Here is a 57,671-nt window from a genome sequence, read left to right on the forward strand (position 1 = left end):
TGAAATTCCCAGAATAATTAACAGATAGCGAAAAATGTTATGAAGAAGGATTATTAGGGTATTTGTCGAACTTCAATGTCATGATACTCAAAATAATTATCTCCACCAAGGGCCCCTTTTCTATACACCTATATATAAATTTATAGAGGCAGTGAACAGATGCATGGATACAAAATGACCAGATTTGATCAATGCTTTGGTTAGAGGCTAACTAGGTTTCATTGTATGCAAAATGAATCAGATGAAATTGAAAAATGTTGAATTGATGGAGAGTCAGTCCTTGACCTGGCCGATATCAAACTGAACTACCCAAATATTCAGATCGACCTGCGCAAGTGGTAGATTTGATACGACCAATACCAGAGACTATTACATAGACTACTACAGATTTAATATAATCCCTCTTTTCGGAGTCAAATCAAATAGGGGATGCTTATCACTTTTTAAATAAATTTAATCAACGGAGTCAATAAAAATAAAAATGGGGGTGCTCATTTATGGAAGATATTTTATATAATGCTAAGGAAGTAGCAAGTAAAATAATTATTGATGCAGGTCAACTTGCTAAAGAACGATTTGATAATTTTATTAAGTTAGAAGAAAAAGGTGATTATGGAGATGTAATAACAGAGGTTGATCATATGGCGGAGAAGATTATCTTGGAAGAAATCAGTAGTGCTTTTCCTGGACATAAAATTCATAGTGAAGAAGCTGGAGATAATGAATTAGAGAGTGATTGGTTTTGGCAAGTAGATCCATTAGATGGAACGAATAATTTTGTAATTGGTCTTCCTGTATTCTCATCATCTATTACACTTTTATACAAGAACAAGCCTGTTCTAGGAGTCATATATGAGCCTATGGTAGAACGATTGTTTATATCTAGTTTAAACGGGGGTTCATATTGTAATAACAAAAAATTAAGGATTAAGTTGAGAGAGAATCCGAGAAAATTTAATATTGGCTGGATTCAAGGTCATAATGTCCAGAATGAGGACAAAGCTGTAAGGCTAAGACATTACTTGGATACAAATTGTAAACGGATGATAAGGTTATGGGCTCCAACGATTCAATGGTGTATGTTGGCAAAGGGAGATATTGACGGAATAGTTCTTTATAATTCTGAAGGCGATGATTTATATTCTGGGATAATAATGGTGAAAGAAGCGGGGGGAATTGTATTTGATTTTCAAGGAAATGAGTTTACTGAAATTAATAACGAACCTTATTTAATAGCCTGTCATCCCAATAATAAAAATTATTTTTTACAGATAGTAAATGAGGGACTAAATCTTTCTAAAGTGCCTGTAGAAATCACCTAATTCATAAAATACTGAAATGAGTATATAGGTCTCGAATTTTTAAAATATTTTGTAAAAGGAAAGTTTGATAAAGAGAAAAATTAGTTAGTGCTTCTTCATAAATTCTTTTTAAATTCATTAGATGGGAGTGATTAACTTGGCAATTCTAGTCAACAAGAAGGGACATGTGTTTCTTGATTTTCTAAAAGTCAGTGAAGAAGAAATCATGAAGTATGTAAATGATGCACCACTTACACATTCATTGGTCGTTGCCTCATATCAAGGGAAATTTCTTCTCTTGTTTAATAAATGGAGAAAATATTGGGAGCTTCCTGGTGGCATGATTGATAAAGGTGAATCACCGAGGCAATGTGCTTTAAGGGAATTATACGAAGAAACGAATCAACGTATTGACAACATAAAGTTTAAAGGATTAATGAAGCTTCAATTAAAGCCTGATGATCGAATGGAATATGGTGCGTTATATAGCGGTGTAATTAGTGATTTGAAACCATTCAATGAAAATGATGAGGCAGAACAAATAATATTATGGAATCAAGTAACAGATATTGGGTACATAGACGAAATTGATGAAAAGTTATTAGATTATTATTCGGATGACTTTAGCAGCTGTACTTCTAGGCCTTTGTTTTAATATAAATAAAAAGGGCTCAAAAATTTCTTTATTATTTTGTTCTTAGAGTCGGAGTGTTAGATTCTAAAGGTAAATTTTTTGTTAGAATAATTGAAAAAGAAAAAACTGTCGACATTCCAATTGGATTATATCTTAGTATCAATAGAAACAGTTGAACATACCTCCTAAAGGGGAGTAGCTTTAATAACAAAGTCGTCATTACGGAATTATACACTCTCGGCTTTGTTGGCAACAAATCGTTGTTAGCGAGACCTTTACCATTCGGTAATGGTCTCTTCTTGTATAAAAAACCTTTACCGAAAAACATGGTAAAGGTTTTTTTGTAGGTAAAGAATGGAAAAACCGACAATTCTCGTTAAATCATTATCAAAAATAGCAATTTATCATCTAATGAAAGGAAAGGTGACGTCATGAGAAAAGTAAAAGTATCTTTAGCTGAGTTAATTAGCAAAAATAAGGAAGAACTTCTTAAAGATAAAGCATTAATTGAAAAAATTGAAAAACGTGTGGATGAAAAATAAATGATTAGGAGGGTATTTATTGATATTAAGGAAATACATGTCTCTTTTAGGAATTGGTTCAGCGCGAATAGACCTTATCCTCGCTAAGGAAACTTATGAGGTAGGAGAACATATTAACGGATATTTCTTAATTAAGGGTGGGATGATTGATCAACAATTAAGGCGCATTGACTGTGAATTGATGATGAGTGATCAACTGAAAGGTATTGAAAAAATAATCGATACACGAATGATTTTCACATCAAAACGCATCCAATCGGAAGAATTATATAAAATATCATTTACTTTAAAGTTACCAACAACGATCCCGGTTTCGACAGAAGAAATATCATACTGTTTTAAAACTAAGTTAACTTTTGACGAAGGGGTAGAGAGTATAGACCAAGATATCATCCGCATCATCTAGTTAGATATAATCGAAATCAACTTTAATACAACGAGGAAGGATTAATAACCTAATGATTGAAACTAAAGAACAACTACTTGTTGAATTGAATAAGAGTGAGGATTGGGAAAAAAATCAGAATGGATTATGGTTTTGGGAGAAGCTTGGCCGTCTAGAATTAGATAACCGAGGCTATGATCAAGTTGATCATAGCCTCCCTTCCATTAGTCAAACGAAATTCGATTGCCTTTCATATATCAAAATATTGAAATTTGGTCTTGGCAGCAGGACCTAATTACCTTGTTATTATGCCTACTTTGGGATCCGTCAACGAAATATCGATGGTACTGCAGACGCCCATGGGTACTCCATCACCGCTATAAAAAAGAGCTATAATTATCCCTGTTCATATCAATTTTTGCCTTTATCGTGAGGAACAATCACGGTACCTCTTGCCGTTGCAACATCCCCGTTTGTAAAGGTGATTGCATACTCAATCGTATACACTCTTCCTTTTCCATTTCCAGATCGTTTGGCCCGTAGCTCGAAGTCGTAATCGGCTTCACCAAAATTGGCACCGCTTATATCGTTCTTTGCTGGTTCATTACTTGTAATCGAAGTTAATGATACGCTGGCAATATCCTCCGGATCTCCATCGTATTGCAGCGTCGCATGAATCGGAATCATCTTATTGTTTGCAGGCCACAGTTCCGTCTTATCCAATGTGATTGTTACGTTTCCATGGTCATGGGAAACTTCAGTTTGTCCGCTGATGTCGATCGTCACGCTGCCGGTGACACCGGAACCGTCCTTGGCTGTTGCCACAACTTTTACCTGTCCATCCTTCACCGCAGTTAAAAGTCCTTCATCATCAATCGTCGCTTTGTCTGTTGCCGTACCGTCCACATTTAAGACGGACCAAATGACTGTTTTATTATCTGCATTCTCGGGCAACACTGCAGCAGACATTTGCAATGTACCGTCTTTCGCTGTAATTGCCTCAGCGCCGCCTTCTCCCGTTACGTTTATGGAAGCAACGGGATTCCAGAACGGTATAATTCGATCGTTCAAAGTGAAATTGGTAAATTCCGCAGTCTTAACAGGAATAGAAGTATTTAATTTCCGTACAAATATTCCGACTTTAGGATTCGTTAGTGAAATGGAAAAGGTATCGGTCAATTGAGTCCAAGTGATACCATCGCTGCTAAAATGACCCGTATAAGTATTACCTGTTTTTTCGATTTTTAAATAGATATCTCCAGGAGCCACTGGGTCTGCGTAATTTTTGTCCGTTTGCACAAGTCCCGGACTGCTCCTTCCTTGGGAGAACCTTATTTGTTTAGCAGCACCCGGGTTTGCGCCGTTTGCTTGTCGTCCCAAGGAGATAAAGTTGCCGTCATCCTGATAAACGATCAATCCCGCCCATTCGAAGCCCATGGACGCATCAAACTTCAGTTTGGTGGAGATGGAGAAATCGTCAGTTGTGCCGGAATCCCTCAAAAGGAGACTCGGTTTGGTTCCTCCCCAGCTTCCTTCTTGTGTCGTTAATTTCATTACATTTGCATTTTTGGGGTCAATGGCCCAATTATCTTTGTTTTCTCTAACCCATGTCCATCCATTGCCCAAAATCATCGTTTGGCCGCTAATGGTGATTGTCTGATTCCCTGTGACACCGGAACCGTCCTGGGCTGTCGCGATTACTTTTACCGTTCCGTCACTTTGTGCTTTTAACAATCCCGAAGAATCAATCGTGGCTTTACCGGTTCCGTTCACAACGGACCAAAAGACCGCTGTGATATCCGCATTAGCAGGCGTCACCGCAGCAGACATTTGCAGCGTACCGCCTTTCGTTGTGATATTCGTTGCTCCACCATCTCCAGTTACGGTGATGTCAGACACTTTGACGATTCGACCGCTGTACTCTGTAATTGTTTTCCTGTGTCCCGAATATGTTACGGCTTCACCAAAATCATTAACAATATGCGTAATTTCACTTCCTGGCATTCCAGCTAAAAAAACACTGGTCGCATGTTTAATTTTTACACCTGGAGTATAAGGAACTTCTATTGCACTATTCAGCTTGACAGCGGCATCCCTAAAAAAGGAATAAACACCAAGGCCGTAAGCATCATGTGTGGTCACGGAATCCGCTACTTTATATGAAGCGTAGCCATTCACTGTGCCGTTGTTACTCATCCAACTATCTTGGTCAGGAACATCATATGGGATTTCAGATTGATAGAAGTACATCCGGCCATGATCGCCATTCCATAACGTTTGGTACTCATGAAAGTGTTCAACGAACAAACCGTATATCGTTACATCGTTTCCATTTACCACCAAGCCATTTGTAGTCGTGTTTAAATCCCACCCAACATCTTTGCCATGATCGGCACGCCATACCCAGAAATGGTCGCCAATGACATTGTTGCTGTTAATTTTAAGGCTTACGTCAGCTTTTCCTACAGCATCCCCTCCTCCGACTCTAAAGAATAGATCATGAAGGGAAGTAGGATTGATAGAGTGATCTGCTGAACTACCTTCCGGTCCAACTTCCATTAAGGTAGGTGAACTTTCTGATCCAGCATCGAATAGGAGCCCTGCAACTTTTACTCCATCTACATCTGAAACCGACAAGGCAGCAACGCCTCCGTGCGGCATAAGAGTAGCAAATCCAAGACCAAGCACAACAGTGTTAGGTCTTGTTACTCGGATTGTATCATTGAGGTGGTAGATACCTGGAGTAAACAGAAGATTTTTCCCCTGCTCCAGCGCAGTATTTATACTTGCGGCATCTGATGTTTCCGGTTTTGCGATATAGAACTCTTCTATAGGTATTGATTTTCCTGAAGTAGGCCCGTTTGCCCATGTGGTTCCCTTAGTGTCAGACTGAAGAGCCGGAACAAAAACTTGATATCGATCCTTTTCGTCAATGGTAAGGTAAGGTTTTTCCCGCATAATAGGCGCTTCGTTAATGACTGTATTTGAATTCGTAGGCCAGTTAGCCTCTGGTGGATTGTCGACCCCAAGAAAAACAGTGTTCCAAAGTCCACCCGACCAGCTTTTCAATTCACTATTCCTAGTAAACCATTGCTGTTGTCCTCCCGAAGTTATTTGATTATCAACCTTAGAATCGGCTAGGAAGCCGCCGCTTGCCCATCCTCCGTCATGCAACTGCAGATTGCCCTTAACGTGCATACGTCTAAAAGGTACTGCTTGCGATACAGCCCATTTATTGGTGCCTGAAGTTGGCTGTATTGCAAAATTTTCTGCTGCACGCCAAAAGTTTTTGGTAGCGTTCCCTGGTGGCGTATTCCACCAATCTGCGTCAACCGTTACTCCACCATTTATGGTGACATCGTCGGGCATTTGTCCCAGGCCAGCTACATGTGTGTAAAAGCCCACTCTGATGTTGGCATTGTATGTACCAGGCTTGAAGAGAAGGGCATATCGATCATTACCAAATTCATTTGATTCTTGTTTTTTAAACACTTCATTACTAATTCTTTGAATTTCTGAGTCTGGTGTGGAATCATCAAATACATAGACATTGGGACCAAAAAGTCCTGTGGATTCTTCAAGTGGATCTTCCGCATTAGAAACCCTTGGAGTACTCATGAAAAGGCTTGCAAAAATAGAGAATATGAGAATTATAGATATACATCTTTTTAGCATTTTTATCCTCCCAATAGTATAATTGTGCCAATGATATCTAATTAGAAATAAATGGACTCTTCATTAATCACTACTCTTAAATCCACCACCTTCTATTCGTTCGCTTTTTTGTAAACGCTTTCCGAGGAAAGGTCCATTATAGGCTTTTTGAGTCTTTACAAATTAACTCTATTATTATTATACAGCTTTACAACAGGGGAAAATTGACTATTTTGAAAATTGTTTTCACTCCTACTTCTGGACTAACTGGAAATTATATCAAGATAGCGCAAGGAAGGACACAGAAGTCCAATTCAATGGAAAACCATGTTCATACACCAAAAAAATCCTTTCCAATAGAAGAAGATGGAAACATCGTAAAAAGATTTTGGATACATATGTAACTTATTTATCTGGAGAGAGATAATCCCAAATAGACATTGAAGCAGGGAGGTGAATTATTATGATCAATGCTGTCCTATTTGATTTAGATGGAACTTTGTTAAATAGAGATGAATCCGTAAAGGAGTTTATTGGTCTGCAATATGAACGACTGAATACATGGGTAGGACATATTCCAAAAGACAAATATACTAAAAGATTTATAGAATTAGATAGCCGAGGCTATGTTTGGAAAGATAAAGTATACCAACAATTAGTTGGTGAAATGGATATTACCGGTTTAAGTTGGGAGGATCTAATTCAAGACTACATAAATGAATTCAAGAATCATTGTGTGCCATTTCCTAATCTTATCGATATGTTAGAAGAATTGAGAAGGAACAACTTGATGTTGGGAATAATCACAAATGGGTATGGGCAATTTCAGATGGATAATATAAAGGCTTTAGAGATTGAAAGGTATTTTAAAACTATTTTAGTATCTGAATGGGAAGGATTAAAAAAACCTGATTTACAAATATTTATGAGAGCATTCCAACATTTGAATGTCGCACCCAACCAATGTGTTTTTATCGGCGATCATCCAGTAAATGATGTCCGTGCGGCCAAAAATGTAGGAATGACAAGTATTTGGAAAAAAGATTTTCAATGGGATCATGTGGATGCAGATTTCATTATCGATGATTTGGCCGAAATACCTACGATCATTAAAAAAGTAAATAAAGAAAGTATTCTGTCCAAACAGAAATGAGCATGATGTTTCGGTAGAAACGCTTTACCAATAGTACTTAAATCATTTGAATGGATTAACATTAATTAGTTAGGTCTAAATGTTGAATGCTATGGGAAGTGGGATGTTAATAATTTTATTAGAAAGAAGGATGAGAATGGGAAGAGTAATTGGATTCGAACTAAGTAGTCAAGAGCCTGAAAAAGCGGCAGATTTTTATGCTGAAGTTTTCGGTTGGAAAGTGGCTGAACCTCATTGGGATTACTGGTCGGTTATGACTGGGAAGGATACTTCTCCGGGAATTAATGGAGGGATTGGTAAAGGACCAAATGATTTTCCTCATGGTACTCGTGTTCAAATAGAAGTAGATTCGATTGATGTAGCTATACCTAAATCTACTAAGAACGGGGCAATAATTGTACGGGATAAAATGGAATTTGATGATTTTTATTTAGCTTATTTAGTAGATCCTGTTGGACTTGGTTTTGGTTTAATTCAAAAAAAATAAACGATTTTTAGGAAGAAATAAGGTATGTCCTTCGTTAAAAGGTTCTTTGTCTAGAAAACAACAAACATATTCATCTTAAAATACAACATTTACTGTTTCGAGTTGGTTAGATAATCTGCAACCTAAACATTCTGTGTTTATAGTTATATGTACCCCCTTTAGGTAAATAACGATTTGTTTAATTGTGTGCTAGCACATGTTATAATGGGAGGCTTAGGATAATTACGACTATTGCTCATAATTGAACGAATGCCGAGAAAAGCCACGGCCTAGCGAAAAGTATGGAGGTGTAAGAGAATGAATAAACGATGGACGATCGGTAAAATTAAAGAATTTGTTGAGAAGAATTCGGAAAGTAAGTTGCTAACGACGGAATATCACGGTTTTTCTCAAAAGTTACTATTTAAATGTGCATGTGGTAGCAACTTTGAAAAAACATTTACGAAATTTAAAAATAATAACCAACGTAAATGTGACGTGTGCAGCCCGCCAAGAGCATCCCGCTAAACGTCTATCATATAAAAAAATAAATAGAAGTTGGCGTATTGGAGTTTCTGTACAAATGGATTCGACTCCCCGCCGTCTCCTACACACGATATTAATAAAACCATAAATTTAATATAATGTGATGTAAAACATAAAATTTCCGATTGGAAACTTTATGTTTTATTTTTTATTTTCTTTAAATAAGATGTACTTTTTGTCTATATTAATTTTGGATCTCCTTATTTTCTAATAAGCCTAAAATGGGGTTCAACTAGAAAAGTTTCACTAGCAAATGTAAGCAATATTTCACTCTTTGATTCCTACGGCGCCAAGTAATGGTGGGATTTCATAATGAGAAACTTGCCGACCCTTTCTTGTAGAATTGTTAACTCTTTTATAAGTTTTAGTCTGAAGCCGATGGACATAAATGAATTGAAGTAATTTTCTAATGTTCGATGATACGCGCCCAAAGTTCCCCTAATAGTTCCATTGCCACTTGATTTCCACCACTGGTCTGTATAATTAGTAATCTTTCTCGATCCATCTTCTAACGTTTCACTATGTGGTGACTGTAAGCAAGAAGAAATAAAAGTAGGTGTTGCACTTTTTGTATTAATTAGTCGTATGAATTATATCGTCCCAATACTTTTTAACCACTATAATAATCTTATATGAACTTATTAGGAGGAAATTATGAATCTATTAAAAAAAGCAGCAATGGTTATGTTCATCGTTTTTTTACTTATTCCAACGGCGGCATTTGCTCAGAAAAACTCAGATGTCAATTTTAGCAACATTCGTTCAAGCAAAGAACTGTCAGAAGAATTAACGTTCGGCCCATCTCCTGAAATGCAAGGAAGTAAAAAAAAACACTATGCTGGGAAGTTTGCAAGTATTTCATCTACCGATCCGAATGATTACCCTTTAATCAAAAGCGGAGGTGAAATCGGTTTCTTAAGCGATTCGTATGATACCCTTCACTATGTAGTCTTTGATAGGATAGAAGATATATCGAGCAAAGATATGAGCCTTCGATTGCTTTATGCATCGAGTGACGATTACTATAAGGACAACATTGTAGATTTGGAATTTTTCAAAGAAAGCAAAGGGGTATTAACCATCAGCGGGTTTACGCAGTTTGATACACTTTTTTATGATGTTGTTACCCTGAGCTCTACACTGCCTAAAAGCGAATTCAAAGATCAAAAGTATATTTATGTTAGGTTGGGTCTGTCTGAAGGTGATTACGATGACTATTATTCGGATGTGACAACCTTTAAAGTAAGCAATCCATTTTACATTGCGCCAGACAAAACACCGCTACCTGCCGTTCCAACCGTCAACGCTGTCAGTGACAAGGATAAGAAAATAACAGGAAAGTCGGAAGCGGGTTCAAAAATAACGGTAAAAGCCGGAACCAAAGTGATCGGTAGCGCAACAGCAGACAAGAACGGAAAATTTACCGTTACACTAAAATCAATACAAAAAGCCGGGACCGCGCTCTATGTTACAGCTACCAACAAGGCCGGTAAAGTAAGTAAGGCAAAAAAGATGATCGTGATTGACAAGACACCTCCTGCCGCTCCAAAAGTAAATAAAGTAACGATTACGTCAAAGACTGTAACTGGTAAGGCAGAGGCAAATTCAACCGTATCTGTGAAAATTAACAAGAAGGTGGTCGGCTCGGCCAAAGCCGATAAAAAGGGCAATTACTCAGTAAAGATAAAAAAACAAAAAGCGAATACGATCCTTTATGTTTATGCCAAAGACAAGGCTGGCAATGTAAGCAAAGGAACAAAAGCGATTGTTAAAAAGAAATAATAAGAATGCGAATGACTGTTTATTGGTGTTATATACAGGCTTTGCCCCGGCGAAGAATGTGGTCTTTATCTCAAATTATTAGCTGCTTCCACTAATACGACAAAGAGAATATCTATTGATTTTCATAAGATCAGTCTTCAGCAGACTGGCTAGATTTGTTAAATAATCGTTTCATCTTAAATTGTTTACAACTATAAAGAAGGAGTGAGATTATGGCTGATAAGCGCTTTGAAGAGATTACACGCAAGGAAAACTAAAAGTTACTAAAGCTATTCGTGATAATGAAACCGGGGTACTGTATATGCTGCATCAGGAAGGGTATGGTGCGGGGCTGTCTGTTATGCTCGATCAAGAAGGAAAACCCTTAGTAGATAAGGATTTTAAAAAGTAGTAAATGTATTAACATTAACCCATTTAATGTGACTGTTATTAAGGTCTGTTCTTGAATCGTGTATGATTGTTGAAGATTACTAGTCTAATTCCTGAGTGAAATTGCAAAGGGATTAGATCTTTTTTTTTCCTCAAATCATCATTCTCAGTAAAAGTATTGGCAACAGGTGGTACATCCTATGACAGTTAGTGGTGAAGTTAGTGATTGTAATCAACTACCACACGAATTGAAACACAATATCCAAAGTTGGCATAAATTACGTTTATTTATTATGGGCAAATACTGGATATTGGTATGTACGTATAATGTAAGTTTGTGCTTTGTCAATGATCCTTCCCTCCTGCCCCAATATTTCTCTTTCTCAAAACTTCCGCGATTATCTTAGTAGTGCTGTCCACTATGCCTAAGAAGTTGATACATATGATGTTATATATCTATTGAAAAAGGAGGGATATATTATATGACAGTTGAACATTATCATGCTATGTGCCATAGATGTAGAGGCCGGGCTGTTGAAATCAGAACTCGGGATGGGAGATTGCACAGAGGAATCATTCGGAATGTTTCACCTAGAAGCGTGTATTTGGAACCCCTTGGTCCGAGAAGGGGCGGGTATGGCTACGGTTATGGAGGGTATGGATATGGCTTCTGGGGTGGAGGCTTCGGCTGGGGTATTGCCCTTGGCTTAATCGCCGGAATTTCACTTCTCTGGTGGTGGTAATCGAAGAAGGGACAGCCTAATAGTAGGTAACGTATTTGGTCTGCCCAATGACACATATGAAGGATTTAAATCAATTTCCAAATCAAAAATGGACGGTGCAACTGGACAACCCAAGTTGCACCGTTTATTTAATTCACTACTTCTCTAATTGATACCAGCAATTTTCCTTGACGGCATTCTCTGAGGAATGAGACTGCAACAAATTTATACGTCAAAACCTTCCCACAATCGCTTCATTTGAATACGGTATAAAAGATTGTATTAGCGGAGGTTATTTTTCATGCTACATGGTTAACCGAACCATCTTTTTATTGGTTATGTTTAAAGAAGGAGGAACAAAATGTGGAAAGCGCCTATCTTAATAGCTTGGCCTTATTCGGAGTAGGAGGTGCGCATCCCGGGGGTCTTCAACTAACAAAAAAGATTTTATCAAGGGAAAAGATCTCTAAAAGTACGAGAATTCTTGATGCAGGATGCGGAACTGGGCAAACTTCTTCGTTTATGGCTAAAAAATACGGCTGTCATGTAACCGCTCTGGATTGCAACGGAATCATGCTGGAAAAAGCGAGAAAAAGATTTCAGTCCTTGCATCTTCCGATCGATCTTCGGAATGGGAGCACTGAAAATCTGCCTTTTGAAGACGGATCATTTGATATCATTTTGTCTGAATCTGTGATGTCATTTACAGATCTATTATTAACCATTCCCGAATTTAAACGGGTATTAAAATCAGATGGTGTAGTGCTGGCCATTGAAATGGTCCGTGAAAAACCAGTTTCCGGCGAAAAATTAAAACAAATTCTTGATTTTTACGGAGTGTCTCAGTTATTGGCCGAACAAGAATGGATTTCGCTTTTTAAAAGAGCAGGCTTTAATCAAATACACGCGGAGAAATTTAACTTGCAGCCGGATGAACACGATTCTGGCAATGTCGCCGACTTTTTACCTTCCAATGAGATCGAAGATTCCCATTATAAAGCTTTAGAGGAGCATCATTATTTATCAACTATTTATAAGGACATTTTAGGCTGTCGCATATTCCGGTGTAAGGCGTAGGGTGAAAGGGGAGGAAAACATGACGGTTAGAAAAGCTACTCAACGTGAAACACAAAAAATATTGCAGCACTCCGAGAAAGTAATGGAAGAAGCAACCATGGGATATGTAAAATCGCAAAAAGATAAAGCGTATCAAATGGTACTCTCATATTTTGATGAAGGCGGTTTTTATCTTGTATATGCTAAAAATGACAACATACAAGGATGGATTGGAATAGGAAGGGCAATGGATTCTTTTGCCGATGAAATGGTCGGGCTCATATTTGAAATTTTTGTTCTTCCCAAGTACCGGAAACAGGGAATTGCGGAAAAATTATTCTTTGAGGCCTTTGAATACTTAAAAGGGGAGGGCTGTAAAATAGTCCAGTTAAACGTATTTGAAGGAAACCCCGCAAGGCATCTGTATCAAAAGCTTGGCTTCCGTGAAATTTCCACGATAATGGAGAGACAATTATAGGATTCTTTTGGCTTAAACACGTTCTAGTATACTTCTTTTGTAAAAATAAGAGGATTTCGGTATCTGTAATTGCCTATTAATCAATCATTTCACAAATTAATGTCCTCATATTTGTGTCTCATCCATAGAACCAAATGTGAGGACATTTAATCAATAATAAGCCTTTGAATGAGATATTTCATCACATTTTTTATTAAAATGCCTTGTTACTATGAGTTTATTTCCAAATGACTAAAATGCTGTTGTCTCTATTAGTTTTGTCGCATCCTGATAGAGTGTAGTCCGTTCTTTCCTCATTTTCCTTAACATCAATTGATTTGCAAATTGCGGTAGTAACACTTCCACTACCGAATTCATCTCTAGTAGTATCAGTGGTCGAATTGATGATTTCCCCATCATATTCAAGGTCGTGCAACATGGGATCTCCTTCGATTGTATATCTTACAATTCTAATTTTATCTTTTGTGCCCTCATTTACATTCCCAACAAATTTCATAAACTTCTCAAGGTTCGTTATTTCACCGTGCGAATCAACAATATCTTCATCAGAAGGATTATAACTACAACCGGACATAAGTAGCAGAATGAACATAAACCAAATTGCTTTCTTCATTAAATGTCCCTCCCTATAATCCATTATCTTACATAAATTATATCATTTTCAAAGAGCGTGAGTTACAGTTCCAATAGTGTAAGGAAGATTAAAGAAGACGTTCATATTGATTGATCCTTAACCTTGAAACCCTTTTTGGAAGTTCTTAAATATTTAATTCTGGCTCTTGTATCGATGGTTTAATGTATTTAGCTAATAGCCTCCGTGATATTGGTCCAACAATGAGCAGCTGCGAAGGTAGGGCCACGATAAAGTTTAGACCAACTATTTTAAGATAAGCTGTGAAAATTGAATCCTCAATTCCAGTCATTAACGAAGTTAAAATAAGCCCATATACTGACATAATGAGAACCATTATAGGGACCATACAAAAAGCCATCGCCACAATAAAGTTGATTTCTTTCGATTTATCATAAGGCAGTGATAATGCAAATTTACGCGCTTTCGGTTCAACGAATGACTCCGCAATGAAAGCGACGATAAATGTGATGAAAAATTGAATGACTGCATTCCCTACTGTATATGATGAAAATCCGTGTAAAGCTGTGTTGTAAACTGACATAATAAGCACCATTCCAAAACACATGAATAATCCGAAAATAATGCCTTCTTTTTTATTACTAGGCAAATAAAAACATCCTTTCGTATATAGAATAGATGTAATTATATATGCCTGAATTTTTTTACATAAGTGACGTTTCTGTGAACTTTTTAGATATGGTAAATCCAAAAATAAAGTCAATTTCCAAATGATTTAGGAAAATAGTTAGAAGAGGAGTCTTTTATACGATCCCGATGGGAATGCTATTAATCTAATAGAATGGCCTGCTAATAATGAATAGAATCCAGAGAAAATTGGCTTACGAATTAATTTTGGAAAAAAAGCAAAGGAGATAGAATGATCGGAACCTAAAGTATCTGTCGGAAATTGGATAATAATAATTCTTTAGGATGGTAGCGCTTACCTTTATAATGTAATCAAGTGGATGGCATTCGTAGCTATTTAACATTGAGCACAACGATACCGGAGGGAAAATAAAAGGAGGGTTGAAAAATATGGAAGAAAGTAAAGTCCCATTAGTCAATTTTGTCCAGGATGACCGTTTTGAGCTAAACTCCTACCTTACTTATTTATTTATCAAAAGTAAGCATTCTACTCTATTAAAAGTGGAAGATATCCTGGTAAATCAATATCCGCAAAACGACTATTGGATGAAGGCATCGGGGAAGATGATAAATAAGGGAAAAATCTAAGCGACTAATTTATTCTTAGCGAATAAAATAGTCGCTTAGATTTTCTTTTTACTTTTAACCTATTATTCATTTTTCGCCAACTGCCAACCTCCAGTCATTACATCGTATGATACTCCTAGGGAGGGTTCCAATTGCCAAAGATTAAGGATATAAGCAAATGATGGTGGAGAGAATTTCTCCACTTTTTAGTTGAAGAAACATGGAAAAATAAATCAGTAACAATTCTTCAAAATGTTGAATATAAATAGGACTGTGCTCTTTTTAATTGGACGAAACATTTAATCATTCACTAACCGTAATCATAGGCTATTTTAGACAGTTCACTTTACTCCCTAACTATTTTTAGACAGACCAGCATCCTTTTCTCCATAATAATTGAGCGTTGGATCTTATCGACATAATGAAATCAATAGGAAAATATATATGAAAATTAATAGAAAGGGAGTTACTGAAAAGTGAGTGATCAAATAATCCCGGCAATGATTTCTTTTTTAGCGGTCGCAGCATTATCCCCTTTATTAATTACTATTTTAAGGAAATTAGGACTTATTCAACCCATAAGAAAAGAGCTTCCCTCTGATCATCAGTTGAAAAAAGGTACCCCATTAATGTTCGGAATTATTCTCTTTGTCGGCATCGTAGTCGCAACTCTTTATTCGCCTACCCGGTTAATGTTCTTCTTATCAATTACGTATATCCTATTTAGCTTTGTCGGATTTTTAGACGACTTTTGGAAAGCCTCGCGTCAGGATCCAGGTGGAGTATCAGGTAAGACAAAACTTGTTTTTCAATTTTCTTTTACAGGTATTTTACTATTTTATGTGATCAACGTACTTGGGATAGATACCAACATTCAAATTTATAAAAACATGTCCATTGACTTCCCAATCGTACTGTATGTTATTGTTATTACTTTATTTGTCGTTGGTTCGGCAAATGCCATTAACTTTACTGATGGATTGGATGGCCTTTTAGGAGTTGTAGCGATTCCAACTTACTTTTTCTTTTTTATGGTTTCAGAAAGATTAGAGGTACAACTTTATAGTTTAATTATGATCGGGTGTTTACTCGGTTTTCTTATTTATAATATTTATCCGGCAAAAGCTTTCATGGGAGATACGGGTTCATTGGCAATTGGGGGATCTCTTTCATTTCTTGCTGTCCTTGAGAAAGTTGAAATATTAATTCCAATATTATTTTTTATCTATTTTGCAGAACAGCTGTCGGTTATATTGCAGGTTACCTCGTTTAAACTTACTCGTAAACGGATTTTCAGAATGACACCGATCCATTATCATTTTTCCTTAAAATATGGGTGGTCAGAAACTACGATTGTTGCGGTTTTTGGAGTATTATCTTGGTGTTGTACTTTTATGTGTTTAGCTTATTGGAAATACCTTCTACATCCATAAATGGGGTTATTACCATCCCAACGCATATTAGAGGTAACCAAGCAATGAACAGTACGAGAAAAAGAATCAAAGGCCGGAAATCTGCGACCGCATAAATCGATGTACTGATCAATATCCCGATCATTAAATAAAGGACGAAGATCATTTCTCATCAGCTCCTTTTTAACATTATAAAAAAAACATTTTTTTTTGATTGGGCTATTTATTCTAGGGGGGGAACTATTAACCGTCACGCTCAATTTTTTTTAATAACAAAACAAAATAAATGGAAAACTAACCAAAATAAGCTTTTGGAGGAAACGATGAAACAGTTTATTTTGGTTTTAATTTTATTGGGAGCAATCATTGTAAACCCTAATATGCCTAAAGCAGATACAGCTAAATCCTTGCCATGCACTTTGGTGTTGGAACCAGTAAAGAAAGGTTATCCCAATGCCAAGGGAGCTGCACTGGTATACAAAGTTAAATTAACGCCGTCCTTTCCGAGAACAAGTATTAGTATTCATGCCATACACCTTCCTGAACCAGCTACTTTTGGGAAATATGATATTTTCGAAGGATTTGCGTTTATTCCAAACGAAATAAGTTGGCGCTTCAAACTATATCCATCTTCCGAAAAAGAAGATCCAACCTGGTCAGGAAGAATCGATGAGATTACAGCGGCGATGAAAAACGTTAAAATCCAAGTGCGGCCTTCAAACTCAAAAACAGACAAATTAGGACCTCCAGTTTTAAGCAACAGCATTAAATATTGTAAATAGACTAGATACTGAAAGAACCTAAAATCCCGTATTCATAATCGGGATTTTAGTCTTATTTTCTTCCTATATAATCTTATTGTCTTGTCACTAGATAGCCTCAATTACTATAATAATGAAAAGTGTTTCACCACTGTTCACGTAAAATACTAATTAATGAGGTGGCTTATGAAAAGGCAATGGAACTTAATATTAGCACTAATTGTCGTGTTAATTATTGCAATTTTTTCAGTTATCAATGTTGAACCTGTAACGGTTAATTATTTATTTGGAAAAGCTGAGTGGCCCTTGATACTTGTGATTATTGGGTCGGTTGTATTGGGAGCTTTATTAGTTGGATCGCTAGGTATGATGAAAATTTATCAACTTCAGAAGGCATTGAAGAAGGTGGAAATGAATAAAGACAAAGTACCAAAAAATAATGTGGAGAAAAATTAGTAGGATTTTTCATCTGCTTTTGTATTTTGGACTTTCTTCCGATAATAGTGCCTATGGCTGTTGTACATAGTGTTTCAACGCCCTATCAGAACAGGTTTATCTTTTTTTCTTCTATGAATGTCTTCATAGAATGTCTATGAAAACAGCGCCCTATCAAAAGAGGAAAAGCAGTCATCATCAAGCCTTTATGAGTACAGAGATCTGTGAAAATAAGATAAAACGGGAATCATGAACCGTTCATGAGTACAGAAATCCGAGTAAATAAGATAAAAGGGGAATCATGAACCATTCATGAGTACAGAGATCTGAGCAAATATGGGAAAACAGGAATCATGAAGCGTTCATGAGTACAGAGATCTGAGTAAATATAGGAAAACTGGAATCATGAACCGTTCATGAGTACAGAGATTTGAATAAATAAGGTAAAACGGGAATCATGAAGCGTTCATAAGTACAGCGACCTGAGTAAATAAGATAAAAGGGGACTCATGAACGATCTATGATAAGTAGGTTTATCTTTTTTTACTTTCCCGCCTGGAGCGGTCAACTTTGTACTGAACTTTCTGGACAGCCCTATGGGAAAATCATCGTTAAAAATTTTCCTATCATTGTTACATTGATTCATAACTTTGTGCATTTTTATTGCTGCGGGACCAGACAACGACTGGGATAAGCAGTAGTGAAAGGATGCCCCCCGCGAGTGAGAGTGTTGTATAACTGGATTGTGCTACGACCATTCCAGATAATGCTCCACCCGATGCTCCGGCCAAAGCAACTAACACATCAACAGATCCTTGAGTCTTTGCACGAGTGGACAGATTAGTTGCATCCACAATGAGTGCTGTTCCGCTAATTAACCCAAAGTTCCAACCAAGCCCAAGCAAAGAGAGTGCAAGGATGAGTACTAGCATGGATTCAGCAGGTGCAACAGCTGCCAGGACACCAGCAGCAAGTAGAGTGGCGCCAGCTGCGATTGCCATAGCAGTCCGTCCAATCTTATCTACAAGCATACCGGTTACAAGAGAAGGTAGGTACATTGCGCCAATATGAAAGCCAATCACTAGTCCTATCGCTCTCAAGCCATGTCCATGATGCCCCATATGTACAGGTGTCATTGTCATAATAGAAACCATCACTATTTGCGTTAAAACCATGATGGTGGCTCCAACAACGATTCCTCGTTTTTTACTAGGTCTCTCATATGAAAAATTACTCCCATCCGTGCTTTGCACATCTGCAATTGCTTTCGCAACAACAAGAGGGTCTGGTCGAAGGAAAGTTAGGAGGATTAAACCGGCAAGGATGTAAGCTGCAGCTGCTAGAATGAACGGACCAGCTAGAGCCGGGACTCCAATTGCTATTGCGAATCCGCCCATTATATCTACCAAGTTTGGACCTGCCACAGCACCTAAAGTGGTTGCTACCATCGCAATACTGATTGCTGTTGCTCGCTGTTTAGAATTCGCTAAGTCTGTCCCTGCATAGCGTGCTTGTAAATTTGTTGCGGTACCAGCACCATAAATTAATAGTGAAGCAAAAAGAAGGATAATATTATTAGTTATTGCTGAAAGCATTACTCCAATTGCGCCTATACCGCCAGTCAAGAATCCTGTTGCAAGTCCTGATCGTCGTCCAAAATGTTGGGAGAGTCGCCCTACAAGTAGCGCAGCGCCAGCAGAACCTAAAGTGAACAACGCAGCTGGAACCCCAGTAAAACTATCCGAACCTAACATGTCTTGTGCAAGGAGTGCTCCAACGGTTACGCCTGCCGCTAGTCCTGCACCTCCGAAAATTTGTGACATAACAACGATAATCAACGTCCGTCGATATAATTGCCGTTGCTTTTCTGGAGAATCAATATAATTTCGTAACCAATCCGGATGATTTTCTAATTCATTTGACACATCCGCTTTATTCGACATCACTCATACCACCTTTCCATTAAAATAAATCATCATCAAAAAAGCGCTCGGAAAGAATCCAAGCGCTTATATTTGTTTAGCTTCCTGATTGCATTTTGTAGTTCCTTGAAATCATACCATTTGATTTTGACATGCCGAATTTTTCATAATAATGAACCAAGTTGTCATCGCAACATAAATCAATCATATAGATGTCATCAAGTTCTTTTAGCATCCGATTTACTAATTCCTTACCAATCCCTTTATTTTTATATTCCGGTAAAACTTCAAGAAAAGGAATATAGGCGGATAGGACTCCATCACTGATCGCTGTAATAAATCCAACTACTTGATTAGTTTTATCATCAATCGCAATAACCACTTTACTGCTTTTCTTTAACAGATTTAAGTGAGTTTGTGGATTTGGTGGATTTGGCCAATCTACAAAAAAACCTTTTAACATATCAGAAGAAATACCATCGATCGAAATTTCATATTTCATAATATATCAACTCCTAATTTGTTTTAAACTAATTATTAGAGAGGTGATATATCAAAAGTAAAGTAACAAATAAATGACCTCCAAGCAGTGTTCCGATATTCATACATATTCTACTTAAAATCCAAAATCCCTTTTTATTTTAAAAGCCGATTAATTCCTTAGTATAAGGAATTAATCGGCTTTTACTTAAAGTATTCTTTCTGCGTATCTCAAGCCTGCAAGAAAGCTACCCACACTTTATTATGCTCTCAATTGAAATGGATTCTTAGCCAACACTTCCATGCTCATACAAGACCATCGTTTGAAATTTTTGATCAAATATTTTGGCCAAATGCTCGGGAACTGTTAAATACACAAGTCCGTTACCTTCAAGCTTTGGAGAGTTCCCTAGTGGGACCGTCCTTTTGATTAATTGGGCGTAAAGCTCGGGCTCCGAAAGCTTTCGTTCAAAAATTTTGTTCGACAGATTCTTTATGAGGGCAAGCGCCCCAGAAACATGGGGTGCAGCCATGGAAGTCCCGCTTAATGTGGCATATTTACCGTTTAAATACGTAGAGAGAATCGCTTCACCCGGAGCAACTAAATCTATTTCGTTATTGGAATTGGTAAAATAGGAAGAGCGCCGTTCAAAGTTAATCGCACCCACACTAATGACTTCGTTATAACAGGCTGGAAACGAGAATTCATCAGTCGAATCGTCGTCATCCCCTTCATTTCCTGCTGCGCAAACCACAAGGACATTGTTTTTAACTGCTTTTTTGACCGCTTCATAAAGTTGAGGATGATCAATAGGTCCCCCTAGCGACATTGAAATAATATCCGCTTTTTGTTCAATAGCATAATTAATTCCATTGATGATCCAATCATATTGTCCAGAACCCTTTTTATTTAATACTTTTATAATTAGTAGACTTGCTTCGGGAGCCACTCCTATTACACCAATATCATTTTGCTTGGCAGCAATCGTTCCAGCGACATGGGTTCCATGACCATTGTAATCATTGAATATATCTGGATTGCTCCCATCATCATCCGTAAAATTCCGCCCGCCTATAATCTGAGCTTGTAAATCGGGGTGAGTAATGTCGCAGCCTGTATCCAGGACAGCCACCGTAACACCTTTTCCTTTTGTCTCGTCCCAAATCTTAGGCGCCTGTATCAATTCCACACCTTTAGGAACTTCATTCACCTTTTCCTCTAGTTCAATCACTTCGTATGGAATCAGTCGAACATCATGCTTCATTTTTTTCCCTCCTTAAGAGATTAAATTGAAGCTTATTCTAGTTGTTATCCACATTCTAACAATTCTGAACCTTTTTCGATAGTTTCATTTGTAGGATTATTTAATCGTTTTTAAGCAAAAAAAGTGATTCTAAAGTATGGTTTTTATTTAAAAAATTGAGGAGTAGCATGAGGCTGATACGGAGGGTTAGGGAAAAAATTTAATCATGTTCATCATAATGTACCTTTACATTAGTTAAATACACTTTATTTCGTTAAAATAAAACTATCTCATCTAAAGGAGCGAAAAACATGCAAACGATCGCGGGAAAAGTGGCGTTAATTACAGGAGCAGGGCGTGGAATTGGACGTGCAACAGCAGTAGCTTTTGCGCAAGAAGGTATTCATGTAGGTCTTGTTGGACGTACGCTTGAAAATTTACAACAAGTGGCAGAGGAACTTAAACAGTTTGATGTGAAGGTAGCAATTGCTGCGGCAAATGTAGCGGATATAGACTCTATCACCACAGCAGTTGAATCAATTCGTAGCGAGCTTGGTGCAATCGATATTTTAGTAAACAATGCTGGCATTTCAAAATTCGGTGGCTTCATGGACTTAACGCCTGAAGAATGGACAAATATTATCGATGTCAACGTAAAAGGTGTGTACTACACAACACGTGCGGTTTTACCGGAAATGATCGAGCGTAACACTGGCGACATCATTAATATCTCATCAACAGCTGGTCAAAAAGGTGCACCAATTACAAGTGCATACTCGGCTTCAAAAGCTGCAGTTATCGGACTAAGTGAGTCATTAATGCTAGAAGTACGTAAGAAAAATATTCGTGTGACAACGTTAACGCCAAGCACGGTCGCAACAGATATGGCTGTTGAGCTAAACTTAACAGACGGCAATCCAGAAAAAGTGATGCAAGCAGAAGATTTAGCAGACTTAATGGTTGCACAGCTAAAACTTCATCCACGTGTTGTATTAAAACATGCTGGACTTTGGTCGACGAACCCTTAATAGAGCTATTCGAGAGATTAAGACGCTATCCTATGTAATTTGGATGGCGTCTTCCTTTTTTAAAATAAAAAGCTCTAAAAAATAGGATACAGCCAACATTATTTGTTGATCTATTTTAATCAGCCCTACTTAATCACAACTATTTTCATATCCTTTACCACAGGCATTATATCAATGTACTCAGGCGATAAAGTTTTATATAAGACCATCAGCCCATTTGGAAGAAAACTCCAGACGCGTTATCTGAATAGTGGTATAATTAAAAAATCAATAGAATAGGTTTCTCAAGGGTGGTCAGCATACCTCTATAGAAAGGGGGAGTGCTTGTGTCGGTCTTTGAAGCGTTGATTTTAGCGTGTACCTTTGCAGGCTTACTCGTTGCAATGCTACAAACTGGCCAAAAAAAATAACCCACCCTTGAGCCTCCAAGCATAAGGGGTGAGTTGATGTCCTTCTCATAGCCGATTGCCCAAGGAGGGAACCTTCTATTGTATGGACCGCGTAGTATTGCGTAAGCGTAGGGTTCTAGCATCAGCGGTCTTTTTGAATATATGTCCTACTTAACTATATAATACCCGAAATTATGTAAGGTGATCAATGAAAATGGTTTTTTCATAAAAATGTAACACTCTCCGTGAACCTTCTTAATATGGTTCTGGCGGCAAGTTGATAGTCTATGTACTTTCGCCAGTCTCCCACTTCGCTAATCCTGTAATTTAATTCGGGATTTTTTTGTTTATCTCTTTTTTTATAGAATGGTAACTAATTAGTGAATTGAGAGGTGGAAAAATTGAAGGCAGACGCTGTTTTTGAAGGCGGTGGGGTTAGGGGAATTGCTTTTATTGGAGCGATACAAGCAATGGAAGAGGAAAATGTAGAATGGGAAAGACTTGCCGGAACATCAGCAGGGGCAGTTATAGCTGCGCTTTTGGCTAGCGGCTATAAAAGCTATGAAATGAGGGGCCCGCTAAGTGAAATTGATTTCTCAAAGCTTCGAGGCAGGACGCTTCTAAATAGAATTCCCTTTTTCGGGGCGTTAATAGAACTTATGTTTAATCTTGGAATTTATAAAAACGATTATTTGGAAACATGGTTGGACTCACTTCTTTCAGAAAAAGGTATTAAGACTTTTGCGGATCTACCAGAAGGAAAATTGAAGATTATTGCTTCTGATATTTCGAATGGTCAAATGCTTATTTTGCCAGATGATTTGTATCGTTATGGGTTGACTCCTGCTGATTTAAAGATATCCACTGCCGTTATGATGAGTGCCTCTTTACCATTTTTCTTTCGTCCAGTTATTTGGAAATTAAAAGACCGAAAAAAATCTTATATTTTAGATGGGGGATTACTTAGTAATTTCCCAATATGGATATTTGACACTGAGAACCCTCGCTTTCCAACCTTTGGCTTTCATTTTGTAAAAGATAAAGTCGCCATAGATCCGGTCATACCAACGCCGCTTCACCTTTTCAAAAATATATTTAAAACGATGCTTCAAGCACATGATTTACGACATATGAATGAAGAAACGCTAGAACGTACAATTCAAATTCCAACTGGCAACATCAACGCAACTGATTTTGAACTAAATGAGGATCAAATTGATTTTCTCTACCGGTCTGGTTATACTTCAACAAAAGAATTTTTGTCAAAGTGGGATTTTGAAAAATATAAGGTTAAAAGAATGCAAAAAGAAGAGTATTAAATAGTAGAAACATTGCTTCCTAATTAATCATAAATTAGAAAGCAATCAGATTGCATTGTATAAGCAAATCATTATATACTTATACGCGGATGAGCTTGGAGGTATACAAATGTCCAATATAGAAATCGAGCAAGCTGCTTACATATTTAAATTATTTGGCGATAAAACGAGATTAACGATGGTAAAAATGTTAGAGTCCCATGATTATTGTGTTTGCGAATTTGTGGCAGTGTTTAAGGCGAGCCAGCCCGCAATTAGCCAACACATTCGAAAACTAAAAGATGTCGGTTTAATTAGTGAAACAAGAAGGGGACAATGGATTATTTATTCGTTAAATAAACAAAGTGAATATTATCCATTTGTACAACATTTGCTTCAGCAAATCCCTAATCAAGACTATCTATTAAAAGAATTAGAAGAACAAGGATTAAGAATCTCGTGTGATTAATTTGGAGGAATGAAAATTGCCATCAGTCATATTAGCGTCATTGATTTTTTTACTAACATTGACCCTTGTGATTTGGCAGCCGAAAGGGTTGTCAATCGGATGGTCAGCATGTGGGGGGGCAATTTTAGCACTACTTGTTGGCGTTGTTGACTATAGCAATGTTATAGAAGTTACATCAATCGTCTGGAATGCAACGTTAGCGTTTATTGCAATTATCATTATATCGCTTATTTTAGATGAAATTGGCTTCTTTGAGTGGGCAGCTTTACATATGGCTAGAGCGGCTAACGGTAATGGGATAAAAATGTTTGTGTATGTAAGTATTCTCGGAGCGATTGTTGCGGCTTTTTTTGCAAACGATGGAGCAGCTCTTATCCTGACACCAATTGTGCTAGCGATGGTTCGAAACCTAAACTTCAATGAAAAAATGGTCTTTCCATTTATCATTGCTAGTGGTTTTATTGCCGATACAACATCACTACCGTTAGTTGTAAGTAATCTTGTCAATATTGTATCCGCAGACTTTTTCGGCATTGGGTTTGTTGAGTTCGCATCCAGAATGATCATTCCAAACTTCTTTTCACTTGCTGCCAGTATTTTGGTTTTATATCTGTTTTTTCGAAAAAGCATTCCGAAGAATTATGATGCATCTACGATAAAAAAACCAGCTGAAGCCATTCGGGATGAAAAAATGTTTCGATTATCTTGGGTAGTATTAGGAATTCTACTGCTTGGATATTTTTCTAGTGAAATATTAGGCATCCCAGTTTCAATTATTGCGGGCATTGTCGCGATCTTTTTTCTTTGTATGGCCAGTAGGAGCAATAAGGTTAACACTAAAATGATTATAAAAGGGGCACCTTGGGCCATTGTTTTTTTCTCAATCGGCATGTATGTCGTTGTGTATGGTCTACGAAATGTTGGTTTAACGAATGTATTGGCTGACCTTATTCAACTAACTGCTGATCAAGGGCTGTTTGCAGCAACGATTGGAATGGGATTCATTGCAGCAATTCTTTCGTCTATTATGAATAACATGCCAACCGTTATGATTGACGCTCTAGCGATTGCGGATACTGATACAACTGGCGTTATGAGAGAATCCCTTATTTATGCGAATATCATCGGTTCTGATTTAGGTCCGAAAATTACGCCGATAGGTTCTTTAGCGACTTTACTATGGCTACATGTTTTATCATTAAAAGGCGTGAAAATTTCTTGGGGTACTTATTTTAAAACAGGGATTATCTTAACGTTCCCAACATTGTTTATTACATTAGTTGGGCTTTATTTATGGCTATTAATTACATGAAAGTAAAAGGAGATATTCGCGATGTCAAAAAAAACGATCTATTTTTTATGTACAGGAAACTCTTGCAGGAGTCAAATGGCAGAAGGTTGGGCTAAAAAACACTTAGGTGAAGAGTGGGAAGTGTATAGTGCAGGGATTGAGGCCCATGGATTGAACCCTAATGCTGTGAAAGTAATGGAAGAAGCGGGGATTGATATAACAAATCAAACGTCCGATATTATTGATTCTAAAATCCTAAATCAAGCGGATTTAGTGGTTACCTTATGTGGCGATGCGGCTGACAAATGTCCTGTTACACCTCCAGGCGTGAAGCGGGAACATTGGGGATTTGACGACCCTGCTAAAGCCGAGGGGACGGACGAAGAAAAATGGGCTTTCTTCCAACGTGTCCGCGACGAGATTGAGGAAAGAATTGAACGTTTCGCTAAGACTGGGGAATAATGTAGTTATATAACCAAGAGAGGATTCTCTTGGTTTTCTTTTAATCAGATATAAGTAAACTCCTATTTGATAATACATGTTCAGGTTATAAGATGAAAAAGGTTAGGTGCTATCCAACAACGGGGAAGGGAATTTACAGAATGGTTTAATGTGAAAACACAATTACAGTGTTAAATAAAGTACTCAAGGAAGTGATTTAAATAATTTATGCAACTGTCCTATTTATACTTGCAGGACTTGCTGAAATAGGTGGGGGTTATCTTATCTGGTTATGGTTAAGAGAAGGTAAACCGTTTTATTGGGGTATCTTTGGAGGTATAGCTTTGGCTTTGTACGGTGTTATGGCTACATTTCAATCATTCCCATCGTTTGGTAGAGTTTATGCTGCCTATGGAGGGGTATTTATCGTTCTTTCTGTATTATGGGGATGGAGCATTGATAAAAAAACACCTGATTTATATGATTGGTTAGGTGCAGGTATTTGCCTAGTTGGTGTTTCAGTGATGTTATTGGCACCACGTCAATAAAATTGAAAGATAACAAGGTGAAAAGCCGTGAAAGTTTTCCACGACTTTTCACCTTGTTATCTACTGGTAGCAGCAATTTTTAAGGTCTTCATATGCAGTTAAAAACCGTTGATACGTTTCCTTTCCGAACTGATCTTTATTATTATGAAAGAACATTTTAAATGTTAGCTCTTTCGCCATTTCCAAGGTACAATTTCTTGATTTCAAAATTAATTTTATATAAGAAAGAAAATACTCTTTTCCTAATACACTTCCACGATTGACGGTCATCTTCTAGACACTCCTTAGGAATTATCATTAACAACAGCAACAAAGATCTAAGGCATTAATCTCCTTCGTACTGACCTTTTGTAAAGAATTCTTCTGATTGAACAATGGGGCAATTTTCCAATAATGTTTAGATACTCTTTCCAAATCCTTTTGTTTTTGTTCCACCAACTTTGAAATCACATAATCATTAAACATTGTAATCCTCCTTAAAACAATTTTTTTTGATATACTAATCAAATAAATTTGATGTATAGTGCAAAAAGAGAATACGAATCAATTAGGTCTAAATAAACAACAAAGTTCCTCTGACAGCAAGTGGTTGATCTCTTTATTATTAAGTTGGTAATAACTCCAAGTTCCACGTGTTTCCCGTGTAAGGATATTAGCATCCAATAAAATCTTTAAGTGGTACGATAATTTTGATTGTGTCATATCCATCATTGGCGCTAAGTCACAAACACACATTTCTCCTTTTTGGGTAAGAATGTTCATGATTTGTAGTCTCTTTTTATCCGCGAGGGCTTTGAATTTTACTTCATATGTGTCGATGACTTTTTCTAATGATACATCCTGAAATTTTAATTCCATCTTCATTGTTAATCCCTCTTCCCTTAAATCAATTTTATTTGATGTATTTATATTACGCCCCAAAACTTACCAAGTCAATCGTTAAATCAAAAAAAATTGATTTAAATTTCATTCGTTTTTATCGTAATGAACTCTCGATAAATCATTAGAAATTTGTATTATGATATCGCTCTGCAACAAACTGCCAATCACTCAAAAATAAAGACCATAAATTAGGACGGCGCCTAACAGCAAGCGGATGGTAAGCCACACCTGTTTGATAGCCTTGAACATTATGCCAAGTGCCGCGAAATGTCTTTACTTCTGCTTCAGGGTTTTGAAAAAAGGATTGGACTGCAACGTTTCCTAAACAAAAAATAAGTGCGGGTTTTTTAGTTTTAATTTGCTCATCTAAATGCATCATACATGTTTGGCGAACCAGTTCCTTATCATAGGCACGCACAGGCTTTCTTTTAAGGATATAAGTTACATATATGTCATCCATTTTTAAGTTAGCTTTGTGTGCAGCTTGTTGTAATGTTTGTCGAGTTCCGCAAACAATTGTATTACCTTCGCGATCTTCACGGGCTCCCGGGTTATCAAGAATGATCATTATCGGCGCATCAGGATTTCCTTCGCCCCAGATCATGCGTGAACCATGCTTATAAAGCCCACATTCACGACAATTAATTAAATGATCGGGGGTTGGTTCTTCCGACCAAATTACAGGACAAAAATCAGACAAGACTCTTCATCTCCTAGTTTTAGTGCTATGCATATTCTGTCCGTCTAAAGTGATAATCACTCAACATCACTTAATAAATTGAGTGGCTCGCAAATCGGCGCGAGTGGCTTGAATCCGTTCATGAGTGGCTCGCAAATTTGCTCGAGTGGCTTGAATCTGTTCGTTAGTGGCTCGCAAAATGACGCGAGTGGCTCGAATCCGCCCATGAGTGGCTCGCAAATCAGTGTGAGTGGCTTGAATCATCGAGTTTGGTTCGCACATCGCGAGAATTTGCCTAAATAGGTTGATTATTATCAGAAAAGGTAATAAAATTTGGAATAATAGAATTTTAATTATATTTTTTTCTTTTTACAATTAGAGGAGATGAGTGTAGATGAGTCAGTCAGTTGAGCTTGAAAAAGGGTATTTCGGAGAATTCGGAGGTAGTTTTGTTCCACCAGAACTACTGGAGGTCTTAAAAATCTTGGATGAAAACTTTAATAAGTATAAAGATGATGAAGAATTTATTAATGAGTTCAAATATTATTTAGAAGAATATGTCGGAAGAGAGACCCCTCTCTATTTTGCTGAACGCCTAACAAAAGAATTAGGTGGAGCCAAAATATATTTAAAGCGGGAAGACCTTAATCATACGGGCTCCCATAAAATTAACAATGTACTTGGACAAATACTTCTTGCCAAACGGATGGGCGCAAAACGAGTGATTGCCGAGACGGGTGCAGGTCAACATGGCGTTGCGACCGCAACGGTTTGTGCGATGTTTGGGATGGATTGTACGATTTATATGGGCGCGGAAGACACAAAACGGCAGGCGCTAAATGTTTTCCGTATGGAATTACTCGGTGCAAAAGTAGTGGCTGTTTCTAAAGGGCAAGGCCGCTTGAAGGAAGCGGTTGACGAGGCTTTGGGCGATCTCGTACAAAATTATGAAAATACGTTTTACCTTTTAGGTTCTGCAGTAGGACCACATCCGTTTCCAACAATGGTCAAGCACTTTCAATCAGTGATCAGCAGGGAAAGTAGAGCGCAAATTCTTAAAAAAGAAGGCAAACTCCCCTATGCTGTTCTTGCTTGTGTTGGTGGCGGAAGTAATGCGATCGGTTCATTTGCTGAATATCTTTCAGATAAGGAAGTTCGCTTAATCGGTGTTGAGCCAAGTCAAGCAGCAACATTGACGACTGGGACAACTGGGGTCATTCATGGATTTAAATGCATTGTCTTGCAAGACGAGGAAGGAAATCCAAAGCCAACATATTCGATTGCAGCAGGATTAGATTATCCTGGTGTTGGACCGGAACATAGTCATTTAAAAACGTCTGGTCGTGCGGATTATGTCGCCGTTACAAATGAAGAAGTATTGGAAGCTTTTCAAGTGTTGTCTAAGTTAGAGGGGATTATTCCAGCCCTTGAAAGTGCACACGCTGTTGCTTATGCCATGAAACTAGCTCCAACGCTAGAAAAAGAGCAAAGTATTGTTATTAATATTTCCGGGCGCGGGGATAAAGATGTAGAGCAAGTATTTCATATGTTAGAAAAGAATTAAATTTTATTCTTTCTAAAAAACAGGGACAGGAATTTTTCTGTCCCTTTAACTTTAGAGACCTTCAATTGTTTTTTTAGCTTCGGCAATGATATGTTTCATTAACGCTTCAACAGTTTGATTTTTAGCTAACCTCGGGCTTTGCCCAGACCAAAGTGACATAAAGTCTTGATTATTTTGTGCTGTTGAAGCATTTCTAATAGGTTGGGTCAGTACATTTTGAATTGGGAAATCCGGAAAAGACTGTTCGTGTTCCTGCATTTCTGAAATGAATTTATTTTTAATTCCTCTCGCCCATTTACCGGAAAATGAACGGGTTAAAACCGTTTGATCGTCATTAGAATGAAGAATGGCTTCCTTATGTATCTTATGTGCTCCACTTTCCACACAAGTTAAGAAAGCAGTACCCATTTGCACACCCTTTGCTCCTAAGCAGATGGCAGCCATTAATCCGCGCCCATCCATTATTCCTCCAGCAGCAATAACAGGAATGCTCACTGAGTCTACAACTTGAGGAATAAGTGACATTAGACCAACTAAACTTTCCTTATAGTCATTGATGAAATTCCCTCTATGTCCACCGGCTTCACTGCCTTGAACAACAACCGCATTCATTCCGATTTTTTCATTCTCAACTGCTTCCCTGACAGTTGTAGCCGTTCCTATCAAAATGATGTCATGTTCCTTTAACTCAGTAACTACTTCCTTAGGAGGAACACCAAATGTAAAGGAACAAATCGGAACCTTTTCTTCGATCACAATCTTTACTTGTTCGTAAAAATTTTCTAATACACTTTTCGGGTGAGGAAGGTCATCCTTATCTATTTGTACATTCAATTGGTCACGGAGAGGTTGTAATAAATGGTTAGCAAATTTTATCTCATCATCTGCAGCACGAAATTCGCTGGGAACAAATAAGTTTATGCCAAAATAGCTGGCTGTTAACTGCCTTATTTCTCTGATTTGTTCACGCATTTGATTGGGGTCCATATATCCAGCTCCAATCATTCCGAGACCACCGGAATTAGAAACAGCTGCAACTAATTTTGAAGTTGTTACTCCTCCCGCCATCGGTGCTTGTATAATCGGATACTCAATGTTCAATAGTTCCGTTATTTTATTAGCTAACATTAATTTCACCTCGTTTTTTGTATTCCCCCGTATCCTATCTTTTCTTTTCCAAACCAATTAAATCCTTTTAAATGTGATGAGATCCCTTTGTAAAAAAACTTGTCCGTTTTTATATTTCCAAACATATACTTGTACAAAAAGAGGAGTTGATCAGGATGACAATTGGGTTAGTCTTATTAGCTACGTTATTATTGATTTGTTCATGTGGGGCTGGGGTTTCAGCCTATATATTTAGAAAAAAGCTAACTGCGATGCACGGAATGCTGTTTGCGATGTCTCTGGCAATGGGAATCGGTTTATTTGTTGGATTGCTGATAGGGATTATATATCAAGGTAATTTGTTGTTATCCACCGTGATTGGAATGGGGGCAGGATTCATGACAGGCATCATCATTGGTTCGTTTTACTCTTTTCTTGCCCTTTTGGAAGGAATGTTATCGGGGATGATGGCTGGGATGATGGGGGCTATGCTTGGAGAAATGATCATGCCCACGGATTGGGATAAAACAATCATGATCATGTTTACAATCGCTTCATCTATTTGCTTATTAATTATATTTGAAATTTTCGCCCATGTAAAAAAACAAAGCAAATTGATTCGGATTTATCAAAATCCGTTCATTATCGGTCCAATCTTTGTGCTTTTATGCCTCCTGCTATATTCCCAAGCTCCTTTTTTTACTGAATGGATCCCTCACAAATCTCCACATCATTAATCTTATTCTCGTCATTCGCCACCAATCGATGAAGCCTAAGTTTTATAGGGAAAGTGCCCAGTCCTAAGACAATAGAGGTACATAGGATAACTTGAGGTCTTTAAAAGCTGAACATTATAAAGGGAAGGGAGTTGTTTTTTTGAAGAATAAGGGGAGATGTACTTCTTGTGAAAACTATTTCTGGAAAGGTCAACTTTCGCCGTTACCAAAGGATTTACTTCGCCTTAACCGGAAATACTGTCCAAGTTGCTATCCTGATGTCTTGGAAGAACATACCAAACTTTATTTTGGCTTTACTTGAACTTTAATCAAGCCTGCAAACAAAACTGTTTGCAGGCTTTCACTATTGTATTTAAGTTTTTGTGAATACATCCAGCTCATTTTTGGAAAGCTTTTTGTAAGTTTTCCAAAACTAAAGAAATGAGTGAAAAACATGCGATCCGTTTACACAGCCATTCTACTATCAGTTATCTTGTTCATTAATAGTTCGAGTGTTTTAGCTAGAGAAGAAGGGGTGGGTATTCGAATTGACATGATCCCCTGGGAAAAAGTAAATGAGATATTGCCGAAATACAGCAAGTTTACAGTTATGGATTTGGAAACAGGTAAAAGGTTTGAAGTGCAAAGGAGAGCTGGAAGCAGACATGCGGACGTCCAACCTATCACCTCAAAAGATACGAAAATAATGAAAGAAATTTATGGTGGAAAATGGAGTTGGAAACGCAGAGCGATTATTGTCATTCATCAAGATCAATGGATTGCTGCTTCCATGCATGGAATGCCACATGGCGCTGGGGCATTGGACAATAATTTTCGTGGTCATTTTTGTATCCATTTTCACGGAAGTAAGACTCACCGTAAAAACGCCATGGATTTATCACATAAACTGATGATTTTAAAATCAGCGGGTAAGCTACAAGAGTATGTGAATAGCGCCGGTCCGAATGAACTGATTAGTGCCTATATAGCTGGAATAAAGCAGCAGGATTCCAAAATCATCTCAGCGACATCCCTTCAGCAAATTGACTCGACAAAACGATTGCAAACGGTAGCGAATATAGGTTTGAAACGTATGCCCGTACTTTCTGTTGAAGATGTAGCAAATGAAATAAATCTTGAGGTGCCAATTGAAATTGAATGGATTAATAAACATTCGAAAAGAAAAATATTTAACGGAAATATTTACTTAGCCCGTTTTTCCCCTACTGATTCATGGAAAATAGATAGTCAACGTTTCTTAAAAGATAGTGGTATTTTTAAAGAAGAAGCTGGAAACTAACTTTTATTATGCGGTTTAGTCCAATTCTCCTCGGTTGACACTCCCACCCGTAAACGGGCTAGCAGGCTAACGCCTGTGGGATTCTTGAATGACTGAACGTCCGCAGGCCATTTCTGTTTTAGACAGCCTTCAAGCTCAGGGGTGTGTCATCACCCCGCCCCATTTCGTTCTACGGATCTTGGATACGCATGTACCGAAACAGGCGGTGTCGCTGTGACCACGACACTAATTTTTACGCAGACTTTTTATTTGATAAACCACTTATTGCTTTCGCAATATTAATAGAGGCATTCACATCGGCATGGCTTTTATAGCCACATTTCCTACAACAGAAAGCATCCTGTTTGCGGTTTCGTTTATCGGCATGTCCACATTTACATATTTGAGATGTACGCTTGGGATTAATATATTCAACCTTGATTCCAGCTAGTCCTGCTTTATATTGAATGAACTCCTGCAATTGATAATGGGACCAGCTATGTAGATTGCGCCCTGCTTCTTTCCTGGACTTCGCAGAATGCCGGATGCCTGTCAAATCTTCCATTCGGATGAGATGAACACCGTTCTCCATCGCGAAATTGATAATCTGACGGCTAAGCTTATGGTTCGTATCCTTCATCCATTGAGATTCCTTCTGTTTCGACTTACGAATCGTTTGAAGCTTTTTCGCTTGGCCCAGTTTGCGTCTGAGGGAAGCGAAACGTCGCCTCGTGTATGCGGTTTCACTCCCGTGAAAGAACATAGAGGTAGTGCCAATCGATGCAACCGCAAGCTGGCGCAAACCTACGTCCACTCCCATGATAAGGTTTTGATTCCCTGATTGTGGTTTCACTTCAAATGACATTGTGATCGCCACAAACCAACGCCGCCTTTTTTCGTAAAGTTCCGCCTTGCCTTGTTTCGCTTCACCAGACAAGAGTTCGTCGAGCCATTTTTGTTGATAGCTTTTGACAATGATCGGAACACCAATCCGTTTTTCACATGTCGGAAAAGAAACTTTATACAAGTCATTTTCTTTTTCCACTTTGAAATTCTGATTGTTAAAGCCACACCAAAAACGAAGAAACTTTTTCGTGTTTTGATGCCTCTTTTTGGATTGCACTTCCCGGATTGTCTGATTGACAATAGCCGAAGGGAATAATTTGTCTGAATACAACTTGAATACTTTCGAAGTCGCCGCTTTCAAACCTTCGAAATTCAACAACCAATTCGCAAAAGCTGTATTAATTTCAGTCATCTTTCGGTACATCTTTACTTTTTCTTTTGTCGGTTTTTGAAGTTCCAATTTCAGCGTAATGATTGGCATGTACTTTTCACCTCCTCCTTTGATTATACCACACGAACAGAATGTATGTTCTGTTTGGGGTGTAAATAGAGAGGAGACCTTCAAGTATTTGACCTCACTTTCATCCCACCCCTAAAGGAGATGGGCTTTCTCGTTCGGAAATTCTGTAACAAAAATATAAGTCCAATTAAGGAGGGATTCGGAATGAATATGACATATGAAGAGTGCATAAAAGCCTGTTTGGAATGTATGGAGGCTTGCAATCAATGTTTTGATGCGTGTTTACAAGAATCCGATATAAAAATGATGGCAGACTGTATTCGTTTGGATAGAGAATGCGCTGATATGTGTGCATTTGCTGCAAAAGCAATGCAAACAAACAGTCCGTTTGCACAGCAAATATGCCAACTTTGCGCTGATATTTGTGAGGCCTGTGGTAACGAATGTAAAAAACACGAGCATGACCATTGCCAAAAATGTGCAGAGGTATGCTTTAAATGTGCGGAACTGTGCCGTAGCATGGCGGCATAAATACTCACTTAATGACATGAGAAGCAGCCTGTTTTCACCGATTGGTGAAGCAGGCTGCTTTTTAATATTCGGGGACCAAGTTATTAGCTCTGTTATCCTTTTGTAAAATAATATAAGGTTAACTTGTTAATCGCAAAATGGGCAAACGGATTTAAAATAGCAATATATGAAAAATAGCCCGGAAAGGAATATAAAAGGATATGGAGAATGTTTCTTTACAATGGTTGCCTCAAAATCCAGTTCTAGCAGTTTTAATCAGTTTGAGTGTCAATATTCTCATTGCAATCTCCGGCATACTTCCTAGCGCCGCGGTAACTGCAGGAAATATAGTCTTTTTTGGTTTTAAAACCGGGCTACTCATTTCAATTATTGGAGAAGCCGCCGGTGCAATAATTACTTTTATCATATACCGTAAAGGCCTAAGTATATTAATCTCTCAAAATCAAGTAAAGAACAGACTTCTAAAAAGGCTAAAAAACACGCAAAGGTTGGAAGCCGTTTTTCTTGTTCTTTTTCTCCGAGTTTTGCCTTTTGTGCCTTCAGGTGCTGTTACGCTGGCTGCAGCTTTTAGTAAAATGGGACTACTCTCTTTCAGTATTGCGAGCACTCTGGGGAAAATTCCATCACTATTTATTGAAGCTTATTCAGTAGACCGTGTTCTTAAATTAACAATAGAATGGCAGATTGGTATTGTCATTGTTCTTATTGCTCTTGTCATTGGCTATAAACTATGGAAAAAAGAATCGGGTAATTGAGATTCTAACTGGTTTCGGAAAAATTTATTTTATGAATAATCCCATCATAATAAACCTATTTTAAATATGAAAAACTTATACTTGCATACGGTGCGGGGGTATGGTAAATTGAAGTCAAGGAGGGAAACATAATGGCAATGAATATTGATAAAGATCTGTTTCCTGAAGATAACGGTTGTGACCTTTCATCCGACCGGAAGAGCCATCATTCCGAGCAAGTAAAGAAAAATTTAGTCACCAGGCTTAACCGAATTGAAGGTCAGATTCGTGGGATTAAAGGCTTAATTGAGCGAGATACGTACTGTGATGATGTCATTACACAAATTTCAGCCACGCAATCTGCGCTCAATAGCGTTGCAAAAATTTTGCTTGAAGGTCATTTGAAAAACTGTGTAGTCGAACGTATTCAAGATGGCGAAATGGAAGTTGTAGATGAGGTCCTAGTCACTATCCAAAAACTAATGAAAAAATAAATGGAGCTGAGTCAAAGTGAAAAATGTAACATTGAATGTAGAAGGCATGTCTTGCGGTCATTGTGTAAATGCAGTTGAAGGAAGCGTAAGTAAACTTCAAGGTGTCTCTGAAGTAAAGGTGAACCTTGAAAACGGAACAGTAGATGTTGAATACGACGCGGCTGCAGTAGGTGTGGATGCAATTAAGGAGACAATTGACGATCAGGGCTTCGACGTAAAGTAATGTAAAAGGAACGTGCCATCATTGGCACGATTTCTTTTACATAAAAATATACCCTATATAGGTATAAGGAGTTTTTAACATGAGTGATCAAAAACTATTGGAAAGCCAATTTCAAATTACAGGCATGACATGCGCAGCTTGTTCAAATCGAATTGAAAAAGGTTTAAACAAAATGGAGGGCGTGAAGAATGCCAATGTCAATCTAGCCCTTGAAAAAGCGACGGTTCAATTTGATGGGACGGTTATGAAACCGGAAGACATTCAGAAAAAAATCAAGGATCTTGGTTACGATGTTGTAACTGAGAAAACGGAATTAATTTTGACTGGTATGACTTGTGCTGCATGTTCGACAAGAATAGAAAAGGGTCTTAATAAAATGGATGGTGTCATTCAGGCATCCGTCAACCTTGCATTGGAAAAAGCAACTGTCGAGTACAATCCATCGACTGTTTCCCAAAAAGATTTAACAAATAAAGTCGAAGCACTTGGGTATGGGGCGATTGTAAAATCTGAAGGCGATGAAAAAGAAACCATTGACTACCGGCTACAAGAGATTCAAAATCAGAAAAGAAAATTCATTTTATCGTTGATTTTATCAATTCCGCTTCTTTGGACAATGGTGGCACATTTTAGTTTTACGTCTTTCCTATATGTTCCTCAAGGGTTGATGAATCCATGGGTGCAAATGGCGCTCGCCACTCCAGTGCAGTTTTATATCGGCAGACAATTTTATGTTGGCGCCTATAAAGCAATTCGAAATAAAAGCGCCAATATGGATGTACTCGTTGCGCTTGGAACGTCAGCTGCTTATTTTTATAGCGTATTTCTTGTTTTAAACAAAGGCTCAGATCTGTATTTTGAAACAAGCGCAGTATTAATCACGTTAATCATTCTTGGGAAATTATTCGAAGCCAAGGCAAAAGGCAGATCATCGGAAGCAATTAAAAAATTGATGGGATTGCAGGCGAAAACGGCAACGATTTTACGTAATGAAGCAATCATTAACATTCCGTTGGAAGAGGTAATCGCTGGTGATATTCTTCTTGTGAAACCAGGTGAGAAGGTGCCCGTGGATGGTGTCATCATGGAAGGCCGTTCCGCATTTGACGAATCGATGATTACGGGTGAAAGTGTTCCGGTTGACAAGTCAGAAGGCGACACGGTCATCGGAGCAACCATTAATAAAAATGGTTTTATTAAAATGGAAGCAACAAAAGTTGGCAAAGACACTGCACTAGCACAAATCATTAAAGTCGTGGAAGAGGCGCAAGGATCGAAAGCGCCGATTCAGCGAATGGCCGACATGATATCCGGCATCTTTGTTCCAATTGTTGTGGGCATAGCGATTATTACGTTTTTCATTTGGTTTGTATGGGTAGCTCCCGGGGATTTTGCGGAAGCGTTAGAAAAATTAATCGCTGTACTTGTGATCGCTTGTCCATGTGCTTTAGGTCTAGCAACGCCAACTTCTATTATGGCGGGATCGGGCAGAGCTGCTGAACACGGTATTTTGTTTAAAGGTGGAGAGCATCTTGAAACGACTCATCAAATCGATACGGTGATTTTGGATAAAACAGGGACAGTTACAAACGGAGAACCTGTTTTAACTAACGTGAACACAATCATCAATGAAAGAGAATTCCTATCATTGATTGGATCCGCTGAAAAGCAATCAGAACATCCACTTGCAGAGGCGATTGTCCAAGGAATCACGGAAAAAAATATTATATTGCGAGATGCGTCCGAATTTGAGGCTATTCCTGGATTTGGAATCAAAGCGATGATTAGCGGAAAAAAGGTTTTGGTCGGTACGAGACGTTTAATGAAACACCATAATATTGAGGTTGAAAGTGTTTTAGAAGAGATGGTTGCTCTAGAAAGTGAAGGGAAAACCGTGATGCTCGCAGCAGTAGACGGTAAATATGCAGGCATGATTGCTGTTGCAGACACGATCAAGGAAACTTCCGGACAAGCAGTAAAACGACTGAAAGAAATTGGTCTTGATGTCATTATGATGACAGGCGACAATCAGCAAACCGCCATTGCCATTGCCAAGGAAGCGGGCATTGACCATGTCATTGCAGAGGTTTTACCAGAAGGAAAAGCAGAAGAAGTGAAAAAGCTTCAGCAACAAGGTAAAAAAATAGCGATGGTCGGGGACGGAATCAATGATGCCCCAGCTTTAGCAATCGCCGATATTGGAATGGCGATTGGAACAGGAACTGATGTTGCAATGGAAGCTGCTGATATTACCTTGATTCGCGGTGACCTAAATAGCATTGCCGATGCAATCCTTATGAGCAAGAAAACCATTCGTAACATTAAGCAAAACCTTTTCTGGGCTTTCGCTTATAATACTCTCGGAATCCCAGTAGCCGCACTCGGATTTTTAGCACCTTGGCTTGCCGGCGCAGCAATGGCATTCAGCTCCGTGTCAGTTGTCTTAAATGCACTTAGATTGCAGAGGGTGAAGTTGTAAAGGAAACATGTTGTAAAAGTAAGCTTGCCACCACCTCGGTCATCTTTGCTAGGTGGGTGGCGGGCCTTTTCGTATTTCCCCACGTCCACGCCTGTGATGCAAGAAAGTATATGTGCTAAACTAAAGAAAAGACAATTTTGAACGGGTGAGGAGATGGAGTTTGCAATTAAAATACCGGTTCGACCATTGGTTGAATACGTTTTTAGAAGCGGGAGTATTCAATCCGGGTTTCGGACAGCTACTGCTTTGTCAGAAGGTACGAAGGCTCATCGGAAACTCCAGAAAAATTACGGAGAGAACGACGAAAGTGAAGTGTTTCTTCAAACCGAGTTGCTTTATGATAACCTCCGTTTTGTAATCGAGGGTCGATGTGATGGGTTGCTTCGAACTGGGGATGAAATCACGATCGATGAAATTAAATCGACATCGGGAAGCCTCAGCGACATCATGGAAGATACTTATCCTGTTCACTGGGCGCAGGCCAAGTGCTATGCCTTTATGTACGCTAAACAACACGAGCGCAGTCAAATGAATGTTCAACTGACCTATTTTCAGAAAGAGACAGAAGAAACAAAGAAATTTCTGAAGCCGTTCTCTTTTGGAGAGTTGGAAAAGTTTATGTATGACGTGCTCGAAAGTTACGCGCCGTTCGCTACATGGGCTAGAGAGCATGAAGTGGAAAGGAATAACTCTATTAAAGCACTCGATTTCCCCTATGAGAATTACCGAAAGGGTCAACGTCAGCTTGCGGCTTCCGTCTATAAAACCATTTTGGAAGAAAAGACAATTTTTGCCTCTGCTCCGACTGGAATCGGAAAAACAATCTCAACTGTATTTCCATCCGTTAAGGCAATCGGAGAAGGGGTCATTGAAAAGCTTTTTTATTTAACCGCCAGGACGACGACACGGCAAACAGCTGAAGAAGCCTTTCAGTTAATGGGTAAAAATGGTCTGAAAATGAAGTCAGTTACGATTACGGCGAAAGACAAGGTTTGTTTTACCGAAGAAAAAATTTGTAATAAGGAACACTGCCCATTTGCAGACGGCTATTATGACCGAATCAATGAAGCTATTCTTGATATTCTCTCGAATGAAACGGAAATGGGCCGAGAGATCATCGAGAAATATGCCAGAAAGCATATGGTCTGCCCTTTTGAATATTCGCTTGAGCTTGCGTACACGGCGGATGCTGTCATTTGTGATTATAATTATATTTTTGATCCACGCGTTTCCTTAAAGCGAATGTTTGATGACCAGAAAAAACAAACGGTTCTTCTCGTAGATGAGGCCCATAATCTCGTTGATCGAGCAAGGGAGATGTTTTCTGCTAGCTTGCAGAAAGCGATGTTTCTCGACCTAAAGCGGGAATATAAAAATAAGAACAGTAAAATATCGAAGGCAGCCAGTGCAGTAAATGATTATTTACTAGGCTTAAGGAAACAGGCAGGCCAGGAAAAATTCCTTGTTTTTCAAGAGGCGCTTGAGGAAATGGACACGCTGGCCGAACGCTTTATCTCTGAAGCAGAAATCGAACTGCTCAGGGAAAGCGATCAACATCTGCTTGATGCCTATTTTGCCGTTCTTGGCTGGACGCGAATGGCCAAGTTATATGATGAGCGGTTTGTCACTTATGTCGAAATATATCGTAATCAAGTTGAAATTAAAATGTTTTGCCTGGACCCCTCTTTGCTCGTTCAGCTAGCAGGAAAATCGTTTAAAGCGAGAGTATATTTTTCCGCAACTCTGTCTCCTATTGGTTATTTCAAAGATATGTTAGGTGGAAGTGAAAACGACTATGCTGTTTCCATCTCCTCACCGTTTGCAATTGAGCAAACCGATGTGTGGATTCAACCATTGTCGACAAGATTTCGTGACAGGGAAAAATCAATTTTACCAATCGTCCATACGCTTCAAAAAGCTGTTAAAAATAGACGAGGGAATTATTTAATTTTTTTCCCATCATACCAGTACATGAATCGAGTGTATGAGGAATGGACAACCGAAGAAAATGGGATTAAAACTATCATTCAAGGTACCGGGATGACGGAAGTAGAACGTGAAGTATTTCTCGAACAATTCCAGCCTAATACGGAGGAATCCCTTATTGGCTTTGCAGTGCTTGGAGGGATTTTTTCCGAAGGAATCGATCTGAAAGGTGACCGGTTAAACGGTGTCATCATTGTTGGAGTCGGGTTGCCGCAAATTGGCAATGAACGTGATTTAATCAAAAAACACTTTTCCGAAAGCGGGAAAAATGGTTATGATTATGCCTATGTGTATCCTGGAATGAACAAAATTCTCCAGGCTGGTGGAAGACTGATTCGTTCTGAAACAGATACGGGAATAATTGTGTTGGTTGATGATCGTTTCTTGCAAGCTAAATATCAAAAGATGCTGCCGGTGGAGTGGAGGGACTATCAGATTTTATCATAAATTTGATAGTCCGTTTTTTTAGTTATATGCGAATTAATTCCCTTATTGCAATCATTTTCAATGAAGTGTATGATATAACTAAATTCTTTATTGAGAACGATTTGGGAAATAGGGGGATGTATGTGGACATTAAAACAGTGGGCCATTTTCAACAAACTCTGCTTCAACAACGAAATGTACCAGAAGAAAACGAAAAGGTAATTCGTTATAATGAAAAAGAATTAGAAGAATTCCTTCGAACGTTAGAAAGAATTGAGACGAAATTAGATGTTTTGCTTATGCAAAGGGGTAAATAGTAAAAGGGTGGTATGTACTTGCAATTTTTGGCATCTCCTATTAACTGGTCAAAAATGGTTTTATCACATTTTTGGTCAGTTTTTTGTTTATGATAATGCGTATGATCGTTAATTCCCGGCATTTATATAACTTTCACATTCTCACAAAAATGCAGGGTCTTGCACGTTCAATGTAGAACTATTAACAAGGGTCTTTAATATGTGATTTGAAAGGAGTTGCCCTTAGATTTGACTTCTCTAAAAGGCAAATTAGCTCTAGTAACTGGTGTTAGCAGAACAAAAGGAATAGGTGCAGCCATTTGTAGAAAGTTAGCCGCGAATGGAGTTAATATTATTTTTACTTATTGGACTGATTACGATGAAGAAATGCCATGGGGGATGCATAAAGATGAACCTTCCATTATTCAAGAAGAGCTCAACTCGTTAGGCATAAACTGCGCTAAAATTGAACTCGATTTAAAAGATGTTTCTTCGATAAAAAGGGTTTTTGATTTTTCGATAGAACAATTCAATGCTTACCCCGATATACTAGTTAACAACGCAGCCTTTTCCGTTAATGACAATATAAATACGATAACGAAAGATAATCTTGATCACCACTACTATGTTAATGTCAGGGCGACCACATTATTATGTGCGGAGTTTGTAAACCGCTTTTCAAAAGATAGTGGAAGAATTATTAATATCACAACTGGGTGGTCCCTTGGCCAAATGCCTGAGGAACTCTCGTATGTATTAACGAAATCATCCGTAGAAACGCTGACATACACATTATCTTCCACATTGGCCGAAAAGGGTATAACGATCAATGCAGTTAATCCGGGACCTACGGATTCTGGGTGGATGAACGATAAAATAAAAAAAGATCTATTAACTAGATTTCCTGCAGGTAGATTAGGTCAACCAGAAGATGTGGCTAAACTTATTTTATTTTTAGTTAGTGAAGAAGCCCAATGGATTACTGGGCAGTTAATTCACTCTGAAGGTGGCTTTAGAAATGCCGATGACTGAATCTTTTTCTCCGATTAAGCGTAAGCTTTTGTATGAGAGGGTGATGGGGAAATGACAGACTATAATATGAAAGTATATGACGAGCTGCAAGTGTGGAAGAGAAAAATGATTAAGCGGTCGAGCTTAATTAAACAAATATCGAAAAAAGCACAGAAGAAAGTAAATGGCCTCATTCCAGAGAAAGTCCATAAAGTGATGACCGAAGGCATTAAAAATATGATCAAGGCAACGCTTGTTGGATCAAATTTGACGACGAAAAAGCAGCTAGTTTCTGACATGAGTCTTTATGAACGGGATGAGCTTCTGAAGGAGAAACTATCAACCTTTCGGAAAACAGCAGTGATTGAAGGGGCCGGGACTGGTGCCGGCGGGATTTTGCTCGGTCTTGCCGATTTTCCGTTACTTTTATCGATAAAAATGAAGTTTTTATTTGAAGCTGCCGCTATTTATGGATTTGATACGGATGAATATGAAGAGCGCTTGTTCATTCTTCATGTGTTTCAGCTTGCCTTTTCAAGTGACGATAAACGAAAGGAAACCTTTCGTATTATCGAAAATTGGGAAGAAGAGAAGAAGCGGCTTACAGATATGGACTGGCGGACGTTTCAGCAGGAATATCGCGACTATATTGATTTGGTAAAAATATTACAATTGATTCCTGGTGTTGGGGCAGTTGTCGGAGCGTATGCAAACTATAATCTACTTGATCATCTAGGTGAAACGGCGATGAATACATATCGAATGCGATTATTAAAAGATAATGATTGATGTAAGGAAGGTCCTACTTTAGGTGCCTTCTTTTTTGTTAATTTAAGTAGCTGAAAATGGCGCCAATTTTAACATCAATTGACCTAAAGAGAAAATGTGAACCCTTTAACAGCAAATCGAATCGTAGTCCATTTACCGAAAAAAAAAAATGGTCGTCTTATGGTAAATCGAATAGCGTTCCATTGACCGAAAGAGGAAACAAAATACTCACACGGTAAGTCGAATAGCGTTCCATTGACCAAAAGAGGAAACAAAACGCTCACACGGTAAATCGAGTAGCGTTCCATTGACCGTAAAAGAAAACAAAATGCTCATACTGTAAATCGAATAGCATGCATTCCATTTCCATTCAATACATCTGCAATATCATTTAAAGTTTTGTACTTCAAATCCGAACCTAGTACTATTTTAGGGCATCTTCCTTTTAGCATTTTCAACAAAAATTCATTTTTTCCGTGCGTTTTGTATTATTATTAACTCTTTTCAATGCTATGATAAGTAGGAGATGTGGACTCTAGTATGGTTAAACTACATAAAAATAATAACGTATGTAAAATGAGGTGCAAAATGAATAATAAAAAAATCGTCATCTTTACTTTGGTTATTTTCGCAGCGATTGTTGCGTTAGTAATGGTATTAAATAAAGGTGATAAAACTACTCAGGAAACCGTAACCGTGAATCATCCGTCAATTGAAAATCAACCTACAATGGGGGATTCGAATGCTGCTGTTTCAATCATCGAATTTGGTGATTACAAATGCCCTTCCTGTAAAGCATGGGGAGAGAAAATATTTCCACAGCTAGAAAAAGATTTTATCGAAAAAGGTAAAGCTCAATTTTCGTTTATTAATGTACTTTTTCACGGACAAGAATCAATGCTAGCTTCACTAGCTTCAGAATCTGTATATAAACAAGATCCTGAATCATTTTGGGATTTCCACAATGCAGTTTTTGCTGCACAGCCTGCTTCTCAAAATCATGATGAACAATGGGTAACGACAGAAAAATTAGTGGAAATTGCGAAAACGCATGCGCCAGATGTTGATTTGAAACAATTAGAAGAAGATATTAACACTGGAGGAACAATCGAAGAGGTAAAGATTGACGATCAATTAGTAAAGGACACAAATGTCCAGTTTACGCCAACCATTGTCATCAATGGAGTTATGGTGGAAGATCCTTTTGACTATGAAGCAATTGTATCTATTATTGATAAAGGTTTGGAAAAGTAAAATGGGCGAATCTAAAACAAGCACTCCTAATTATCTTTTATACTTCGCCTGGGTGGTTTCTGTTATCGCTACTTTAGGGAGTTTATATTTCAGCGAAATTAAAGGATATGTCCCATGCGAATTATGCTGGTACCAACGAATCTTTATGTATCCACTAGCAATTATTCTTGGAATTGCAGCCTTTGAAAATGATACAAAACTAAAAAAATATGTATTGCCTTTATCCGTTTTTGGAGGCCTTATTTCGTTATATCACTACTTAGTACAAAAAGTACCGAGCTTTGCGAGTATAAAGCCTTGTGTACAGGGCGTTCCATGCAATGTCCAGTATATTAATTGGCTTGGGTTCATCACTATTCCGTTTTTAGCTTTAACTGCTTTTACAATCATTAGCATATTAATGATTGTGATGTTTATGAAAAAAAGTAAATAATCCATCACGTACCTTCAATTGATATTTTCGTTAGGACTGGGAACAATATCATTGTTTTTTAAAGTCGAATATTATGGAGGAAAATACTAATGGATAAAAACGGTAAAGGTAAAAGTCGCTTATCTAATGAAGAATCCGAGAAAGTAATAACATATCAAGAACTAACTGACGAAATAACCGGCTCACAAAATTTAAAAGAGATGCAACCAACTCCACAACCTAAGGATTACGATGAAATTGAATATTAATATGCATCAACGGAAAGTTAAAGGCCGATTTCTCCATATTGTGGTGAAATCGGCCGAGTTTTATGGATCTTGAATATCAGTTACTTTCGTTTGAGTAAAGAAAAATACAAACACAGCTAAAGAAGCGGCAACAATAAAAATGGTTCCTTTTGGTGGTTTGATTTGTGGAAGATCTGTTAAAGCCATCTAGATCCAACCTCCTTTATTTTTATCAGAGGCAAAAATTACCGAAGTGTCTAAAAAAATGTTCTTTCATACGTAAGTCTACTTCCGTTTTTGGAAGTCCAAATATGGGGCCACTAACGACTACAGCAGCTCTTCCCGATGAAAATATGGTACTTCTAATACTTATTTGACCGATAATCAGCAATATCGCAATAATGATATCCACTATGTCGATAACCAAGTTACCTACTCTAGAACCTGATTTTCCTTCAATGTGATAACCACCTGTTATTGGACCAGATAAAGGTATAGCAATACCTCCAGCTTCAAAAAATACCCCGTCCATAGAAAGTTGTCCCGTCAATAACAAAGCTGCAGTGACAATATTGATATCCCAATATAGAGCTTGAACAGTTTTTTGATCTTGTTCTTCCTCAATATTCTTCAATACCATCACCTTCCCAGATATAATATTCGCAGTTTTTAAATCATGTGAAGGTTAGACAGCAATTTCCACTCGTAAAACGGGGGCGAGCGAGTCTGGTCAAACGTTGGCACAGAAAAAGGTGAATTCCACTGAATTCACCTTAATAACTACCCTTTAACGTTCTTCCCTGTTTTCTTCCCGACGTTCTTCTCTTCTCTCTTCCTCAGATTCTCTTCGATCTTCAGCTGGTCTTCCCCACAGGAATCCCCATGGATCTCTCCTTGGCTCTTCATTTTCCGGTCTATGATGGTGTTCACGTTCATGTTCATTAATTACTTTTACATTTTTTGCATGGATGACTAGGTTTTCAACATGAATCACTTTAGGTTTTTTTTGATCGGACATTTCTACCCTCCTCACGGTAACAATAAAATAATTCGTTTTATTCTATTCAATTAGGATAATTGTGTATAGGCGAAGGAAGTGAAACTTAAACAAATCCCCGGATAAAACGAATGCAAAAAAACAAGGATGAAAATGTAAAGCTATCATCCTTGTCCAGATTATCGATAACGGGTATATTTCTCGGCAATATTTCATTCATTGATGGTCTCTGCTAACCCGCCTGTTGATTTCCGCTCCGGGCACTCGCCCCGCGGAAAGCGAGCGGTAAGCTTCGGAAAACCTGCCCTATCCAATTTAAAAAGACTGTAAACAACTCGTTTTTTCCGAGTTTGTCTACAGTCAATTTTAGAGGCTAATTTGAATTTATTCAGCAGCACCAAAAAATTCACGAGCTTTCTGTAAATACAATTCGTCCTCTGGTAACATATCTTCCTCGTGTAAAATCGCATCAACAGGACAAACCGCCTGACAGGCTCCACAATCGATGCAAATATCGGGATCAATGAAATATTGATCTTTTCCTTCAGCTATGCAATCTACAGGGCAGACGTCGACACATTCGCCGAACTTTTCACCTAAACATGGTGCGGTAATAACGTAAGCCATTAAAAAACCACCTTTAATTTTAAAGTGTATATGAATTAAATAATCGCAAAATAGGCAATATTGTTTTTTGGGCGATTCACACTTAATATATCAAAATCACTATCTATTTTCAATGGCGCTTAAAGGTGTCAATGTCTCTTATCTAAAATATTACTTTACTCATGATATATGCCTTGACAGTTTTTTGGGGTTTGCATACACTAAAACCCATACATGAATATATGTTCATATATGAATATCGGGAGTGAAATGATATGGAAAAAAGTCAATCTAGAGGTATAAAGCTTAAAGAGGCTGAAGACCTCGACGAAGAAACGCTCTTTATTGTTTCCCAAACCTTTAAGGCATTATCAGAGCCGACGCGGATCCGAATTCTGCATTTGCTTTCAGACCGAGAATGTTCAGTGAATGAAATTGCCGAAAAACTGTCCCTATTGCAGTCAACCGTTTCACATCAGCTGCGCTTTTTGAAAAATTTGCGGCTCGTAAAATATCGGCGGGAAGGGACCACCCTTTACTATTCTCACGATGACGATCATGTCATGAACGTGCTTGAACATACAATCGATCACGCAAGGCACCACTAACTGTCCCTATAAGTTAAGGAGGAATCCAAATGGCAGAGTATAAGCTTCAAGGACTTTCTTGTGCAAATTGCGCTCGGGAGATGGAAGAGGAAATCCAGAAGCTCGACCATGGAGATGATGCAAAAATATTATTTAATTCAAGCAAGCTCATTGTTTCTGATGATATTGCTTTGCATAAGGTAGAAAAAATACTGGCTGGCGATGGAGCTGCACTCGTAAAAGAGTCGGCTGAAGGGTCGGACCATCAGCATGACCACAGCCGCGGAAACGGGAAAAGGCTTCTTTTATTTATTGGCCTGTCTTTCCTATTATTCGCAGCGGCCATCATTACTGAAAGCTATTGGAATGAAACAGCTGCTATCATTTTATACTTATCTGGAGCGGCTTTAAGTGGATATTCCACGTTTTTGAAAGGATTGAAAAATCTTTTTAAATTTAAATTTAATATTGATACGCTCATGACGATTGCTTTAATTGGCGCTTTTGGCATCGGCGAATGGAAGGAAGCGACACTTGTCGCGATTTTATTCGGTATTAATGAATATCTTGAAGGACTAGGCATGGAAAAAGCACGGAAATCGATGGAGACCTTACTTAAGGTTGCTCCAAAAGAAGCGATTCTTGTGACGGGGCAAGCAGAAAAAATTATTCAGATCACTGATTTGCAAGTTGGGGATATTGTGCTCGTAAAAGCGGGGGCAAAAATACCGTCAGACGGAATGGTCGTAGATGGAAAAAGCTCTGTGAATGAAGCGGCCATTACAGGTGAATCCATGCCTGTCGATAAATCGATTGGAGAAGAAGTCTTCGGTGGAAGCATTAATAATGAAGGTGTATTAAGGGTGAAAATCAGCAAAGCATACGAAGATTCATCACTTGCAAAAATCCTTCACTTAGTAGAGGAAGCGCAGGAAACAAAAACACCGACGGAGCAATTTATCAATCGGTTTGCCAAATATTATACTCCACTAATTATCGTCGTTGCTGCAGTTGTTATGCTTATTCCGCCATTATTTAATGGTGACTGGGGAGCCTGGTTTTACCAAGGGCTTGCTGTGTTAATTGTCGGCTGCCCTTGTGCGCTCATTATTTCTTCGCCGATTGCCATTATTTCTGGGATTGCACGAAACGCCAGAAACGGAATTTTAATTAAAGGCGGCGTGTTTTTGGAACAGCTTGGTCGAATTGAAACGATTGCTTTCGATAAAACCGGTACACTGACCAAGGGGGAGCCCCACGTTGAGAAAATGGTTGTTTATGACGAAAGTCAATTTTTACAAATAGCTGGATCTATTGAAAAGACCTCTTCGCACCCTTTGGCGAAAGCAGTGATGAAAAAAGTCGAAGAGCATTCGATTTTACTAACAGAGCCTTCGGAAATCGATACTATCGCAGGCCAAGGTATAGAGGCAGTGGTAAATGGCAAAAAATATTGGCTCGGCAATGAAGCGAGTATTCGACAGGACGCATTGACACAAAAGGTTCGTTCAGATGTTGAGATGTTAAAAAATGAAGGATTCACCTTAGTTGCTGTATCCAACGAGAAACGTGTACTCGGGCTATTCGGGATTGCGGACGAGATTAGACCGGAAAGTAAAAATATCGTGGCAGAGCTATATAAAGCTGGGGTGAAAAGCACTGTCATGCTTACGGGAGATCACCATAAAACCGCGGAAAAAGTAGCTGCCGCGACTGGATTGACGGATTATTACGCAAGTCTGCTTCCTGATATGAAAGTGGAAAAAGTGAAAGAACTGACTAGGACGGGAAAAACAGCCATGGTCGGCGATGGTATTAATGATGCGCCTGCCCTAGCAACTGCGGATCTCGGAATCGCGATGGGCAAAGGGACGGATAGCGCAATTGAAACGGCTGATGTTGTTCTGATGCAGGATCACCTCGGCAAATTGCCGATGGCGGTTAAAATAGCTAAAAGGGTGAATGCGATTATTAAATTGAACATCTCGCTTGCACTTGGATTAAAAATCATTGCCCTTTTGCTCACCATCCCCGGCTTACTCACACTGTGGATTGCGATCCTTTCTGACATGGGGGCTACCGTGCTGGTCACCTTAATCAGTTTGACAGTACTCTTCGAAAAACGTACATTGAAATAGTATGAACCTGTTCCCACGGGGGCCCCTGTGGTCCCCGAAAATTGGAGGGAGGCTATGTTGATGGAGAAAGTGCTTGTTGTCGATGATGAGCCTTCGATTGTTACGCTGCTGCGATTCAATTTGGAAAAGGCCGGATATTCGGTCATCACAGCGCCTGATGGAAAAGCCGGATTAAAGATGGCGATGGAAGAGTCACCGGACTTTATTGTTCTTGATTTGATGCTTCCTGGCATGGATGGAATGGATGTCTGCAAGACGCTGAGGCAGGAAAAAATCAAGACGCCGATTTTAATGCTGACAGCGAGGGATGATGAGTTCGATAAAGTACTTGGTCTAGAACTCGGGGCGGATGACTATTTGACAAAGCCGTTTAGCCCACGCGAAGTCATTGCTAGGGTAAAAGCGATTTTACGCCGGACGAATATGAATGAAACACCTGCCGCTACTGAAGATCAGGTTTCAGTTATTAAGATTGGCGAACTGACCATTTATCCTGACAAATATGAAGCGGAACTATCAGGTACAAAGTTAGAATTGACACCGAAAGAATTTGAGCTTCTGCTGTATCTAGCAAATAATCAAGGCAAGGTTTTAAATCGCCATCAGCTTCTTGATGCAGTATGGAACTATGATTTTGCAGGGGATTCCCGCATCGTTGATGTTCATATTAGTCATTTACGAGAAAAAATTGAAGAGGATACGAAGCAGCCGCTCTATATTAAGACGATCAGAGGTTTCGGCTATAAACTGGAGAAACCATAATGATACATAAACTATGGGTTAGAATTACATTTTCTTTTTTGCTGCTCATGTCGTCACTACTGCTTTTATCTGGATTTTTTCTGGCCGAAATAATGAAAAATACATATTATGATTTGAAAAAAAATCAATTGTCCCAAACGGCAAGCCTAGTGTTAAAGTCCATTGAGATGAATGGGGCTCAAACGCAAGCTGAACTGCAAAACACGATAACCGAATTGTCTACAACAATCAATCCGCGTCTTACGATGATCAACCGGGATGGTACAGTTTTGGCAGATTCAGAAGATGATCCTCGTAAAATGGAAAACCATATTAATCGACCAGAGGTTCAGCAAGTGATTAAGGACCATAAAAAATCAGGCCTTTCAATTAGATATAGCGGTACGCTCGGATACAGCATGATGTATGTAACAATTCCCATTAATCAAGATGGCGAAGTTGCTGGAGTGATGAGAGCATCGCTAATGCTTATAAATATTGAGCATGCCATCCGAAAACTGTGGCTGAGTCTAGCCTTAGTTCTATTTACCGCCTTGCTGCTGACAGGCCTGATTGGCATGAGATTAGCAAAAGGGATATCCGGCCCTGTGGAAGAAATGATCATGGTATCGGAAAAACTCAAGGAAAAAGATTATACCGCCAGGGTAAAAACAGAGCCAAAAGGCGAACTTGGTCTATTAGCAAATGCAATCAATGTCCTTGCATCTAGCTTGAAAAATCAAATGGAAAAAATACAGGAAAATGAGCAGCGGCTTTCTGGCGTCTTAACGAATATGATGAGCGGAGTTTTACTTGTAAACACTGAAGGACGTATTCTTTTAGGGAATAGAGCGATGGGACATATGCTTGGAGAAGCGCCAGACTCTTTTACAGGAAAGCTTCACATGGAAGTAGGCAGAAATGTCGATCTCAGCGCTTTAATCGAACTTTGTTTGAAAACAGGCAAGGAAATTAGAGATGAGGTCCATCTTTTTCATCCAAAAGAACGGATATTAGATGCTCACCTTGCCCCATATGTTGGTGAAAGTGGAGAAGTGAAGGGGATTATTGCGGTGCTGCACGATGTCACCGATATTCGCCGATTAGAGAAAATGAGAAGTGAATTTGTTGCAAATGTATCCCATGAATTAAAAACGCCGATCACTTCTGTGAAAGGATTTGCCGAGACATTACTTGACGGTGCTATGGAAGATGAGGAATTATGCAGGAGTTTCCTGACGATCATTTATGACGAGAGTGATCGGCTGCACAGGCTGATAAAGGATATTCTTTATCTCTCAAGTATCGAACATCACCGTATTCCGCTTACGATTGAAAATGTGAATTTGACGCAAGCAGTATATGGAACGGCAGATACGGTTAAAGAAGGGGCGGCAAAAAAGAATATAGACATGACATTTCCAGAGAAGAAAGATGTATGGATTGAAGGAGAAAGAGATCGGATTCAGCAAATTATTTTAAATCTTCTTTCCAACGCTATTTCCTATACCCCTGAAGGTGGCGAAATATCCGTTACCATTACTGAGCAGGAAAATGAAGTGAAGCTGCGAATTTCCGATACTGGAATTGGAATTGCTCAAAAAGAGTTGCCACGAATCTTTGAACGGTTTTATCGAGTGGACAAAGCGCGATCACGCAACTCAGGTGGAACAGGTCTTGGTCTGGCGATTGTAAAGCACCTAGTAGATTCGCATCACGGAACAATTAACGTTGAAAGTATGGAGGGCGAAGGTACAACGTTTATTGTTACCCTTCCCAAAAAGCAAGAACAAGAAATATGACAACCTGACGGCCGATAAACCGAGTCCGACGGCCAATCAACAGTACAAACGCCAATTAAATCAACATGCCCCGCATTCTTACTAAGGATGCGGGGCTTCTATATTTCTACATAACCGGACTTTGCTCTATAGCGGGAAAATATTCCAGTATAGATACACCCAATCTTAGGCTAAAATAACTTCAATCGCATCTTTACACAATCTTAACAAATCATTCATACCAGCTTAATCATGAAGGTTTATATTAAATATGCAAGCAGATAATAGATTACAAAAAAAACAGAGGTGGGGTTCTCTCATGAAGAAAAATTTATTGGCTGCATTTAGTTTTGTTCTTATTCTCACATTGGCTTTGGTAGGGTGTGGTAACACTAACACACAACCTGAAACAAAAACATCACCAGAGTCGAATGTTAAAAATGAAGAAGGAAAAGAATCAGCATCAGGATCAATTACTGCCGTAGGTTCTAGCGCATTGCAACCTTTAGTTGAAGCAGCCGCTCAACAATTTGCAGCTGAAAATGCAGGTGCAGTCATAAATGTTCAAGGTGGAGGAAGCGGCACTGGCTTAAGTAAAATAAGCGAAGGTGCAGTAGATATCGGTAACTCTGATGTTTTCGCAGAAGAAAAAGAAGGAATCCCAGCTGAAAAGCTAGTTGATCATAAAGTAGCTGTGGTAGGAATGGGACCAGTCACTCACCCTGAAGTAGGGGTTAAAGATATTACCCAAGATCAATTAATAGATATTTTTACAGGAAAAGTTACAAACTGGAAAGAACTTGGTGGGAAAGACCAAAAGATCGTCATCATTAATCGCGCCCAAGGATCTGGTACACGTGCGACATTCGAACAATTCGGTCTAAAAGGTGCTGAGCCAATCGCAGCACAAGAACAAGATTCTTCAGGTACGGTACGTAAAATTGTTAGCGAAACTCCAGGAGCTATCAGCTACCTTGCATTCTCATACTTCGATGATTCAATTGTAGCTTTATCTTTGGATGGAAATGAGCCAACGCAAGAGAATGTTGAAACAGATGCTTGGAAAATTTGGGCATACCAACATATGTATACGAACGGTGAAGCAACTGGTTTAACTAAGGCATTCATAGATTATATTCTATCACCTGAAATTCAAGACACTTTGGTGAAAGAAATGGATTACCTGCCAGTCACAGGAATGAAAGTAGAACGTGATGCAGAAGGAAACGTAAAATAAAAAGCGGTAGCGCCTTGCTAGGAGCTGGAGCTAAATTAAATTAAATAATGTAGCGATAACAAGGGTGGCAAATTTAGAAGGGGAACTTCTTTGTAGCCTCCCTTGTCGCTTTGAAGAAAGGAGCTGTCAACTTGGAGCAACTTGCAGACAATAATCATCAAGCTCAATTGTTGAAGCCAAATAAAAAAGTAAGGATTGAACGTACTGGAAAAATGCTGACATTCGCTGCCGTCGGCTTAACGATCGCCATTGCATTTGCAATACTATTTCTCGTCACATCAAAAGGGTTATCTACTTTTATTATTAATAAAGGCAGTATCGTCGAGTTTTTTTCAGGCGTGAAATGGAATCCAGGTGTGATGAATGACTTAGGAAAACCGATCATCGGGGCACTGCCTTTCATTATTGGTTCCTTTGCGGTCACCTTTTTATCTGCACTCGTTTGTGCGCCAGTTGCAATTGGAGCTGCCGTCTTTATGACGGAAATATCTCCAAGCTTCGGAAAGAAGATTTTACAGCCCGTCATTGAACTCCTCGTTGGCATTCCGTCAGTCGTTTATGGATTCATTGGCCTAACTGTCGTAGTTCCGTTTATCAGAGATCATCTTACCGGAAGTGGATTTGGGATAGCTGCAGGTACAGTTGTGTTATCGGTCATGATTTTACCGACGATCACAAGTTTATCGGCAGATGCAATTAGAGGAGTTCCGAGACAGCTGCGGGAAGCGTCACTTGCACTCGGTGCAACGCGCTGGCAGACGATCTATCGGGTCGTTTTGAAAACTGCACGTCCGGGCTTATTGACCGCGGTCATTTTCGGAATGGCACGTGCTTTCGGGGAAGCACTAGCCGTTCAAATGGTGATTGGTAACTCAAGCGTCATTCCTCATTCCCTGTTTGAGCCTGCTTCTACATTAACGAGTATTTTGACAATGGGTATGGGTTATACGGTCATGGGCCAAGCGGAAAATAATGCACTATGGTCATTGGCACTCGTATTGTTATTGATGTCACTAATTTTTATCATTGCAGTCAGAATGATTGGAAAGGGGAGGAAAGAAGCATGAATGCAAAGCTAGCAGATCGGATTGCTACCATTACTTTTTATTTGATTGCTTTTATTATCGTACTCGTTCTTGCAAGTCTTCTAGGCTATGTTCTGTATCACGGATTACCAAAGCTAAGCTGGCACTTCATTTCTTCCCCGCCGCAAATTTTTAAAGCAGGCGGAGGCGTAGGGCCGCAGTTTTTCAACTCTTTTTATTTGCTCGTGCTTACGATGGTAATCACGATTCCTATCTCGCTAGGTGCAGGCATTTATATGGCTGAGTATGCCAAAAAAAATGCGTGGACGGATTTTATTAGGACGATGATTGAAGTCTTATCTTCGCTTCCATCCATCGTAGTCGGCTTGTTCGGATTCTTGTTTTTCGTGATTTATATGGGTTGGGGATTCTCAATCTTGTCAGGCGCACTTGCTTTAGCAGTATTTAATTTGCCACTGATGGTACGCGTTGTAGAGGAATCGGTTCGTAACATTCCACGTCAGCAAAGGGAAGCGGGACTTGCGCTTGGTGTCTCGCGCTGGGAAACAATTACTTCCATTATATTACCTGCAGCATTACCAGGGATTATTACGGGTGTTATTTTGGCCTCGGGAAGAGTGTTTGGAGAAGCGGCTGCTTTAATATACACAGCTGGAATGAGCACACCGAATCTAGATTTTACAAATTGGAATCCATTATCTCCGACTTCGCCATTAAATCCGATGCGGCCTGCGGAAACTTTGGCCGTTCATATTTGGAAAATTAACGGAGAAGGAATTATGCCAGATGCCGAAGCCGTTTCGGATGGTGCTGCTGCTCTCCTCGTGTTGGCTATTTTAGTATTTAATCTTGGGGCACGCTGGATCGGCGGTCTTGTTCATCGGAAAATGACTTCCTCATAATATTTTTTATAAAAGGAGGGCGCATTAATGGCCACCCAGACAATAAGAGAGAAACAAAGCGTTCATCATCATCAAGTTAACCGTCTAGCCCAGCTAAAAGCCGTTCCGAAAGAGATGGCGATGGAGACGGAAGGCCTACATGTTTATTATGGAGACAAAGAGGCCATAAAAAATATCTCGTTATCATTTCCAAAAAATGCCGTGACCGCTCTGATTGGTCCATCTGGTTGCGGAAAATCAACGTATTTACGCAGCTTAAACCGGATGAATGATGAAGTAGAAAACTGCAGAATTGAAGGCAGTATTTTATATAAAGGTGTCGATATTAACTCTCCAATGGCCAATGTGTTCGAAGTTAGAAAACAAATCGGCATGGTTTTTCAAAGACCAAATCCGTTTGCCAAATCGATTTATCAAAATGTTGCTTACGGTCCGACTCATCATGGACTTAAGAACAAAAAGCGAATCGATGAAATTGTTGAAGACAGTTTACGGAAGGCCGCGCTATGGGATGAGGTGAAAGACAAGCTTCACCGTTCAGCACTAGCTTTATCAGGCGGGCAGCAGCAGCGGCTCTGTATTGCCAGAGCACTAGCCATGAATCCTGAAGTATTGCTTCTAGATGAACCGGCATCTGCACTTGATCCCGTTTCAACAGGGAAAATTGAAGAATTAATTGGTGAATTAAAGAAAGATTACACGATTATTATTGTTACGCACAACATGCAACAGGCAGCTCGAATCTCAGATTACACGGCATTTTTCTACATGGGGAAAGTGGTTGAATATGGCGAAACATCACAAATATTTACCAATCCACAAAACGAGCAAACCGAAAATTACATCTCTGGTAATTTTGGATAAAAGGCGGGATTAACATGACAGTTACGCTATTGAAAGCTAAAAAAGAGCAAACAGTCATTCAGACTGAAAATCTTAATTTTTACTATGGTAAATCTCACGCTTTGAAAAATATCAATCTTGACATAAAAGAAAATCAAGTCACTGCATTAATTGGTCCATCTGGCTGCGGGAAATCTACTTTTCTTAGAACACTGAATAGGATGAACGATTTGATACCTGGCACAAGCACGGAAGGGAAAATTTTGATCGGTGATTTAGATGTCACGTCTCCTGATATAGATGCAGTAGATTTACGTAAACGAGTCGGAATGGTTTTTCAGCAAGCAAATCCATTCCCAATGTCAATCTATGACAATATTGCTTACGGGCCGCGCATTCATGGGCAGAAAAATAAGCAAGTGTTGGACGAGATTGTGGAATCCAGTTTACGAGCTGCAGCACTCTGGGATGAGGTAAAAGATAACCTCGGCAAGATTGCGACCGGTTTATCTGGGGGACAGCAGCAACGGCTTGTTCTCGCAAGAGTGCTCGCTGTAAAGCCGGAAATTATTTTAATGGATGAACCGACATCAGCACTAGATCCAGTTTCAACAGCGAAATTGGAACAATTAATTATGGAATTGAAAAAACAGTATACGATCATCATTGTCACCCACAACATGCAGCAGGCGGCTCGTGTTTCGGATGAAACGGCCTTTTTCCTTAATGGGGAAGTGGTGGAGTTTGCCAGCACGAATACCATTTTTACAAATCCTAAAAAGCAACAGACGGAAGATTATATATCCGGACGTTTTGGTTAAGGGTAAATACCAATTTTATCGATAAAAGGAGGATATAAAATGGCAATCAGAAGTCAGTTTGACGAGCGTTTGAATGAGCTCCATCAGCAACTGCTTACAATGGGAACGATGGTGGAAGAAGCGGTGTATAAAGCGGTAAAATCTCTTACTGATAAAGATGTTAATCTTGCAAAATCAGTTGTGGAGTATGACAAAGCCATTAACGATGCGGAAATCGGAATTGAAAAAACATGCTTCACGTTAATCGCGTTGCAGCAGCCGGTTGGAAGTGACCTGCGCCGAATTGCAACGACGTTAAAGGTCGCCACTGATTTGGAGCGGATGGCTGATCATGCAGTCAGCATTGCAAAAACAACATTAAGCCTTAAAGACGAAACTTACGCAAAGCCGCTGATAGATATACCGAAAATGGGTCAACTCGTTCAAGCAATTGTCCGCGACTCATTGGGCGCATATATTCAAATGGATCACGAGGCAGCTGTTGAGATTGCCAAACAGGATGATATCATCGACGATTATTTTAATATCATTTTTACCGATTTAATTGAACTGATGGGGAAAGACAAGAATATAATTAGCCAGGGCACCCACCTGTTGTTGGCGGCACAGTATTTAGAGCGAATCGGCGATTATGCCACTAATATATGTGAGTGGATTGTCTATATGTCAGTTGGTAAGATGGTTGAATTGAATTAGGCCCACAGTACCTGGGTCATTGCTGTTTTCTACATGGACTTCTCTACGAAGTTCATTTTTTATTTAGACTTGTGGCTAATCAATGTTAGTTCTTTGTCAACCTTGCTTGTTCGTGATACAATCTCGGAAATAAGAAGACGGCAGGTGAACAGATTTGGGTATCCATCATTATTTTAAAAGCTTGTCTGATTTTGAAAAAATTATCCGCTGCCCTGGTAAGTTTAAGTTC

At 38.8% G+C, this 57,671-nt stretch carries 65 protein-coding genes (1 of these 65 running past the window's edge); 49 read left to right on the forward strand and 16 right to left on the reverse strand.

The genetic code is table 11. From position 1 onward, the window contains the following. Positions 1-497: 497 nt before the first annotated feature. From KHA88_RS13130 to KHA88_RS21470, 5 genes are all read left to right on the forward strand, one after another. Entirely contained in the window at positions 498-1,322 is an 825-nt protein-coding gene (locus KHA88_RS13130; protein WP_213107951.1) for an inositol monophosphatase family protein, read from the forward strand. A 136-nt stretch (positions 1,323-1,458) separates the two neighbouring features. Further along, positions 1,459-1,956 carry an NUDIX domain-containing protein gene (locus KHA88_RS13135; RefSeq protein WP_249313104.1) on the forward strand — a complete coding sequence of 166 codons (498 nt, stop codon included), beginning with the start codon at positions 1,459-1,461 and terminating at the stop codon, positions 1,954-1,956. 410 nt (positions 1,957-2,366) lie between these two features. After that, positions 2,367-2,477: an FbpB family small basic protein gene (locus KHA88_RS13140; RefSeq protein WP_213098169.1), complete on the forward strand. Its 111-nt coding sequence runs from the start codon at positions 2,367-2,369 to the stop codon at positions 2,475-2,477. A 19-nt stretch (positions 2,478-2,496) separates the two neighbouring features. Continuing rightward, on the forward strand, positions 2,497-2,883 hold the full coding sequence (locus tag KHA88_RS13145) for a sporulation protein (RefSeq protein WP_213107952.1): 387 nt from the start codon (positions 2,497-2,499) through the stop codon (positions 2,881-2,883). 52 nt (positions 2,884-2,935) lie between these two features. Next, positions 2,936-3,157 carry a hypothetical protein gene (locus KHA88_RS21470; protein ID WP_213122182.1) on the forward strand — a complete coding sequence of 74 codons (222 nt, stop codon included), beginning with the start codon at positions 2,936-2,938 and terminating at the stop codon, positions 3,155-3,157. A 116-nt stretch (positions 3,158-3,273) separates the two neighbouring features. On the opposite strand, the gene KHA88_RS13155 is transcribed toward KHA88_RS21470, so the two are convergent. Continuing rightward, positions 3,274-6,537, reverse strand: a complete 3,264-nt coding sequence (locus tag KHA88_RS13155) for an Ig-like domain-containing protein (RefSeq protein ID WP_213122183.1) — start codon at positions 6,535-6,537, stop codon at positions 3,274-3,276. Between the two features lie 442 nt (positions 6,538-6,979). On the opposite strand from KHA88_RS13155, the gene KHA88_RS13160 reads away from it, so the two are divergent. From KHA88_RS13160 to KHA88_RS13190, 8 genes are all read left to right on the forward strand, one after another. Next, a complete protein-coding gene (locus KHA88_RS13160) occupies positions 6,980-7,669 on the forward strand; it encodes an HAD family hydrolase (RefSeq protein ID WP_213098165.1) in 690 nt (229 codons plus the stop codon). Positions 7,670-7,805: 136 nt separating this feature from the next. Then, on the forward strand, positions 7,806-8,156 hold the full coding sequence (locus KHA88_RS13165) for a VOC family protein (protein WP_213122184.1): 351 nt from the start codon (positions 7,806-7,808) through the stop codon (positions 8,154-8,156). A gap of 297 nt (positions 8,157-8,453) precedes the next feature. After that, a complete protein-coding gene (locus KHA88_RS13170; RefSeq protein WP_213098164.1) occupies positions 8,454-8,663 on the forward strand; it encodes a hypothetical protein in 210 nt (69 codons plus the stop codon). 672 nt (positions 8,664-9,335) lie between these two features. Beyond that, positions 9,336-10,463: an Ig-like domain-containing protein gene (locus KHA88_RS13175; protein WP_213122185.1), complete on the forward strand. Its 1,128-nt coding sequence runs from the start codon at positions 9,336-9,338 to the stop codon at positions 10,461-10,463. A 295-nt stretch (positions 10,464-10,758) separates the two neighbouring features. Then, positions 10,759-10,854: a DUF6440 family protein gene (locus KHA88_RS21005; protein ID WP_249313208.1), complete on the forward strand. Its 96-nt coding sequence runs from the start codon at positions 10,759-10,761 to the stop codon at positions 10,852-10,854. Between the two features lie 460 nt (positions 10,855-11,314). Then, positions 11,315-11,575, forward strand: a complete 261-nt coding sequence (locus KHA88_RS13180) for a hypothetical protein (protein WP_213107959.1) — start codon at positions 11,315-11,317, stop codon at positions 11,573-11,575. A 342-nt stretch (positions 11,576-11,917) separates the two neighbouring features. Then, on the forward strand, positions 11,918-12,631 hold the full coding sequence (locus tag KHA88_RS13185; RefSeq protein WP_213122186.1) for a class I SAM-dependent methyltransferase: 714 nt from the start codon (positions 11,918-11,920) through the stop codon (positions 12,629-12,631). 19 nt (positions 12,632-12,650) lie between these two features. Continuing rightward, complete coding sequence (locus KHA88_RS13190; RefSeq protein ID WP_213122187.1) at positions 12,651-13,088, forward strand: GNAT family N-acetyltransferase; 438 nt, start codon at positions 12,651-12,653, stop codon at positions 13,086-13,088. A 217-nt stretch (positions 13,089-13,305) separates the two neighbouring features. Here KHA88_RS13190 and KHA88_RS13195 read toward each other — a convergent pair whose 3' ends face one another. Both KHA88_RS13195 and KHA88_RS13200 read right to left on the reverse strand, forming a co-directional pair. Further along, positions 13,306-13,725 carry a DUF4362 domain-containing protein gene (locus KHA88_RS13195; protein WP_213122188.1) on the reverse strand — a complete coding sequence of 140 codons (420 nt, stop codon included), beginning with the start codon at positions 13,723-13,725 and terminating at the stop codon, positions 13,306-13,308. Positions 13,726-13,846: 121 nt separating this feature from the next. Further along, a complete protein-coding gene (locus tag KHA88_RS13200) occupies positions 13,847-14,329 on the reverse strand; it encodes a DUF2798 domain-containing protein (protein WP_213107963.1) in 483 nt (160 codons plus the stop codon). A 428-nt stretch (positions 14,330-14,757) separates the two neighbouring features. Between KHA88_RS13200 and KHA88_RS13205 the strand changes: the two genes are divergently transcribed. From KHA88_RS13205 to KHA88_RS13220, 4 genes are all read left to right on the forward strand, one after another. Beyond that, on the forward strand, positions 14,758-14,955 hold the full coding sequence (locus KHA88_RS13205; RefSeq protein ID WP_213098153.1) for a hypothetical protein: 198 nt from the start codon (positions 14,758-14,760) through the stop codon (positions 14,953-14,955). Between the two features lie 455 nt (positions 14,956-15,410). Next, positions 15,411-16,367, forward strand: a complete 957-nt coding sequence (gene mraY / locus KHA88_RS13210) for a phospho-N-acetylmuramoyl-pentapeptide-transferase (protein ID WP_430413704.1) — start codon at positions 15,411-15,413, stop codon at positions 16,365-16,367. A 302-nt stretch (positions 16,368-16,669) separates the two neighbouring features. Continuing rightward, entirely contained in the window at positions 16,670-17,128 is a 459-nt protein-coding gene (locus KHA88_RS13215; RefSeq protein ID WP_213122189.1) for a YoqH family protein, read from the forward strand. Positions 17,129-17,293: 165 nt separating this feature from the next. Continuing rightward, positions 17,294-17,563, forward strand: coding sequence for a LapA family protein (locus tag KHA88_RS13220; protein ID WP_213122190.1), 270 nt, complete (start codon positions 17,294-17,296; stop codon positions 17,561-17,563). A 611-nt stretch (positions 17,564-18,174) separates the two neighbouring features. Here KHA88_RS13220 and KHA88_RS13225 read toward each other — a convergent pair. The 3 genes from KHA88_RS13225 to KHA88_RS13235 all read right to left on the reverse strand — a co-directional run bounded on the left by KHA88_RS13225 (position 18,175) and on the right by KHA88_RS13235 (position 21,209). Further along, entirely contained in the window at positions 18,175-19,485 is a 1,311-nt protein-coding gene (locus KHA88_RS13225; RefSeq protein ID WP_213122191.1) for an MFS transporter, read from the reverse strand. 76 nt (positions 19,486-19,561) lie between these two features. Continuing rightward, entirely contained in the window at positions 19,562-19,966 is a 405-nt protein-coding gene (locus tag KHA88_RS13230; RefSeq protein WP_213122192.1) for a GNAT family N-acetyltransferase, read from the reverse strand. A gap of 265 nt (positions 19,967-20,231) precedes the next feature. Then, the gene (locus tag KHA88_RS13235; protein ID WP_213122193.1) at positions 20,232-21,209 is read right to left on the reverse strand and encodes a S8 family peptidase; all 978 of its coding nucleotides are present in this window, start codon (positions 21,207-21,209) and stop codon (positions 20,232-20,234) included. Between the two features lie 290 nt (positions 21,210-21,499). Here KHA88_RS13235 and KHA88_RS13240 point away from each other — a divergent pair, with 290 nt between their 5' ends. The 6 genes from KHA88_RS13240 to KHA88_RS13265 all read left to right on the forward strand — a co-directional run bounded on the left by KHA88_RS13240 (position 21,500) and on the right by KHA88_RS13265 (position 26,652). Beyond that, on the forward strand, positions 21,500-22,216 hold the full coding sequence (locus tag KHA88_RS13240; RefSeq protein WP_213122194.1) for a 3-ketoacyl-ACP reductase: 717 nt from the start codon (positions 21,500-21,502) through the stop codon (positions 22,214-22,216). A 790-nt stretch (positions 22,217-23,006) separates the two neighbouring features. Then, the gene (locus KHA88_RS13245) at positions 23,007-23,924 is read left to right on the forward strand and encodes a patatin-like phospholipase family protein (RefSeq protein ID WP_213122317.1); all 918 of its coding nucleotides are present in this window, start codon (positions 23,007-23,009) and stop codon (positions 23,922-23,924) included. 109 nt (positions 23,925-24,033) lie between these two features. After that, positions 24,034-24,372, forward strand: a complete 339-nt coding sequence (locus tag KHA88_RS13250; protein WP_249313109.1) for an ArsR/SmtB family transcription factor — start codon at positions 24,034-24,036, stop codon at positions 24,370-24,372. Positions 24,373-24,388: 16 nt separating this feature from the next. Then, positions 24,389-25,684: an arsenic transporter gene (locus KHA88_RS13255; protein ID WP_213122195.1), complete on the forward strand. Its 1,296-nt coding sequence runs from the start codon at positions 24,389-24,391 to the stop codon at positions 25,682-25,684. Between the two features lie 21 nt (positions 25,685-25,705). After that, the gene (arsC, locus tag KHA88_RS13260; protein ID WP_213122196.1) at positions 25,706-26,125 is read left to right on the forward strand and encodes an arsenate reductase (thioredoxin); all 420 of its coding nucleotides are present in this window, start codon (positions 25,706-25,708) and stop codon (positions 26,123-26,125) included. A 200-nt stretch (positions 26,126-26,325) separates the two neighbouring features. After that, positions 26,326-26,652, forward strand: coding sequence for a YnfA family protein (locus KHA88_RS13265; protein WP_213098897.1), 327 nt, complete (start codon positions 26,326-26,328; stop codon positions 26,650-26,652). A gap of 60 nt (positions 26,653-26,712) precedes the next feature. On the opposite strand, the gene KHA88_RS13270 is transcribed toward KHA88_RS13265, so the two are convergent. The 4 genes from KHA88_RS13270 to KHA88_RS13285 form a co-directional block, all read right to left on the reverse strand. Beyond that, a complete protein-coding gene (locus KHA88_RS13270) occupies positions 26,713-26,922 on the reverse strand; it encodes a hypothetical protein (RefSeq protein WP_213107972.1) in 210 nt (69 codons plus the stop codon). A 27-nt stretch (positions 26,923-26,949) separates the two neighbouring features. Next, entirely contained in the window at positions 26,950-27,117 is a 168-nt protein-coding gene (locus KHA88_RS13275; protein ID WP_213122197.1) for a hypothetical protein, read from the reverse strand. Positions 27,118-27,195: 78 nt separating this feature from the next. After that, positions 27,196-27,516, reverse strand: coding sequence for an ArsR/SmtB family transcription factor (locus tag KHA88_RS13280; protein WP_213122198.1), 321 nt, complete (start codon positions 27,514-27,516; stop codon positions 27,196-27,198). Between the two features lie 139 nt (positions 27,517-27,655). Then, positions 27,656-28,234 carry a uracil-DNA glycosylase gene (locus KHA88_RS13285; protein WP_213122199.1) on the reverse strand — a complete coding sequence of 193 codons (579 nt, stop codon included), beginning with the start codon at positions 28,232-28,234 and terminating at the stop codon, positions 27,656-27,658. A 373-nt stretch (positions 28,235-28,607) separates the two neighbouring features. On the opposite strand from KHA88_RS13285, the gene trpB reads away from it, so the two are divergent. After that, complete coding sequence (gene trpB / locus KHA88_RS13290; protein WP_213098141.1) at positions 28,608-29,777, forward strand: tryptophan synthase subunit beta; 1,170 nt, start codon at positions 28,608-28,610, stop codon at positions 29,775-29,777. Positions 29,778-29,828: 51 nt separating this feature from the next. Here trpB and KHA88_RS13295 read toward each other — a convergent pair whose 3' ends face one another. Continuing rightward, positions 29,829-30,905, reverse strand: coding sequence for an NAD(P)H-dependent flavin oxidoreductase (locus KHA88_RS13295; protein WP_213122200.1), 1,077 nt, complete (start codon positions 30,903-30,905; stop codon positions 29,829-29,831). A 155-nt stretch (positions 30,906-31,060) separates the two neighbouring features. Here KHA88_RS13295 and KHA88_RS13300 point away from each other — a divergent pair, with 155 nt between their 5' ends. Further along, positions 31,061-31,621 (forward strand): hypothetical protein, encoded by a 561-nt coding sequence (locus KHA88_RS13300; RefSeq protein WP_213122201.1) that lies wholly within the window; start codon positions 31,061-31,063, stop codon positions 31,619-31,621. Between the two features lie 433 nt (positions 31,622-32,054). Then, positions 32,055-32,900, forward strand: a complete 846-nt coding sequence (locus tag KHA88_RS13305) for a hypothetical protein (protein WP_213122319.1) — start codon at positions 32,055-32,057, stop codon at positions 32,898-32,900. 232 nt (positions 32,901-33,132) lie between these two features. Here KHA88_RS13305 and KHA88_RS13310 read toward each other — a convergent pair whose 3' ends face one another. Next, entirely contained in the window at positions 33,133-34,206 is a 1,074-nt protein-coding gene (locus tag KHA88_RS13310) for an RNA-guided endonuclease InsQ/TnpB family protein (protein ID WP_213122202.1), read from the reverse strand. Positions 34,207-34,389: 183 nt separating this feature from the next. Here KHA88_RS13310 and KHA88_RS13315 point away from each other — a divergent pair, with 183 nt between their 5' ends. The 12 genes from KHA88_RS13315 to KHA88_RS13370 all read left to right on the forward strand — a co-directional run bounded on the left by KHA88_RS13315 (position 34,390) and on the right by KHA88_RS13370 (position 45,068). Further along, on the forward strand, positions 34,390-34,716 hold the full coding sequence (locus tag KHA88_RS13315) for a four-helix bundle copper-binding protein (RefSeq protein ID WP_213122203.1): 327 nt from the start codon (positions 34,390-34,392) through the stop codon (positions 34,714-34,716). Between the two features lie 200 nt (positions 34,717-34,916). Next, positions 34,917-35,471: a TVP38/TMEM64 family protein gene (locus KHA88_RS13320; protein ID WP_213122204.1), complete on the forward strand. Its 555-nt coding sequence runs from the start codon at positions 34,917-34,919 to the stop codon at positions 35,469-35,471. Between the two features lie 131 nt (positions 35,472-35,602). After that, positions 35,603-35,944 (forward strand): metal-sensitive transcriptional regulator, encoded by a 342-nt coding sequence (locus KHA88_RS13325; protein WP_430413651.1) that lies wholly within the window; start codon positions 35,603-35,605, stop codon positions 35,942-35,944. 16 nt (positions 35,945-35,960) lie between these two features. Further along, positions 35,961-36,167, forward strand: a complete 207-nt coding sequence (gene copZ, locus KHA88_RS13330; RefSeq protein ID WP_213098135.1) for a copper chaperone CopZ — start codon at positions 35,961-35,963, stop codon at positions 36,165-36,167. Positions 36,168-36,246: 79 nt separating this feature from the next. After that, entirely contained in the window at positions 36,247-38,646 is a 2,400-nt protein-coding gene (locus KHA88_RS13335; protein ID WP_213122205.1) for a heavy metal translocating P-type ATPase, read from the forward strand. Positions 38,647-38,799: 153 nt separating this feature from the next. Continuing rightward, entirely contained in the window at positions 38,800-41,079 is a 2,280-nt protein-coding gene (locus KHA88_RS13340; RefSeq protein WP_213122206.1) for an ATP-dependent DNA helicase, read from the forward strand. Between the two features lie 122 nt (positions 41,080-41,201). Then, positions 41,202-41,375 (forward strand): hypothetical protein, encoded by a 174-nt coding sequence (locus KHA88_RS13345; RefSeq protein ID WP_213122207.1) that lies wholly within the window; start codon positions 41,202-41,204, stop codon positions 41,373-41,375. 228 nt (positions 41,376-41,603) lie between these two features. Next, positions 41,604-42,386, forward strand: a complete 783-nt coding sequence (locus KHA88_RS13350) for an SDR family oxidoreductase (RefSeq protein WP_213122208.1) — start codon at positions 41,604-41,606, stop codon at positions 42,384-42,386. Between the two features lie 51 nt (positions 42,387-42,437). Then, the gene (locus tag KHA88_RS13355) at positions 42,438-43,154 is read left to right on the forward strand and encodes an EcsC family protein (protein WP_213098130.1); all 717 of its coding nucleotides are present in this window, start codon (positions 42,438-42,440) and stop codon (positions 43,152-43,154) included. Positions 43,155-43,673: 519 nt separating this feature from the next. Beyond that, positions 43,674-44,387, forward strand: a complete 714-nt coding sequence (locus KHA88_RS13360) for a thioredoxin domain-containing protein (protein ID WP_430413705.1) — start codon at positions 43,674-43,676, stop codon at positions 44,385-44,387. Position 44,388: 1 nt separating this feature from the next. Next, on the forward strand, positions 44,389-44,820 hold the full coding sequence (locus KHA88_RS13365) for a disulfide oxidoreductase (protein ID WP_213098893.1): 432 nt from the start codon (positions 44,389-44,391) through the stop codon (positions 44,818-44,820). Positions 44,821-44,909: 89 nt separating this feature from the next. Then, positions 44,910-45,068 (forward strand): hypothetical protein, encoded by a 159-nt coding sequence (locus KHA88_RS13370; RefSeq protein ID WP_213098128.1) that lies wholly within the window; start codon positions 44,910-44,912, stop codon positions 45,066-45,068. Positions 45,069-45,128: 60 nt separating this feature from the next. Here the strand turns inward: KHA88_RS13370 and KHA88_RS21215 are convergent, their stop codons facing one another. The 4 genes from KHA88_RS21215 to KHA88_RS13385 all read right to left on the reverse strand — a co-directional run bounded on the left by KHA88_RS21215 (position 45,129) and on the right by KHA88_RS13385 (position 46,671). Beyond that, a complete protein-coding gene (locus tag KHA88_RS21215; RefSeq protein WP_283247434.1) occupies positions 45,129-45,254 on the reverse strand; it encodes a hypothetical protein in 126 nt (41 codons plus the stop codon). Between the two features lie 25 nt (positions 45,255-45,279). Then, positions 45,280-45,690, reverse strand: a complete 411-nt coding sequence (locus tag KHA88_RS13375; RefSeq protein WP_213122209.1) for a hypothetical protein — start codon at positions 45,688-45,690, stop codon at positions 45,280-45,282. A gap of 144 nt (positions 45,691-45,834) precedes the next feature. After that, on the reverse strand, positions 45,835-46,065 hold the full coding sequence (locus tag KHA88_RS13380) for a hypothetical protein (RefSeq protein WP_213098126.1): 231 nt from the start codon (positions 46,063-46,065) through the stop codon (positions 45,835-45,837). A 363-nt stretch (positions 46,066-46,428) separates the two neighbouring features. After that, positions 46,429-46,671: a ferredoxin family protein gene (locus KHA88_RS13385; RefSeq protein WP_213122210.1), complete on the reverse strand. Its 243-nt coding sequence runs from the start codon at positions 46,669-46,671 to the stop codon at positions 46,429-46,431. Positions 46,672-46,925: 254 nt separating this feature from the next. Here KHA88_RS13385 and KHA88_RS13390 point away from each other — a divergent pair, with 254 nt between their 5' ends. The 11 genes from KHA88_RS13390 to KHA88_RS13440 form a co-directional block, all read left to right on the forward strand. Beyond that, entirely contained in the window at positions 46,926-47,258 is a 333-nt protein-coding gene (locus KHA88_RS13390; protein ID WP_213098124.1) for an ArsR/SmtB family transcription factor, read from the forward strand. 29 nt (positions 47,259-47,287) lie between these two features. After that, the gene (locus KHA88_RS13395) at positions 47,288-49,375 is read left to right on the forward strand and encodes a heavy metal translocating P-type ATPase (protein ID WP_213098123.1); all 2,088 of its coding nucleotides are present in this window, start codon (positions 47,288-47,290) and stop codon (positions 49,373-49,375) included. Between the two features lie 60 nt (positions 49,376-49,435). Further along, positions 49,436-50,137: a response regulator transcription factor gene (locus KHA88_RS13400; protein ID WP_283247435.1), complete on the forward strand. Its 702-nt coding sequence runs from the start codon at positions 49,436-49,438 to the stop codon at positions 50,135-50,137. After that, positions 50,137-51,918, forward strand: a complete 1,782-nt coding sequence (gene pnpS / locus KHA88_RS13405; RefSeq protein ID WP_249308443.1) for a two-component system histidine kinase PnpS — start codon at positions 50,137-50,139, stop codon at positions 51,916-51,918. The genes KHA88_RS13400 and pnpS overlap by 1 nt, the downstream gene beginning before the upstream one ends. Positions 51,919-52,216: 298 nt before the next feature. Then, positions 52,217-53,134, forward strand: a complete 918-nt coding sequence (locus tag KHA88_RS13410) for a phosphate ABC transporter substrate-binding protein (RefSeq protein ID WP_213098122.1) — start codon at positions 52,217-52,219, stop codon at positions 53,132-53,134. A 131-nt stretch (positions 53,135-53,265) separates the two neighbouring features. Beyond that, positions 53,266-54,201, forward strand: a complete 936-nt coding sequence (gene pstC, locus KHA88_RS13415) for a phosphate ABC transporter permease subunit PstC (RefSeq protein WP_283247436.1) — start codon at positions 53,266-53,268, stop codon at positions 54,199-54,201. Beyond that, on the forward strand, positions 54,198-55,082 hold the full coding sequence (pstA, locus tag KHA88_RS13420) for a phosphate ABC transporter permease PstA (RefSeq protein ID WP_213098121.1): 885 nt from the start codon (positions 54,198-54,200) through the stop codon (positions 55,080-55,082). The genes pstC and pstA overlap by 4 nt, the downstream gene beginning before the upstream one ends. Positions 55,083-55,196: 114 nt before the next feature. Further along, positions 55,197-55,946: a phosphate ABC transporter ATP-binding protein PstB gene (gene pstB / locus KHA88_RS13425; RefSeq protein WP_249306094.1), complete on the forward strand. Its 750-nt coding sequence runs from the start codon at positions 55,197-55,199 to the stop codon at positions 55,944-55,946. 14 nt (positions 55,947-55,960) lie between these two features. Next, entirely contained in the window at positions 55,961-56,746 is a 786-nt protein-coding gene (gene pstB, locus KHA88_RS13430) for a phosphate ABC transporter ATP-binding protein PstB (RefSeq protein ID WP_213098119.1), read from the forward strand. Positions 56,747-56,785: 39 nt separating this feature from the next. Next, on the forward strand, positions 56,786-57,442 hold the full coding sequence (phoU, locus tag KHA88_RS13435; protein ID WP_213098118.1) for a phosphate signaling complex protein PhoU: 657 nt from the start codon (positions 56,786-56,788) through the stop codon (positions 57,440-57,442). A 154-nt stretch (positions 57,443-57,596) separates the two neighbouring features. After that, on the forward strand, positions 57,597-57,671 hold the start of the coding sequence (locus tag KHA88_RS13440) for an HD domain-containing protein (RefSeq protein WP_213098117.1). 573 nt of this gene lie beyond the right edge of the window; 75 of the gene's 648 nt are visible here — the first part of the coding sequence; its start codon is at positions 57,597-57,599; its stop codon lies beyond the right edge, outside the window.

This window comes from Lederbergia citrea, assembly GCF_018343525.1.
GTDB lineage: Bacteria > Bacillota > Bacilli > Bacillales > Bacillaceae_C > Lederbergia > Lederbergia citrea.

What these genes read in the sequence shown, in the direction of transcription:
- KHA88_RS13400 (WP_283247435.1), top strand. Translation starts at nt 49,436, where the DNA reads ATGGAGAAAGTGCTTGTTGTCGATGATGAGCCTTCGATTGTTACGCTG.
- KHA88_RS13295 (WP_213122200.1), bottom strand. Translation starts at nt 30,905, where the DNA reads ATGTTAGCTAATAAAATAACGGAACTATTGAACATTGAGTATCCGATT.
- KHA88_RS13155 (WP_213122183.1), bottom strand. Translation starts at nt 6,537, where the DNA reads ATGCTAAAAAGATGTATATCTATAATTCTCATATTCTCTATTTTTGCA.
- KHA88_RS13205 (WP_213098153.1), top strand. Translation starts at nt 14,758, where the DNA reads ATGGAAGAAAGTAAAGTCCCATTAGTCAATTTTGTCCAGGATGACCGT.
- KHA88_RS21470 (WP_213122182.1), top strand. Translation starts at nt 2,936, where the DNA reads ATGATTGAAACTAAAGAACAACTACTTGTTGAATTGAATAAGAGTGAG.
- KHA88_RS13410 (WP_213098122.1), top strand. Translation starts at nt 52,217, where the DNA reads ATGAAGAAAAATTTATTGGCTGCATTTAGTTTTGTTCTTATTCTCACA.
- KHA88_RS13270 (WP_213107972.1), bottom strand. Translation starts at nt 26,922, where the DNA reads ATGACCGTCAATCGTGGAAGTGTATTAGGAAAAGAGTATTTTCTTTCT.
- KHA88_RS13360 (WP_430413705.1), top strand. Translation starts at nt 43,674, where the DNA reads ATGGTTAAACTACATAAAAATAATAACGTATGTAAAATGAGGTGCAAA.
- KHA88_RS13215 (WP_213122189.1), top strand. Translation starts at nt 16,670, where the DNA reads ATGAAACAGTTTATTTTGGTTTTAATTTTATTGGGAGCAATCATTGTA.
- KHA88_RS13240 (WP_213122194.1), top strand. Translation starts at nt 21,500, where the DNA reads ATGCAAACGATCGCGGGAAAAGTGGCGTTAATTACAGGAGCAGGGCGT.
- KHA88_RS13230 (WP_213122192.1), bottom strand. Translation starts at nt 19,966, where the DNA reads ATGAAATATGAAATTTCGATCGATGGTATTTCTTCTGATATGTTAAAA.
- KHA88_RS13235 (WP_213122193.1), bottom strand. Translation starts at nt 21,209, where the DNA reads ATGAAGCATGATGTTCGACTGATTCCATACGAAGTGATTGAACTAGAG.
- KHA88_RS21215 (WP_283247434.1), bottom strand. Translation starts at nt 45,254, where the DNA reads ATGGCTTTAACAGATCTTCCACAAATCAAACCACCAAAAGGAACCATT.
- KHA88_RS13385 (WP_213122210.1), bottom strand. Translation starts at nt 46,671, where the DNA reads ATGGCTTACGTTATTACCGCACCATGTTTAGGTGAAAAGTTCGGCGAA.
- KHA88_RS13320 (WP_213122204.1), top strand. Translation starts at nt 34,917, where the DNA reads ATGGAGAATGTTTCTTTACAATGGTTGCCTCAAAATCCAGTTCTAGCA.
- KHA88_RS13365 (WP_213098893.1), top strand. Translation starts at nt 44,389, where the DNA reads ATGGGCGAATCTAAAACAAGCACTCCTAATTATCTTTTATACTTCGCC.
- KHA88_RS13310 (WP_213122202.1), bottom strand. Translation starts at nt 34,206, where the DNA reads ATGCCAATCATTACGCTGAAATTGGAACTTCAAAAACCGACAAAAGAA.
- pstA (WP_213098121.1), top strand. Translation starts at nt 54,198, where the DNA reads ATGAATGCAAAGCTAGCAGATCGGATTGCTACCATTACTTTTTATTTG.
- KHA88_RS13380 (WP_213098126.1), bottom strand. Translation starts at nt 46,065, where the DNA reads ATGTCCGATCAAAAAAAACCTAAAGTGATTCATGTTGAAAACCTAGTC.
- KHA88_RS13340 (WP_213122206.1), top strand. Translation starts at nt 38,800, where the DNA reads ATGGAGTTTGCAATTAAAATACCGGTTCGACCATTGGTTGAATACGTT.
- trpB (WP_213098141.1), top strand. Translation starts at nt 28,608, where the DNA reads ATGAGTCAGTCAGTTGAGCTTGAAAAAGGGTATTTCGGAGAATTCGGA.
- KHA88_RS13305 (WP_213122319.1), top strand. Translation starts at nt 32,055, where the DNA reads ATGCGATCCGTTTACACAGCCATTCTACTATCAGTTATCTTGTTCATT.
- KHA88_RS13390 (WP_213098124.1), top strand. Translation starts at nt 46,926, where the DNA reads ATGGAAAAAAGTCAATCTAGAGGTATAAAGCTTAAAGAGGCTGAAGAC.
- pstB (WP_213098119.1), top strand. Translation starts at nt 55,961, where the DNA reads ATGACAGTTACGCTATTGAAAGCTAAAAAAGAGCAAACAGTCATTCAG.
- phoU (WP_213098118.1), top strand. Translation starts at nt 56,786, where the DNA reads ATGGCAATCAGAAGTCAGTTTGACGAGCGTTTGAATGAGCTCCATCAG.
- KHA88_RS13395 (WP_213098123.1), top strand. Translation starts at nt 47,288, where the DNA reads ATGGCAGAGTATAAGCTTCAAGGACTTTCTTGTGCAAATTGCGCTCGG.
- KHA88_RS13175 (WP_213122185.1), top strand. Translation starts at nt 9,336, where the DNA reads ATGAATCTATTAAAAAAAGCAGCAATGGTTATGTTCATCGTTTTTTTA.
- KHA88_RS13180 (WP_213107959.1), top strand. Translation starts at nt 11,315, where the DNA reads ATGACAGTTGAACATTATCATGCTATGTGCCATAGATGTAGAGGCCGG.
- KHA88_RS13140 (WP_213098169.1), top strand. Translation starts at nt 2,367, where the DNA reads ATGAGAAAAGTAAAAGTATCTTTAGCTGAGTTAATTAGCAAAAATAAG.
- KHA88_RS13190 (WP_213122187.1), top strand. Translation starts at nt 12,651, where the DNA reads ATGACGGTTAGAAAAGCTACTCAACGTGAAACACAAAAAATATTGCAG.
- KHA88_RS13225 (WP_213122191.1), bottom strand. Translation starts at nt 19,485, where the DNA reads ATGTCGAATAAAGCGGATGTGTCAAATGAATTAGAAAATCATCCGGAT.
- KHA88_RS13370 (WP_213098128.1), top strand. Translation starts at nt 44,910, where the DNA reads ATGGATAAAAACGGTAAAGGTAAAAGTCGCTTATCTAATGAAGAATCC.
- KHA88_RS13300 (WP_213122201.1), top strand. Translation starts at nt 31,061, where the DNA reads ATGACAATTGGGTTAGTCTTATTAGCTACGTTATTATTGATTTGTTCA.
- KHA88_RS13355 (WP_213098130.1), top strand. Translation starts at nt 42,438, where the DNA reads ATGACAGACTATAATATGAAAGTATATGACGAGCTGCAAGTGTGGAAG.
- KHA88_RS13220 (WP_213122190.1), top strand. Translation starts at nt 17,294, where the DNA reads ATGAAAAGGCAATGGAACTTAATATTAGCACTAATTGTCGTGTTAATT.
- pstB (WP_249306094.1), top strand. Translation starts at nt 55,197, where the DNA reads ATGGCGATGGAGACGGAAGGCCTACATGTTTATTATGGAGACAAAGAG.
- KHA88_RS13160 (WP_213098165.1), top strand. Translation starts at nt 6,980, where the DNA reads ATGATCAATGCTGTCCTATTTGATTTAGATGGAACTTTGTTAAATAGA.
- pnpS (WP_249308443.1), top strand. Translation starts at nt 50,137, where the DNA reads ATGATACATAAACTATGGGTTAGAATTACATTTTCTTTTTTGCTGCTC.
- KHA88_RS13315 (WP_213122203.1), top strand. Translation starts at nt 34,390, where the DNA reads ATGAATATGACATATGAAGAGTGCATAAAAGCCTGTTTGGAATGTATG.
- KHA88_RS13335 (WP_213122205.1), top strand. Translation starts at nt 36,247, where the DNA reads ATGAGTGATCAAAAACTATTGGAAAGCCAATTTCAAATTACAGGCATG.
- KHA88_RS13250 (WP_249313109.1), top strand. Translation starts at nt 24,034, where the DNA reads ATGTCCAATATAGAAATCGAGCAAGCTGCTTACATATTTAAATTATTT.
- KHA88_RS13130 (WP_213107951.1), top strand. Translation starts at nt 498, where the DNA reads ATGGAAGATATTTTATATAATGCTAAGGAAGTAGCAAGTAAAATAATT.
- KHA88_RS13195 (WP_213122188.1), bottom strand. Translation starts at nt 13,725, where the DNA reads ATGGATTATAGGGAGGGACATTTAATGAAGAAAGCAATTTGGTTTATG.
- KHA88_RS13165 (WP_213122184.1), top strand. Translation starts at nt 7,806, where the DNA reads ATGGGAAGAGTAATTGGATTCGAACTAAGTAGTCAAGAGCCTGAAAAA.
- KHA88_RS13325 (WP_430413651.1), top strand. Translation starts at nt 35,603, where the DNA reads ATGGCAATGAATATTGATAAAGATCTGTTTCCTGAAGATAACGGTTGT.
- KHA88_RS13275 (WP_213122197.1), bottom strand. Translation starts at nt 27,117, where the DNA reads ATGTTTAATGATTATGTGATTTCAAAGTTGGTGGAACAAAAACAAAAG.
- KHA88_RS13170 (WP_213098164.1), top strand. Translation starts at nt 8,454, where the DNA reads ATGAATAAACGATGGACGATCGGTAAAATTAAAGAATTTGTTGAGAAG.
- arsC (WP_213122196.1), top strand. Translation starts at nt 25,706, where the DNA reads ATGTCAAAAAAAACGATCTATTTTTTATGTACAGGAAACTCTTGCAGG.
- KHA88_RS13280 (WP_213122198.1), bottom strand. Translation starts at nt 27,516, where the DNA reads ATGAAGATGGAATTAAAATTTCAGGATGTATCATTAGAAAAAGTCATC.